Below are 57,671 nucleotides of genomic sequence, written 5' to 3'. Positions count from 1 at the left end.
CACAGTTCCACTCGGGATAATGGCTCGTTTCTTAACGATTACGATGCCATCTACAACCGTATAGGTTGGGAAATCGCCATCCGGCAGTTTAGCACCGCAGTTGATTTTAACATCGTCGCCAATGTAGGTATTCTTATCAATAATGGCGTTGCGCAGCGTACACCTGTCGCCGATACCCATTATTGGTTCGCCATTGGCTTTGGCCACAGCTATCTCATCAAGGGTTTGGTAATTATCGCTACCCATTACGTAGCAGCTATCTATGGTGGTGTAAAGGCCGATACGGGTACGGATACCTACTATAGACCGGGTGATTAAGCTGGCATTGATGATACAACCATCGGCAATTATCGATCTGTCCAGATGCGTGCCCGATATTTTGGTAGGCGGCAACATGCGCGCACGGGTATAGATATGGTTTTTATCGAACAGGTTAAACTGCGGGATATCATCTGTTAGGCCAAGGTTGGCATCAAAGAAAGATGGGATGGTACCGATATCTGTCCAATAGCCTTCGTACTGGTAGCTTACTACCTTATGGCCTTCTATAGATTGCGGGATGATTTCTTTACCGAAGTCGGTATGGTCGTTACCTTCCAATAATTCGTAAAGCAGCTTACGGTTAAAGATGTAGATACCCATCGAAGCCAGGTAAATTCGGCCCTGGGCTTTCATTTCGGGGCTAACCTCTGAAACCCAGTTCTCGAAGCCTGATTTTGGTTTTTCGATGAAAGAGGTGATGAGATTCTCATCGTCGGTTTTCAGAATACCGAAGCCGGGTACATCATTCACATGCACAGGAATAGTAGCAATGGATATGTCAGCCTTTTTTTCGATATGCTGTTTGATCATTTCATCAAAATCCATCTGGTACAGCTGGTCGCCCGAGAGGATAAGCACGTAATCAAAATCGTGCACGCCAAGGTGGTGCAAGCTTTGTCTTACCGCATCGGCAGTGCCCTGGAACCAACCTGCGCTGGTAGGGGTTTGCTCGGCAGCCAAAATATCAACAAAAGCTGTACTGAATGTGCTGAAGTGATAGGTGTTTTTGATGTGCTTGTTAAGCGATGCCGAGTTGAACTGCGTGAGCACGAATATCCGGTCGATACCCGAGTGGAGGCAGTTAGAAATTGGTATATCTACCAAACGGTATTTACCAGCAATAGGTACTGCCGGTTTTGAGCGTGTTAGTGTTAGCGGTGCTAACCGGCTGCCCTGGCCGCCGCCAAGTACAATGCTGATTACTTTTGATGTCATATCGTAGGAATTAAACTTTCGTATAGGTCAATATATTCTTTTGCCGACCGGCCCCACGAAAAATCGAGGCCCATCATGCGCTTACGCAGTAGTGTCATTTTCTTGGTATCGCTGTATAACTCCACCGCCCGGGTTATGGATGTACTGATGTCATCCACGCTTACGTTGTTGAAACGGATGCCGTAGCCACCCTCGTCGGCAAAATCTATAACCGTATCGGCAAGGCCGCCGGTGGTACGTACTACCGGGATGGTTCCGTAGCGTATAGCGTATAATTGGTTAAGCCCGCAAGGTTCCACGCGCGATGGCATCAGCAGGAAATCGGCCCCGGCGTATATCAAATGCGCCAGCGATTCATCATAACCGATAAACACGTTGCAGTTTTGCGGGTAAAAGTCTTTTAATTTTTGCAGGGCCATCTCGGTCTCTGCATCTCCGGTACCCAGTATCAGGAAGTTTACGTCATCGCCATGTTGCTGTATGCTGCGTTCGATGGCGGCAGGCAATACATCGGCACCCTTTTCTATCACCAGGCGGCCTATGAATACGATAAGCGGCTTATCTGCCGAGAGGTGGAAGCGGGTGCACAGAGCCTCCTTGTTTTTTTGCTTGCCTTTATTTACAGTAGTCAGCGAGAACTTGTTGGGTACCATAGGGTCGGCGGCGGCATTCCAAACATCTGTGTCGATGCCGTTGATAATGCCGTAGCCCTTTTGCCTTTCTACATAAAACAGGTATTCGAGCCCGTTAGAGTTAATGGTAAGCTCGCGCAGGTAGTTTGGCGATACGGTAGTATAACGCCAGCAGCATTTTACGGCGCAAGCCAGCGGATTTATACCGCCGTTCCAATCAAGAAGACCGGTTTTGTAAAAATCTATCTCGGGCAGCAGGTTAAGCCGTTCCCAGCCGAATGCGCCATGATATTGCCCGTTGTGAATGGTAAATATGGTGGGGATATGCGCTAATCGCTTATACAATGCCGAGTGGTACATCATGAAAGGGATAAGCCCCGAATGATGGTCATGACAGTGTACTAGATCGGGCGTTTGGCCGCTCCAGTTTATCCAATCTAAAAAACATATCTGGAACGCCAGGAACTGGTCAAGTTCATCGGGGTAGCTGTAGATGTTCTCCCTATCCAGCAGGCCGGGGATTTTTATCATAAACAGCTCGAAGCCCAGCTTATCGGTTGTTTCTTTCAGTATTTCGAAGTAAATACGGCGCGTGCCTAAAAGCGTAGTGCCCTGGAAAACAATGTCAAAAGTGTTTTCATGTACGAATTTACGGTTGTAAAACGGCATTACCACAGCGGCGTTTTGACCTGCCTGGTTCTGGTATTTAGGCAATGCGCCAACTACATCTGCAAGCCCGCCTACTTTAGCAATAGGATAGCATTCGGCACTCAGGTGAAAAATTCTCATTCGGGATTATATAGTGGTTAAGGTACTAAACATTTCCTCAAATGAACAAACATATAATTTGAAAAATCTGTTTGAAATGGTGTTATAATTTAATTAAAACACGCCGTTATTTACCATTTCAATATTTATCAGAAATAGACAGTAGCTTTTATTGCGGATTTAGCAATGGAGCACCTTAAAGTGAGCGTACTTTTTAAAAAAGACAGTTTAAAAAGAAATATCGCAAGCCAGCAACGATGATTTTAGCAGGCCGACTTGCTCATAAGTTTGCTGATAGATGCCGGATGCATCACGGCTGAGCAGGGTAGTGATTTTGTTTTCGGGGTCAATCATGAAATATTCCTTAACCCCTGCTTTTTCGTAAAGGGCGCGTTTGCGCTTGGTATTCGTAAGCACATTATTTTAAACCCCACTTTTCAAAAATCTTAGCGACTTCAGCATGCGGAAATACCTCGCCATTGTCTGCCTCGGCGATGCCTTCTACAACATCTTGTTGTTGTGATTCGCTTAGCTCGTGGAACCAGTCAGGGCTTGTATTGCTTTTTTGTTCCATGTGCGGTCGATTTTAAACGTTATACTATACTTAAGTCGATATATGGAACAGCTTCAAAGCTCTTGTACATAGCAAAAACTTCAGAAATATTTCCAATCTCACTAAAGGCATGCGTCAGGTAGTTTGTATCGAAAAGTTCTTGAATGGCTTTGTGTATTGTTGATTTACTTAAATCTTTAACAATTACCATGTCCGTCGACCAAAAAAAGATTTGCTCATCCTTTTCCATCAACACTTGTATATTTTTTTGAGTAAATAAAGTGCCAAAATAGACCTTGTTATTCGGTAGCACAACATTGATATCGGTGTTGTCATTGTTGACATCTTTTATATCGTAGCCAACGGGAAGAAAGATAATTTTAAAGTCCATTCTCCCATCCTATCAATGCGCCTCCAACCAATTCACGCCCGTACCAATTTCTACCATAATAGGTACTTCGGTTTTAATGGCGTTTTTCATATTCTCTAAAATGATTGGCTTCACAATGTCTACTTCGTAATGCGGCACATCGAAAACCAACTCATCATGCACCTGCATGGTCATGCGGGCATCCAGCTTTTGGGCCTTAAACTCGCGGTGGATGTTGATCATGGCTATTTTGATCATATCTGCAGCGGAACCTTGTATCGGTGCGTTGATGGCATTTCGTTCGGCGAAGCCGCGCACGGTTTGGTTGGCAGAATTGATATCGCGCAGGTAACGGCGGCGGCCCATCAGTGTGGTTACGTAACCGTTTTCACGGGCAAAGTTCATGGTATCGGCCATGTATTGTTTGATGCCGGGGTATTGGGCAAAGTAGTTCTCTATAATATCTGCAGCTTCCTTCCTTGGGATGCCTAAATTCTGCGATAAACCAAAAGCCGACTGCCCATAGATAATCCCGAAGTTTACTGCTTTGGCATTACGGCGTTGGGTGCTGTCTACTTCCTCTATGCTCACGCCATAAACCTTGGCGGCCGTAGCGGTGTGGATATCGATGTTGTCGATAAAGGCCTGGCGCATATTGGGGTCCTTGCTGATCTCTGCTATGATGCGTAGCTCTATCTGCGAATAATCCGCCGATACAATAACGTGGTTCTCATCGCGCGGGATAAAGGCTTTCCTTACTTCCCTGCCCCGTTCGGTGCGTATAGGGATGTTTTGCAGGTTGGGGTTATTTGAGCTTAAACGCCCGGTTGCCGCCACTGCCTGGTTATAACTGGTATGGATGCGCCCGGTTTTAGGGTTCACCATGGTTGGCAGTGCATCTACATAGGTAGATTTCAATTTTTGCAACTGGCGGAAATCCAAAATATCGCGCACGATATCGCTTTTGGCAGCAAGCGACAAAAGCACGTCTTCACCGGTTTGGTATTGGCCGGTCTTGGTTTTTTTGGCTTTGGGGTCAAGCATCAGCTTCTCGAAGAGCACCTCGCCCAGTTGCTTTGGCGATGCGATGTTGAAACGCACGCCTGCTTTCTCATAAACCACTTTCTCCAGTTTGGCTATGTCGGTTTCCAGTTCCTTGCTAAACTCCTTTAGGGTTTCATGGTCTATGCGCACGCCTTCGTGCTCTACATCTGCCAAAACGTATATCAGCGGATTTTCTATCTCGTTCAGCAGTTTTTCGGCACCTGCTTCTTTTATTTTCGGTTCGAAGATAGACTTCAGCTGCAGGGTTACATCGGCATCCTCGGCGGCGTAATCTTTTATTTTTTCTATCTCCACATCGCGCATGGTGCCTTGGTTTTTGCCTTTGGGGCCGATGAGCTCGGTAATGGAAACTGGTTTGTAGTTAAGGTAGTTTTCCGACAGGATATCCATATTGTGGCGGGTATCAGGGTCGATGACGTAATGCGCCATCATGGTATCGAACAGCTTGCCCTTTATTTCTATGCCGTACCATTTCAGCATCAGTATATCGAACTTGAGGTTCTGTCCAATCTTGCCAATTTGCTCATCCTCCAGCACGGGCTTAAACTCGGCCACTATCTTCAGTATCTCCTGCTCATCAACCGGTACGGGAACATACCATGCCTGGTAGTGCTTCACCGCGAAGGAGAGGCCCACCAGTTCGCATTGGTTGGCATCGGTGCCGGTGGTTTCGGTATCAAAGCAAATGCTTTCGTGCTGTTTTAATATGCTGATGAGTTCGGCGCGTTTCTCGAATGTATCGGCTAGAATATATTCGTGCTCAACCGTGTTTATGTTTTTTACATCGGGCTGGTTAGGCGCTTCGTAAATATCCTGCGTCTCTACCGTGAGGGTAGTGCGCGCACCGGCAACGGGGTCGCCGAATAAGTCGGTTTGTACCGAAACCGCGCGGGTTTCGGTAATGCTAAAATCATCACCAAACACACGGCGTCCCAGGGTGCGGAACTCCAGCTCGGCAAAAAGAGGTTCCAGTAAATCTTTGCTCGGCGCGCACATTTCCAACCCGGCTTCATCCAGTTCTACCGGTGAATTGAGGTTAATGGTAGCCAATCGTTTAGACATCAGCCCCTGTTCGGCAAAATTCTCCACGTTTTCGCGCAGCTTACCCTTTAGTTCGTGGCTGTGGGCTATGATTTCTTCTACTGAGCCGTATTGTTTTATCAAAGTCTTAGCGGTTTTCTCGCCAATGCCCGGTATGCCGGGTATGCCGTCTACCGCATCGCCCCAAAGGCCAAGTATATCTATCACCTGCTCGGGGCGTTCTATTTCCCATTTGGCAAGTACTTCCTTTACGCCCAGTATCTCCATATCGTTACCCATACGGGCAGGTTTGTAGATGCGGATATTTTCGGATACCAGTTGGGCAAAATCCTTATCGGGTGTCATGCAGTAAACCTGGTAGCCCTTTTGTTCTGCTTTTTTGGCGAGTGTGCCTATAATATCATCGGCTTCGTAACCGTCAGAGGTAATGAGGGGGATATTAAAACCAAGCACCACTTTAAATATATAGGGTAGGGCCCTGCTTAAGTCCTCGGGCATGCTTTCGCGATGTGCCTTGTATTTTTCGTATTCTACGTGGCGTTCGGTAGGGGCATCGGTATCAAAAACCACTGCCATGTGGGTGGGTTTTTCTTTTTTCAACACATCCAGTAGGGTATTGGTAAAGCCCATTACGGCAGAGGTATTCATTCCCGCCGAAGTAAAGCGCGGGGTTTTGCTCAATGCGAAATGCGCCCGGTAAATAAGGGCCATGCCATCCAATAGAAAAAGCTTCTTCATAATTATTTTTAAACACCGATTTCACAGATTTAATTGATTACACCGATAGATAGTGATGATTTCAATGATTGGTTGCCGATGTATGTTTTCAAAAGTACGATTATTGTTTACGAACAGCCAAGATATGCCAGGCAAAAAATAACATTCAATTCTTATCTGTGAAATCAATTAAATCGGTGTAATCTGTGAAATAAAAAACTATCTAAAACTACATTGCGGTACATGGTCGTTCACCATGCCGGTTGCCTGCATAAAGGCGTAACATATGGTGGTGCCGAAGAATTTGAACCCGCGCTTTTTCATGTCTTTGGCAATAGCGTCAGATTCGGGCGTGCTTACCTGCGGGCCATGGTAGCTAGTAATAGGCTTTCCATCGGGCATAAAACTGTAGAGGTAATTGTTGAACGAGCCGAACTCCTTTTGCACATCCATAAACAACTGCGCATTGCGTATTGCAGAAGAAACTTTGAGGCGGTTACGTATGATGCCCGCATCCTGCAATAAACGCTGCTGGTCCTCCTCGGTAAAGGCCGCCACCTTCTCTACATCAAAATCGGCAAAGGCTTTGCGATAGCCATCGCGCCTGCGCAAGATAGTTATCCAGCTTAAACCGGCTTGGGCAGCCTCTAGCGTTAGGAATTCAAAGAAGATATTATCGTCGTGGATGGTTTTACCCCATTCTTCATCATGATATTCCATGTAAAGCGGGTCGGTGCCGCACCAAAAGCAGCGGTGTATTTCTGGGGTAGATGACATTTGTTTCGGCATATGTTATGCAGGCTAAATTAGCAATAAAAATATACTTTGCTAATAATTTTAGATTTTGATATCGGGTGTAATGAAGATTCTCAGCTTAACTGATTTGAGTTGATGTGACTAATCCTGATTTAATGACTTTGTTTCGGTAATCAACCTGAATTTATTGATGTGCTTATCCTGCAAAACATCAAATACCCTTTTAATTAGCGGATAGTCGGTATATCGGTCGGCTTTCAAAGCAATTCTTAAAGGGTACCCTGTGTTGGAATTGCGAGCTTGTTTTGCAGATTGTATCCACTCGCCCAACTCATTTTCTTCGATACTTATTTTAATACCTAATTGATGGTAATATGCTTCGCTCTCTATTTTATAACTGGCTAAGTATGATTTTAGCTGCGATAAAGGCATACCTATTACCTCCATATTTTCAAAAGCTGCCATTTCCACAGGCGAAAATTGCATAGCATGCTTTTCGGCCATATTTATTAAAGTTTGCCTGCGAAGCTCCTTGTCTAAAGTTAACATTACCCTTCCCTGGCCAATCAATATTAACCCTTCCGCAAAACCATCAATATCGCAATATAAGCCGGATGACGCTGGCATATTGATATTAACAGGTTCGGGGTAATTTGGACGTGCCATGGAAAGGTATAGTAGCAAAAGCAAGAATCCAACTGAGCATACCGCTGCCAGGTCTAGGGGTAAATAGATATGCCGGCTGCGTTTTTGCATCATGTTAGGTTCGGTCTATAAATCTACCAAATTAATTGTCAGCAAACCAAAGCAAAAGCTTACTGAAAACCGCCCACCGAATTCAACTCATCCCAATACTCCACCGCCCTGCGGTAATGCGGGATAACTATCGAGCCTCCCACCAAGTTTGCTATCATAAACACTTCATTCATTTCGTCGTGCTGTACACCGGCTTCGTGGCATTTGCCCAAGTGGTATTTAATGCAATCGTCGCAACGTAATACCATACTGGCTACCAGGCCAAGCATTTCTTTGGTTTTAACATCTAATGCGCCATCGGCATAAGTGGTGGTATCGAGGGCGAAGAATCGCTTGATATTGGTGTTGGCGGTCTCCATTATCCTATCGTTCATTTTGGTACGATAGGCTTCAAAATCGTTTATTAGTTGTCCCATAACTTGAGCATTGTTACTTTAATTATTTGCTATTTTATTTAGCATTAAAGTTATAAATGTTTTACCTTTATCAGCGTCATCAACCGTAATTTTACGCATTTATTAAAATACCTATGGAAAGCTTATCCCCCAATATCTTCGTTGCCGATATTAATAAAACCATCGAATTTTACACCATCCTGGGTTTCGACCTGGCTATGAGCGTGCCCGAAACCGGTCCGGATTTTGTTTGGGCCATGATGATTAAAGGCAACGTAACCATGATGTTCCAAACGATGGAAAGTCTTGGCGAAGAATTGCCCGAAATAAAACGTACCAACGGGGGCTCTCTGCTGCTGTACATTAAGCTAAGCGGTATCCGTGCTTTTTTTGAGGATATAAAAGATAAAGTTACCGTGCTTAAAGGCCTGGAGAAGACCTTTTATGGCGCAACGGAGTTTTCAATATGCGATAACAATGATTACGTTTTAACCTTTGCTGAAGACGAAGCAGAATGATAACTTTTAAACGACTGGACCATTTTCACGTTTGTGTACCGCCTGAAAGGCTGGAGGAGGCGCGGTTATTCTATAGCGATGTAATAGGACTGGAGCTGATTTACCGGCCAGATCATCTTTTCTCGTCCGCAGGGTATTGGTTCAATATCGGCGACTTGCAACTACATATCGGTGTAGAGCCTGCTTTGCCGCGAACCATCAGACATGTAGCGATGGAGGTTGCAGGTATTGAGGCTGCAAGGCAGCACCTGGAAGCGAATGGTGTAGAGCTTGTGGAAGAGCCGGTAATACCTGGCCGATCGCGCTTTGCTTTTATTGATCCCTTTGGCAACCGCATGGAGTTGCTGCAAATAATGTAATACACCCCATAGTTGTCGATTTTACAGTTAAATTAGCAGTCTTTGGGCCGTTTTTTGCTTGATGTTGAGCTATGAAGATACTCACACCCGCTATGCATGGCGTTGCCGATTACCTGATCGTCATATTCTTATGGTCGGCACCAACATTGTTCGTGTTGCCCGGAGATCTTTCCCGTATCGCTTATGGAATGGGTATTGCGCATTTGGTATTAACCATTTGTACGGATAATACAGCTGGGATTTTCAGATTTTTCTCTATGCGCGTGCATGGTATTATTGAGGTGGCGTTAGGTGTTTTGCTTATTGTGCTTTGCTATACCTTGTTGCAGTATGATGACCGCGCCAAACCCTTTTTAATGACTTATGGGGTTTTGCTGCTGGTGCTTTCCCTGGTTACCGATTACAGCTACATTAAGCCCGATTTTCGTAAGCTCAGAGCGTCAGCTCGATTGCGGGATCCCAATACAGCACTTTAAAATGCTGTACTTTATCGTCAATTACCTCAACGCCCTCGCTGGCCAGCAGCTGCTCCATTGTATCGCCTCCAAAATGGAATTTCCCGGTAAGTAAGCCTTGCCGGTTTACTACACGGTGCGCAGGAATGGGCGGGTTAGCCGTACCCGCGGCCATCATGGCGTAACCAACAACGCGCGATGATTGCTTCGACCCCAGGTAAGCTGCGATGGCCCCATAGGAGGTCACTCTGCCTTTAGGTATCAGCCGTACTACATCGTACACGTTATCGTAAAAATTATAATCGGCCATTGGCTTTAAAACGAAAACTTAAGGTAGTTGATGTTTTTGTTGTGCTGCAGGTACTTTTTCTCGTAATAAGTTTTGATGGATAATACCTCGTCGGCAAATTCCGAGTGGTATAGATCCTCCGTTTTGGCATGTAGCGGCAGGGTCAGCTCTAAAATTTTTTCCGCCGTGTATGCGTGCAATCCATCGTTGTCGGTCTTCAAATTTACATAGCCACCTGGTTTTAACAATACACGATATTTATCTAAAAAACGCGGTGACGTGAGGCGTTTTTTCTCGCGGCTTAGTTGAGGCTGCGGGTCGGGAAAGGTAATCCATATCTCGTCAACCTCGCCGGGGCCAAAATAATCGGTAAGGTTCTCTATCTGTATTCGCAAAAAGGCAACATTATGCACGCCATCCTCCAGTGCGGTTTTTGCGCCGCGCCAAATGCGGTTGCCTTTATAATCAATGCCGATAAAGTTTTTGCCCGGGAACATAGTCGCCAGGTTCACTGTGTATTCGCCTTTGCCGCAAGCAAGCTCCAGCACTACGGGGTTGTCATTTTTGAAAAACCCGTTTGCCCAATTCCCTTTGTAGGGCTTGCCGGCATCCAGCTGCAAAACATTTTCGAAGGTTTCTATCTCGGCAAAACGCCTTATCTTATCTTTTCCCATAAAAAGGCAAAAATAACAAAATTAATGATGTTGGTTGATGGCAGCCAATCGGCAAACCCCGGGTTAATATATCGCCCGGCTTGCGCCGCCATCTACCTGTATGGTTTGCCCGCTAATGTAGCTTGCTAGTTCCGATGAGAGAAAAGCTACCAGCACCGCCAGCTCTGCCGGATCGCCTATACGGCCCAAGGGGATACTTTTGGCTTTTTCTTTTATGGCCTCTTCGGTATCTACGCCTTTGGGGAGGGTGTGTTTTATCCGGTCGGTAAGGATGAGGCCGGGTGCCACATTATTTACGGTGATATTGTAGGGGCCAAACTCGTCGGCCATCATTTTGGCCAGGCCAACCACACCCATGCGCATAGCGGTAGAAAGCACCGAGCCTGCCAGCACCGCCTTTACCGAGCCGCTGATGATGTTGATGATGCGCCCGCTACCCGTTTGCTGCATATAAGGCAGCACCAATTTGCTTGCGCGCGCTACGCTCATCAGGTTAAGGTTAAAGGCCTGCAACCATTGTTCTTCGCTGATGTTCTCAAATTTATCGAACGGCGGGCCACCGGCATTGTTTACTAAGATATCTATCCGCCCGAATTGAGTTGCGGTTTGCGCTATAAATGCAGCTACCTCTTCGGATTTCGATAAATCAACACTTATTGCCACCACCTTATTGCCCGTAAGCGCATCAATTTCGCTGGCGGTTTTATTTAGCTCTTCCGCATCGCGCGATCCTATTACTACCGTTGCACCTTCGGCAGAAAGGGCTGTTGCTATTGCTTTGCCCAGGCCTTTGCTGGCGGCAAATACCAGGGCCACTTTGTTGTGCAGTTTTAAATCCATAGACTACAATATTAGCCAATTTGAGGTTTTAGCATCTGTTTAATTTTCAATAAAATATCATAAATTAGGAGCCAATTATATTACCAAATTATAAGCAAATCATTAACTAAACTAGCTGGTGTTGGCCAGCTGTTGATGCCTTGTGCCCGCTTTTTTATGCAACCTATTACTTTATGAGAAGAGCCTTTACCTGTTTGTGCATTGTCCTGTTTATGGCGAGTTGTAAAAAAGACGCACCAAAAGTTGACCCGCCGGATACCACACCCGATTTCAATATTTTTGTGGAAGCTAAGAGCAATGCCGGTAAAATAAATACCGACGTTTTGCTTACCAAGGATGGTGATACGTTTAAAGGCGGTACTGGCGAGCCGGAAACAGATATGAACCTGGTGGCCGGTTTCGTAACCAAAAACGGCGCCGTTGTTAAGGTGGGCGATGTGGTGCAAACCAGCGGCGTTACCAGCAACGATTTCTCTAAGCCTGTTGTTTATTCAGTAACCACCGGCGGTACGGTGAAAACATACACCGTAACCATTGCCAATTTTACAGGCTTGCCGGTGTTCAATATTACTACCGCTGCGCCTGTGGTTTCTAAAGACGATTACGTTACCGGTACGCTTAATATCAATACCATGGGCTTGTACGATCAGGACGTGAAGACCATCGAAATGCAGATAAAGGGCCGTGGTAACTCTACCTGGGGCATGCCCAAAAAGCCCTATCGTCTTAAGTTCACCAACAAGAATAAATTGCTGGGCCTGGCAAGCGCCAAAAATTGGGTGCTGCTGGCTAACTATGCCGATAAAACCTTGATGCGCAATAGCCTGGCCTTTGGCTTAGCACAGTCGGCGGGATCTGATTATGCCCCTCATGGCATATTTGTAGAGGTTTTTATGAATGGCGAATACCTGGGCAACTATACCCTTACCGAACAGGTAGAAATAAACGCAGCCCGCGTAAATATACCGGAACTTAAGGCCGGCGACGTAAGCGCCACCGCCATTACCGGGGGCTATTTGATAGAGCTTGACCAGCGTAATGGCGAGATAGTGCATTTCAATACCACCAAAGGCCTGCCCATGAACCTGCGCTCGCCCGAAGCACCGAATACCGGCCAGTTGAACTACATCCAAAACTACCTGCAGCAAACCGAGGATGCTATATTCTCGGCCAACTTTGCCGATCCGGCAACCGGTTATGCCAAGTACATCAACTCCGACTCATTCATTAGCTGGTTTTTGGTGAACGAGGTTTTCAAGAATCAGGATGCCGCCAACTTTGCCAGCATGTTTTATTATAAAGACAGGGGCGGCAAATTAGGTATGGGCCCCGCCTGGGATTTTGACCTGGGAGCAGGTAACGTTGATTACAGCGATGCTACCAAGCCCGAAGGCTGGTGGGTGCACGATGGCGTTTGGATAGGCCGACTTATGCAAGACCCCGCATTTGCTGCCAAAGTAAAAGCCAAATGGGATGTACTTAAAACAACAGGCCTGCCCGAGATGCTTGCTGCCATGGATAAGAATGCGGCCTACCTCGACGAATCGCAGAAACGCAACTTCACCAAATGGAATATCCTCAATATTTATGTATGGCCAAACCCTGTGGTATTGGGCAGCTACAAAGCTGAGGTAGCTTATGTGAAAAACTGGTTCCAGAAACGAATAGCGTGGATGGACGCCAATATCAAATAGTCGTCCGGGGTGCCTGGTTTAGCTGTTGGAGAAAATTCAATATCTTTAGCCAATGAAAAACCAGGTTACGCGTACCATTTTATTGCTGGCGGTTTCTGTTGCACTATTTGCGGTTATCTTATGGGCTCCGGCACCTAAAAATCCGGTGTGGTTCGATATCATCAGGGGGGCATCCGGCGGCTTTGGGCTGGCAGGCTGTATAAGCTTTATTTTACTGCTGAAAGATGAATTGAAAGCCACTAAAAAAACGTAAGGTGCAACACTTGTTTTATATAAGAGTGCTATATTTACAGCCTTATCCCCTAAATAAAACAAACTGTTTTTTAATACGTTAAACAGTGTTGTTGTTTTATGTGTTTTTGTGCCTGTAATGGCCGTATTTACCTACCGTTTCTCCTTTATAAATGAATAATTACTCCAGGTTTAGCAGTGATGAATTGCTGGATATTTTGGCCCTGTCGCCAAATGCTACCGGCGTTTACACCAGCCGTGATATTATTATCCAATATGCTAACGATGCCATGCTCAACTTTTGGGGCAAAAGCACGGCAGTAATTGGTCTGCCTATGCAGTTAGCCATTCCCGAACTTGAAGGCCAGCCATTTATTGGCCTTTTGCAGGATGTGTGGGAAACGGGTATTACTTACGAAGCGTCGGATACGGCGGCCGATTTACTCGTAAAGGGCAAAATGAGTACGTTTTATTTCGATTTTGTTTATCGTGCACTGAAAAACAGCGAGGGCGATGTTTATGCCATTTTGCATACGGCGACTGATGTGACCGAGCGCTACCTTAATCAACAGGTATTAAAAAATGCAAAAAAAACGCAGCAGCAACTCACGCGTGAGCAAGCGCTTAACGAGGAGTTGAACAACGCTATAGAGGAGCTGCGCGCCAGCAACGAAGAACTTAACGAGACGCAATTTAAGCTACAGGTACTTAATTCTGAGTTGGAAGACCGCGTTGACCGCCGCACAAAGGCCCTGGCCGAAAGCGAGGCCAATTTACGCAATATGATACTGCAGGCTCCGGTGGCCATTGGTTTATTTGCCGGGTACGATATGGTATTGGATGTAGTGAACGATAAATTTCTGGAATTGTGGGGCAGGGAACGCTCTGTAATAGGCCAGAAATTAGAAGATGTACTGCCCGAACTGAAAGACCAGCCCTACATCAAAATAATGCAGGAGGTTTATACCACAAACGTGCCCTATATAGGGCGGGAGGCCAACGTTATGCTTAACCGTAATGGGCACCCGGAGCAGGGGTATTACAACTTTATTAACCAGCCTTTTAAAAATGCGGCAGGCGAAACCACGGGCATTATGGTAGTTGCCGCCGAAGTTACCGACCAGGTGCTGGCTGGTAACCGTATAAAGCATAGCGAAAACCGGCTTAGCGCGATGGTAATGAGTACGCCGATCAGTATGGCCATTTTAGAAGGGCATGATATGGTGATAACTGTAGCTAACCATTCAATGCTGGATATTTGGGGGCGCACAAGCGAGCAGGTATTAGAGCAAAAATTGCTTGACGTTTTCCCTGAGCTAATTGATCAGCCATTCCCAAAGATGTTGGATGAAGTATTCGCCACGGGTAAAAGGCTCGCTATATCCGAGATCGCGGTAGATATCGTAACCCCCGAAACAACCAAGCACCTTTACGTAAACTTTTCCTACGACCCTCTTTTTGCAGCGGATGGCCAGGTAGAATCGATAATGGTATCGGTAGTAAACATTACCGATGCGGTTGAGGCGCGCAAGCAACTGGAGCAAAATGAAGCCGAATTGCAGGTACTGAATGAGGAGATATCTGCTGCTAACGAAGAACTTGCTGCAACCAACGAAGAACTTTTTGCAACAAACGAAGAATTGAACGAAACGCAGCACGACCTGCAAAGAATTATAAACGAACTGGAAACAAGCGAGGGTAAACTACGCTACATGCTTGCCGATGCGCCCATTGCCATAGCCTTGTTTACCGGGCGCGATATGGTGATAGAATCGGCCAACAAAAAAGCACTCGAAGCCTGGGGTAAAGATAGCAGTGTGGTAGGCAAGCCTTTGCACATTGCTTTGCCTGAACTGGCAGGGCAGCAATTCTTAAACCTGCTTGATAATGTTTTTACCAGCGGCGTGGCTTATAATGGTAACGAGGTAAAGGCATTGATTGAACAGGGCGGCAAGACGGAAGAGGTGTACTCTAACTTTGTGTACCACCCCCTTAAAGACAGCAAGGGTGCAACAACCAGTATTATTTTGGTGGCTAGTATTGTTACCGAGCAGGTAAAGGCACGTAAAGAGGTACAAAAAGCAGAAGAGCAAACCCGTTTTGCTATTGAGGCTGCCAATGTAGGAACCTGGTTTTTGGATGTGGAAACCCGCGAATTTATCGTATCGGCACGTTTAAAAGAACAATTTGGTTACCGTGCCGACGAGGATGTGAGCTATGATATGGTTGTGGCGGCTATACCCGAAGATTATAAGGAGCGCGTATTAAAAGCCGTGGAACGTGTAATAAGTACCGGGGGCGATTACGTGATGGAGCACCCCGTTATAGGGCACGACAACCAAAAGAAACGTTGGGTACGCGCCTTTGGCAAGCTATACCCCAATGAAAGCGGTAAACTGACCCACTTCTCCGGGCTGATGATGGATATTACCGAACAAAAGGAAGACGAGCAGCGCAAGAACGATTTTATAGGCATGGTAAGCCACGAATTGAAGACCCCACTTACCTCACTTAGCGCTTATGCCCAAATGCTTTACAACAAGGCGCGCAACAACGATGACGGCTTTACCCTAAATGCTTTGGAAAAAGTGAACGCGCAGGTAAAGAAGATGAGTGCCATGGTAAACGGCTTTCTGAACGTATCGCGGCTGGAATCGGGCAAGATATTTTTAAACATGCACGCCTTCAGGCTGGATGAGTTGGTGAACGAAATGATAGCGGATGCCAACCTTACCATTGCTAGTCATAGCATATCGGTAACAACTACCGAAGCCATCAGCCTAACCGGCGACCGCGACAAGATAGGCTCTGTAATATCAAACTTATTAAGCAACGCCGTTAAATACTCGCCGCGCGGCAGGCGCATAGAAGTGGCCTGCGAGCTTTTGGGCAATATGGCGCGTGTAAGCGTAAAGGATGAGGGCATGGGCGTAAAACCGAACGACATAGAAAAGATATTCGACCGTTACTACCGCGTAGAAAGCACGCACACGCAAACCGTGTCGGGTTTTGGCATTGGCTTATACATTTGCGCCGAGATAGTGCAGCGGCACGATGGCAGGATTTGGGTAGAAAGCGAGCAAGGCGAGGGCTCTACTTTCTACTTTACGCTGCCTGTAAATTAATTCGTATCTTAACAGTTGATGAAGAAGTTTATCCGCGGTTTTGGCTTTGCCTTTAAAGGCCTGCATTATGCTTTTACTACGCAGGTAAACTTCAGGGTGCATGTATTTGCTGCGCTTGCAGCAATAGCCGCCGGGTTTTACCTCCGAATAGATGCCGGCGAATGGAAATGGGTGCTGCTATGCATTGCCATGGTGTTGCTTATGGAACTTTTGAACACCGCAATCGAATTACTTACCGATCTGACTTCGCCCGGATATAATAAACTTGCCGGGCATGTAAAGGACGTAAGTGCCGCAGCCGTTTTAATAGTGGCCATTTTTGCGGCGGCTACAGGCGCCATTATCTTCCTGCCCAAAATTTTAACTCTGCTGGTCCATGCTGCATAAAACCCGCGGCATTGTATTCAAAACTACCGATTACAGCGAGAGTAGCGTGGTAGTACAGATATTTACCGAAAAGTTCGGGCTGCAATCATACCTCATCAACGGCGTAAAAAAGCCCAAGGCCAAAATAAGCCGCAATATGCTACAGCCATTGCATTTGGTAGATATGGTGGTGTACCACAAACCGGCCGGCAATATACAGCGGATAGCCGAGCTAAAAAATTCGCCTGTACTGCTTAGTATGCCTTATGATATCATCAAAAGCTGCATTGCCATGTTTTTGAACGAGGTGCTTTACAAGGCCGTTAAACAACAAACGCCCGATGAAAACAGCTTCGATTTTATCTTCCACGCTATAGAATGGCTGGATAATGCTACCCAAGGGCTCGCCAATTTTCACCTGGTGTTTTTGGTGCAGCTAACCCGCTACCTTGGTTTTTACCCGCACAGCGAGAATGCCGTAAATGCAAGCTATTTCGATATGAAGAACGGCGTTTTTAGCAATTACAGGCCCGATAGCTTGTCGTACCTTTCACCACCGCATACCCAAAACTTTATGGCCTTGCTCCAAAGCAACTTCGCCGACCTGGCACACCTCAAACTCAGTAACGACGAGCGCCGCTACCTGATCAATAAACTGCTGGAATACTATGCCCTGCACGTTGAGGGTTTTGGCTACATCAAATCGCACGAGGTATTGGAGGAGGTTTTGGGATAGGAGTTAAGGTGTGTAATATCCGTACCCACGCCTTTGTTTATCAAAAAGCACGATTTCATCTTTTTCGTTTATCCCCATATAACCTAATTCCGATAGCCATTTATACGGTTTGCGGAGCAGCAATTTTCCATGCTCATCTACATAATTAAGCCCTTTGCCTATTTTAACGATTGAGAACTTATAATGAGTAGAAACAGGCCGGTGCTTATTTTTAAATAATCCTTTGCCCGAATCAAAGTAATACCAATGCCTTTGTTTTTTTAAAGCATAGGCTATAGAGCCACTATATCCATCCCAATGTTCAATTACAGCTTCTGTAAATACAAAAGGGGCAATTGTTTTCTTGCCTGAGCTTATCGCCCCAATTTTCCCGCCCTTTTTCAGTAATACCATATACTGCGTCCTGACAAGGATAGAATCGTAAATCGGCAACGTCTTGCTGCCGTCTTTAAAAATCAAGCCATATTTACCCGCCTGCTCGTAGTCGAAAATATCCCCTGCTATAGGCTCGTACATATGCCCGCCTATTTCTTCTACCAGCCTGCCTTCATCAAAATCGAAGTAAACCATATTAGTAAGGCCAGGCGTAGCAATTGTATCAAAACCTACGGTAGTATTTGTGCCGATACCTGTATAGAAAGAAAAGTGCACGAATTTTGGTTGAACAGCGTATTCGCCATTGCGGTCGATAACACCATATTTATTGGCGTATTTAACCAATGCATGCCCCCTTGAGAATGGATATGCCTCTTCAAAAACCTTATTGAAAACTGCCTTATTGGTATGGATATTTAAATATTGAAAATGGCCGTTGTTGCCAACCGGGGCAATTGAGTCATTTGCATATGCAAAATTTCGCGCGAAATATTCAGCCGTAGGGATTTTAAGCGGATAGGCAGGTATAGGCTGGCTGCTTTGCGCAAAACAACAATTCACCAGTAAAAAACCAATACAGAAAAAAAGGAGTTTCAACTTTAAACTTGTATAGCGATAAAGCTACGTAATTATAATTATACCAGGTTCTTAGGCGGGCGGGCAATTAGATGTTTCATAATTAAATTCTATTATTATCTTTATGGCAGAATAAAAAGTATGTCTAAGAGAAAATTATTGCTTAAAAATTTTGTTTTGGTGCATTCAATTGGTGCGCTATTGGCGTTTGCGGGCTGCGATAATAACCCTACTCATAAAGCCAATAAGAAACGTATCTCTTTTAAATCTATAGAGGGCATAACTTATACCGAAGTATCGCGTGTACAGCAAAATGGGTTATCCTTCAATGAATATGGTTATCACTTAAACCCCGATTGGCGGATGCGTTTCGTGTCTGACGACTCGGTGGCGCTGTTTAGCCCGATAAAGAAAGCATTCCTCAATTTTCCTCTGGCGCTCGGGTACGACTCTGTCATCAACACCAATCAATCGTATTTAAAAATGCGGAAAATGAGCAAGGATAGCCTGGTGTTTGAACTCCTATTGGCTAAAAACGATTCGCTGAATATTAACGGCACCAAAATTTATATGAAGTTTTACGCCGATAATTATATTACTGGTAAGCTGCACACCACCGCTGCTATTTTACAGCGGTATAAAACACAGGATACCCTGTTTGTCATGGGCCTGGTAGCCAAAGCCAATGCCGATATGAAGGAATATTTTGCGGCGCAACAGCCCGTACAACTGATAAGCAAGAGCCCCATAGTTACAGTGGTGAAAGAAAAAACAGTCCCCGATTTTGTTTTGAATAACTACAATACTTCTGATGATTATATGAACCCGCAATACGATATTGTGATCAACCAAGCGTCCGACGATTTCAACTACTCATTTACAGTATATATAGATAAGGAAGGCAAAATGTATTACGATAAACCGATGACGGCTTTCCCCGAAGGGAGGTATAGGGATAACTATATCAGCAAGTCGACAGCTATCATGAATGACTATTTAAAAAGGTATGTGTTTAAGGTTCCCGGGCAAACGCTTGGAATGAAGCACGCCAGCTTGATTGCGTTGCATGTAACTGGCGTATCCCGCAGGAAAAACACGATAGCTGCACGATGATCGTGTAGCTATCGTGTACTGGTATTAGGACTAACCTAAAATTCGTTTCTTAATAAACTCCACAGCCGAATCGGCCAAATCTGTTCCACCGGTTTGCATCAAGGTGCCATCCGGGCCCAGCGTAAGCTCTGACGTGATATTGTCTTCTATATAAACAATAAATTTATCCTGCTCCTTTAGTACAGTACAGGGCAGTTCGCGGCCCGAGTAATGAATCATAAACTCGTATTTGCCGTCTTTATCTGCGGGGGTGGTGTCTTTCTCGTCAATCATGGTTTAGCTGTTTCTAAGGTTAACACCAAATGCCGCCGCATGTTTCTAAAAACAAAAAAGAGAGAACTTTCGGCCCTCTCCTTTTTTTGCTTTTTACTGATCTTATTATTAAATCATAAAGAACAAGTGGTTTATAATAGGTTTAATAATGTGCAAATATAATGTCTATGGATTTAGCAGACTAATATTTAAGCATATTTTTTTATTAACATAATCATCAATATTAACATATTGACCAATATTAGGTCTTTTTATGCAAGTATCTGCCTTTTAGCTGTTTCAGGAAGTGTATTGCCCGGTTTAAGAGACTGCCTTTGCGATTTTTGAGGAAGTATTTTATAGCCTCATAAGCTTTTTTATCTTCTTTGATAATATCAGGAAAGTATTTAACGCGTTTTTGTGCTATTTGTACCCGGTAGGTGTTTTCTATGTTAGAGTGCGTGCCGCTGCCATCGTGCCCTATATTGTGTACCAGCGAATGGGCCGGATTAAGCGTTAGTCCTCCATTCAAAAATACAGATGCATACCAACGGATAGCCCAGGAGTTGTTTTTCCCGGCCTTAAAATCCAACACCTGTTTCCAAAAATTCATGGTATGGTTAATAGAAAACTCGTCTATCTTTTTTTTGTCGAACTGTTGTATCAGTTTATCAACATCGGGTTCAAAGTGGTTCCAGGCACGGGCCCAGGTGGCCCATCCCCAGCTGAACGCCGCACGAAAGAAAAACGTTTCGGGCAGGGTTTTGTCTTTCAAGTCGAACATATAAGCGCTCAGGTGCATCACCTTCGGGTCATCGGTGTATCGTGCCAGCCCATCGTTGAAGTATTGCAGGGTATGCGGGGATGACAGCAAATCATCCTCAAATACGATTACCTTGCCGTACTCGGCCACCAGTTGTGTAACGCCCGCTATGATCGAATCGGCAAGCCCGAGGTTGCGCTCCCGCGCTATCACTTTTACGGCTTTGAAACCGGTTGTCTCGTTCGCCAATTGCCTTACCTGTTCTACACTTGCTTTATCGGCATCGGTTTTTGCACCATCGCTAAAAATAAACAAGCGCGATTCCTGCGCCAGCAAATTCTTTTGCAAATAACTGATGGTTCGGCGGGTATGATCGGGCCGGTTATAAACAAATAGCGCTATGGGGGCAGGGTGTGGCACTTAACAGGATTTTTTTAACCACAAAGGGCGCAAAGGTTTCACAAAGTTCACAAAGATTGGCATGTTGGCAATTAAGATTTATATATTTTGGAGGGAACCGTTTATAACTCTTTTTATACCATCCCTTAACATTATCACATTAAAGTTAATTAGCAGGCCAAGTTTATATTTCCCAAGTTTAAGATAGGTCAATGTTTGCGCCATATGAATATCGTTTAAAGCTTCCACGCTTTTTATTTCGATTACTAATTTATTATCGATTAATAAATCAAGGCGATAGCCACAATCAAGCCTTACCTCTTCAAATATAATTGGCAAAGGTTTTTCTTTCTCGACATACAGACCGGACTTGATTAGTTTATAATACAGACACTCTTTGTAGGCGCTTTCTAATAACCCCGGCCCTAATACATTGTGTACGTCAATTGCGATTCCGATTACAATTTTAGAAAGTTCGTTTTCTGACATTTTTAATCACCGTAAATTGCCTGCTCAATTCAACAATAGGTTTATAAAATCTTTGTGCTCTTTGTGGTTTTCCCTTTGTGTTCTTTGTGGTTAGATAACAACAAATGCCTGATTGATTAAAATATGTCCGTTTGCTTATCGGTCTTTTTACAAAGTACTGTATAGGCATTGGCGTACTTTTCTGTAGCCTTTTCGCCACCAAATTTACGCAATGCATTCTTTATATAGTATTCAGTAGCTATTTTGATATTGGTTATTAGACTCTTTGGTTTCTTTTGGTTGATGTAAGTATTGAATTTGGTTACTTCAGGTTCAATCATCGATGTGAGGTCTTTCTCCACCTCGTACCCTTCTGTAAGTAACAAATAGCGCAGGCTGGTGGGTGTGTACATATTGATATGCCCGTAAGCCAAAAAGTGCTTGATGCGTTTGTCTACACCGGCTCTATAGTCCAATGGGACTTCAATCATAAAATGGGTGGACACGCGCTTCATCTCGCGCAGCAAAAGGCGTTCGTGCTCTACGTGCTCTAATACGTGCGAGAGGATGATGAGGTCAAAAGTGTTGTCGGCAAACGGCAATTTATAGCCGTCGAACTCCTGCACGGTTTTTAACCCTTTTATATTGCGCGATTGTATGTGCCGCACACCGCTATCGGATATTTCTACGGCATGGTACTCGGGTGCAAAATTTTGATCAGAAAGATACTTCAGTATGCTACCATCGCCTGCGCCAACTTCCAGCACTTTGGCAAAGGAGTGGCCCTTGCAAACATCAATAATGCGCTGCGCTTTATATTTGGCGCCCAGCATGCGCCAGGCCTCATCGTGCTTTTGGTAAAATTCGTCGTACGCGGTTTTTACGTTGCCGCTTAATTTGTCTTCGGCCATATTAAATTCCCAGGCAGTTATCGGCTTTATAAAATACTGATGTTGATTTGAGGTAGAACAAACCCGGCGAAATACCACTAAATGGTAAGTGTTTAAAGCCCGCCTTCAGTAAAAACGATACACCCTCTTTGTACGATTCGCGTTCCGAATCATCAAGCACCACTACGCCTGATGGCGTAAGCGCGTCTATAGCTTGTTTGCAGCAGTTTACCCTGTCGCGCCCGTCTACAATAATGATATCAAATTTTTGATCGAGTTTAAGCGGCATACGACAATAATCGCCGTCGCGTTGCAACTCACAGTAAATCATTTCCGAATTTTTGGTTTTCTTATCGGATTTGTTGATTTTATCCAACCACGCTTTATCGTGCTCAACAGAAACCACCTTACCAGCATATTTGGCATAAAAGAAGGTTGAATTGCCCGATCCGAATTCAAACACGCTATGCTGTTTGGTGAGGCGTTCTTTTATAAAATCAATAAAAGAGTAAGTTACCCAGGGGATAGGCTTGCCATTAGCATCTACAGGTGATTTGCTATCGAATGCCTTAAACCAGCCGATGTCGGCCAGGTAACCTTTTGTATTGAAAGACAACAGTGCGCGTAAATGCGCCGGATTGGTTAAAACTTTTATGAGTGATGATAATGTGCTCAACGCTTTGTGATTTTTTGAAACAGTGAAATTAGCAATAATGACTTTAACATCATAACGCCCTGTTTTGTGGTTTTGGGGATAAGTAAAACAAAGAATGCGGAAGCAGCATACGCTACAAGAGTGGCTATGGCGGCACCCATCATGCCCATTTTGGGTATCAGGATGAGGTTAAGTACAATATTTACAATAGCACCAAAGCCGGTGCGTATAAAAGTAAGTTTAGTATAACCCTCGGCTATCAGGTACTGGCTGTTGGCCGCTCCCAAAAAAACAAACACGCCCGACCATATATGCACCGATAGCGCCGGGGCTGCGTAAGCAAATTCGTGCGTGTAAAGGATCTTATAAATAAGGGGAGAAGCAAAGGTGATGATAACAGCCGCAGGCAGGCTTAGGTACACCATCAAATCGTAGAGGTTTTGGATGCGTTTTTTGTAGCGTTCCAGATCATCCCGGCGGGCATTTAATATGGCAGGAAACAAGGTGGTTACAATTACAGTTGGTACAAAGTTCCAGGCCTCGCTTAAAGTGGCAACAGTGGCGTAAGCACCAGCCTCGGCCGTGCCCGATATGTTTTGGATCATGAGCTGATCTATCTTCATATACAGCGAAACCATCACACCCGATATAATGAGCGGCCAGGAATGGCTAAGAAGTTTGGCTGCCAGCTGCCCATTATAACGCCAGGTAAAAATACTGCGGCCTTTGCGTTGGTAGGTAAAAAAATAACCTGTGGCGATGAGCAGAAAATCGAAGGCATAGGCATACACAAAAGCAGCAAGTGGCATTTGCAGATAAATGAGCAATAGTTTAATAATGCCCGAGAGCAAGTTACCCACCACCTGCACCTGCATAATGTATTTAGATTGTACCTGCGATTGAAAGTACGCATCAATAATATTAAAGGCCTGTGTAATGCCTATCAGCGAAAAAACGAAAATATAACTATACGGAGTGCCTTTAGCAGGGTAGGCCTGGTAGGCGAGCCAAATGAGCGGGATGCTTAAAAGCCCGGAGGCTATCCGCATCCAAAAAGAGGTGCCCAGGATTTTATCGCGGTTCTCTGGAAACTGGTGAAGTTCTTTCACCACAAACTGATCGAGCCCTAAGGTGGCCAATGCCGAAAAGAGGTAAACATAGGTAACGCCGCCGGTGATGATACCCAGCCGGTCTTTACTTAAGTAACGGGCCACCAAAACGGTTATACCCATTTTGATAACCATGCTGCCCACCTTGCCAATAAACGATAGCCCCGTATTTTTAAAATACTTTTCAAGAGCCTGCTGATCGAATCCTTTAATGGCGGGTATACGCATAGTTTGCGCAAAGGTAATGTTTTAGGTGAATGGTTAATTAGGTGAGTGGTTGATTGGTGGGTATTTGGCAAATGATTATAAAACGAAGAGGCCATCATCGCTGACGGCCTCTTCTGTGTCTATATAATAAATAGTCAACCTAATCAACTACTCACCATTAACCATTCCCCAATTACTGAGCCTGGAATTTTTTAGCGTTAATTCTGCGTTCGTTCTCGTTCAGGTAGATCTTACGCATACGGATACTTTGTGGGGTTACCTCAATGTATTCGTCGGCCTGGATGTATTCCATCGATTCTTCCAACGAGAATTTGATGGCAGGTGCAATACGCACGTTGGTATCGCTACCAGATGCACGCATGTTGGTTAACTGCTTGCCTTTGGTTAAGTTGATAACCAAATCGTTATCGCGTATGTGCTCGCCCAGTACCTGTCCTTCGTAAATATCAACACCCGGATCGATAAAGAAACGGCCACGATCCTGCAGTTTATCAATAGCGAAAGCGGTAGTTTTACCGGTATCCATAGATACCAATACACCATTTAAACGACCTGGGATAACACCCTTCCAAGGCTCGTATGCTTTAAAACGGTGAGCCATAATAGCCTCGCCACCTGTTGCGGTTAATACGTTGTTACGTAAGCCGATGATACCACGTGCAGGGATATCGAACTCTAAGTGTTGTAAATCGCCTTTGGGCTCCATAATAAGCAAGTCGCCTTTGCGCTGGGTAACCAGCTCGATAACCTTACCTGCAACTTCGCCCGGTACATCAACAATTAGGGTTTCAACCGGCTCGCATTTAACACCGTCAATTTCTTTAACGATAACCTGTGGCTGACCTACCTGCAACTCGTAACCTTCGCGACGCATGGTCTCGATGAGTACTGATAAATGAAGGATACCACGGCCATAAACAAGGTACGAATCCGGAGACTCTGTCTCAACGATCTTCAGTGCCAGGTTTTTCTCCATCTCTTTGTACAAACGATCTCGCAGGTGGCGTGATGTTACAAATTTACCTTCTTTACCGAAGAAAGGAGAGGTGTTGATAGTGAACAACATGTTCATGGTAGGCTCGTCGATTTTAATAACAGCCAGTTGTTCCGGGTTTTCAAAATCGGCAATGGTATCGCCAATGTCGAAACCTTCAATACCCACAACAGCGCAAATATCGCCCGCCGCTACCGATGTGGCTTTTACTTTACCCAAACCTTCGAAAGTGTAAAGCTCTTTAATGCGGGTTTTAACAATTTTGCCATCGCGTTTTACCAACGATACCGGCATGTTTTCTTTAATGGTACCACGGGCAACACGGCCAATGGCTATACGGCCTACGAAAGATGAGTAATCTAACGAGGTGATCTGCATTTGTAAAGTACCTTCGTTGATTGGTGCGGGCGGGATGTTTGCCAAAATTGCATCCATCAACGGGAAGATATCTTCTGTAGGTTTTTTATAGTCGGTGCTCATCCAGCCTTGTTTAGATGAACCGTAGATAACCGGGAAATCCAGTTGGTCTTCGGTAGCTTCAAGGTTGAAGAACAATTCAAATATCTGTTCGTAAACTTCTTCGGGGCGGCAGTTTTCTTTATCCACTTTGTTTACAACCACAATAGGTTTAAGGCCTAAAGCCAAAGCCTTTTGGGTTACAAAGCGGGTTTGAGGCATAGCGCCTTCAAATGCATCGCATAATAATAAAACACCATCAGCCATTTTCAATACACGTTCAACCTCGCCGCCAAAGTCGGCGTGACCAGGGGTATCGATGATGTTGATCTTAACATCTTTGTACATAACCGAAACGTTTTTCGATACGATGGTGATACCACGCTCGCGCTCCAGGTCATTGTTGTCTAAGATCAGTTCGCCTGTCTCTTGTCCTTCGCGGAAGATGGCGCAGCTGTGTAAAATCTTGTCAACCAATGTGGTTTTACCGTGGTCAACGTGTGCGATGATCGCTATATTTCTTATTTTTTGCATGAAAATGCCCTTCTAAATTTGGCGCAAAGATACGGTTAATAAACCGCAATTGAAAGTACGTAATGCTTTTTACAATTGTTTGATGGAGAGTTAATTGTTGGGTAACATAGGTGGATGTGGATGATTAACGGTTTGATTATCAAAAATCAAAGTTATTGACAGTGATTTTATTGTATATCGTCAAAAGATTTTGTTGTTTTTATGGGTATGGCGTTTGTTACCACTGCGTTAGCTACTGGCCGCATCAACCCCTCACCAACGGCCTCCCGTTTAATGCCTGCGCAAGCACTAAAACCGCTATTGCGCCATACACGAGGGCCGCGAACCACGTAAGCTTTACATCTTTAAGCAGGTAAAAGGCCAGCAGGGGTAGTAACTGCAAGGCGTGCATGCCGATGAAGTGGGCAATGCGCGGATCGCCAAACCGGCGGCTCCAGTTGAGGAAGGGGAGGCCGCCGCTACCATCCGGCCCGTCTATGGTGTGGGCGTTCCGGGCACCCATTACCGCACCCTCCAGTGCGAAGATAACGAACAAGAAGATACCCAGCCGGATACTGAGCAGGTAATAATCTGGCAGTTGCGGGAACGACCGTGTGCAGAACAAGATTCCGATATATGCAGTATGCAGGGTAACTGCCGTAGCTGCAAGGCCCATAAAAGCGTAAAGAGCCGCATACAAGGGCGTGCTGTGGTTAAAGTGCGATAGCTGCCCGCGCGCTGCCTGCAAGGCGATATAAACCAGTTCGAACCCTAAGAGGATAATGGTAACCCAATTATAAATACTTACCTGGCGCGGAAGGTTAAGATCATACATCAACCAGCCCATGGTCCAGCATAAAACGCCGATAGACAGGGCAAACTTGGTAGGTTTAAACCAGGCATTGGTGCCGGTAATCTGCACCCGGCTAAAACCTGCTGCCAATAAAAAAATCAGGGCGCTAAGCAGGCATACTAATCCGAAATAGAACATCGGTTCGTTCCTTAATTTTAAAGTTGTTAAAAATGCGTTCATGGTTTTAATTTTAATTTGTTATAAGTTTTATTGATGAATTAATCATTGTTTAATATTTGAACTATGTTCATTAAAAAGGCAAAAAAATAGCTATTCTTTCTTTAAGATCGTTACAAACTCTTCAAACCCGGCTGCTACAATATGTTCGGCATTTTGCAGGCGAACGCCAGTAGTGCGGTTGCTGATGTGCAGGCTGCACATGCCATGTACCAGGCTCCAGATCATAAAGGTAAGTGGTTCGGGCTGGTGCCCTTTAAAATGCTGCTGACTGATGCACTGTTCTACGGTAGATTTTAAAAATGCAAAAGCATTGGTTCCTTCCTTCCATTCCTCCTCGTCGGCAGCACTCAATACGTCCATGGGCGCTTTTAAGGTGAACATCAATTCGTACATGTCGGGGTTTTCCAAAGCGAATTTGATGTATAGCCGCCCCATGGCTATCAGGCGCTCCATGGGGTCTTCCACATGCCGCGGTACTTCAAAAAAACTGCTTAACTGTGCAAATCCTTGGGTATGCAGTTCGTTGAGGATGGCGTTCTTATCTTTAAAATAAACGTACACCGTGCCCACACTGTAATCAATGTGCTGCGCAATGCTGCGGATGGTAGTTTGCGCTACGCCTTTTTCCACAAACAGTTTTCTGGCGCTGTCTAATATCAGCGTCTTTAACTGTTCCTTCTCTTTTACTTTACGGTCGGCGGTGCTCATTTGCTTATCTGCGTGCAAATAAAATGAACATTGTTCAAAAAAACAAATAGTATTTTTAAAACCTCAATTATCCATGGATCAGCCGGTTAAAAAGCCCTCAACCAGGGCCTGTGTACCAACGGGGAAAACGCCCATGGGATAGAACTTAAAATGACCAGCAAACCGATGGTAAACCAGATAGCCTGTGTACGGAATTTATTAACGTCGCCAATTTGCCGCTTTGCTTTTGAAGCCCCGATGGTAATGAGCATCACGGCAATTGTCATCATGGTAATATGCTCCATTCCGAAGAAACGGATTTCGCGCATGCGCACCCCTTCGCTAAAATGATGGATGAACCAGGTTGTTATGGGGCTGATAGCGTATAGCCAAAGGCCCAATACAAACTGGATGTGTAAAATGGTAACGGTGACGACTCTTAGCCGCTCATCAAATTTACTATACGCCTTTCGGCCCAGCCAGCCCTGGTAAGAGCGGAAGATAGCCGCCAGCAAGCTGATAAGCACCAGCCAGCGCACCAGCGAATGCAGCGGAAGAATTAGGTTGTACATATATTACGCAGACGAATGAGGGGCTAAAAGATTTTACCGGCAAACTTGAAAGGTAACACATAATAATTTTTGTGGCCCACTTGTCTACAAATAAAATCTTATCCGCTATTCTTGTAACGCCCTTTAATTAGTTTTACCATAATGAACGAGGAACGTTATACCGAAATACAAACCGCCGCCGATTATTTGAGTTTCACATTCGTTAGCCAGGGTAGGCATGGAAATTTGACTAAAATTGTAAGGTTTGATAAGCTGCAATCGAGAGGCAATACCTACAATTTGGCTTTAGGCACGCTTTTGCCTGACAATAGTTTTGATTATGAAAGTACCACAAATAACGGCGACCGTAATAAGCTTTTAGCTACAGTAGCCATTATTGTTTATGTTTTTATGGAGGAGCACCCCGGATACGATGTGTATATAACAGGTAGCGACTATAGAAGAACGTTGTTATATCAGCGGGCAATCAACTACGGATACGAGGACCTTATAGAAACTTTTAATATTTATGGGAAGTTGAACCATGCAAACCAAGGCGAATTTGAACCCTACGATAAAAGCAAATATTATTATTCAGGCTTTCTCATCGGAAAGAAATGATTACTTATGAGTAGGTTGTTTAGCAAACCTTTGCTCGATCTTTTTTAGCTTTTCTGGTGCATACTCCGGCCCTGAATACTTGTTAAGTTCATCATTTAGTATTAGTTTAATACCAAACTTCTCTTTAATAAGCTGCTGTTTGTCTTTTGTTTGCTCTTTCATTTGAATGAGTGTTATAGCCTTATAACAAATATAACGAAAATTTGCAGGATATATTTACAAGCATCACTATTAAAATATAACCTGCACAAATCATTCCCTATTTCCCAAACGCCCATTGCAAAAACTTAGGTATGGCTTTGCCCCAGGTTTCGGTATCGTGGCTGCCGCCTACTACTTCCAGGTATTGGATATCCGCAGGGCGGGTGTAGCCCTTCTTTTCCAGCTCTTTGATAATATCGATGGTATCGTCTATAGAATCGATGATGCCGTTTTTATTCCTGTCGGCGGTTTCGTCTTTGGTACCGGTTTGCAGCCAGAACTTTAATGCCGGTTTAGCATCGCTGTTTTTTAGCTGGCTGTGCATAATACGGTCGGCTTCGGTGTAGCCTTTGGTCAGGTCCTTGCTCCTCCACCAAAAAGAGGCGGAGAAAGCGCCCACTTTATCAAACAGCTCCGGGTGGTTCCAGGCAATATCCATCGCCGTTAGGCCACCCAGCGAAAATCCTGCGAATGCGGTACTTTCGAAATGGTCGATGTCGGTGACTTTGTGTATCTCGGGCAATAATTCTGCGGTGATAAACTGCGTGTACAAATCGGCTTTGCTACCGCGGTTTTTATAATCGGGTTTGCCGGCAATGCCATATTCCTGTATGCGGTCCTCGCCGGCGTGTATAGCAACGGTGAGGACCGGCCTCAAGCAATTGCGGTCGTAAAGGTTTTCTAAAGTATCTATAAGCTTCAGGTTTTCCAGTTCCTGCCCATCGTTTAGTAACAAAAGGTGCAGGGGTTCTATCCCGGCGTTATCGGGCAATAACAGGGTACAGGTAACTTCGCGTTCGAGTACGGTTGATTTGATGAGGAGTTCCTGTGTAGTTATGGCCATTGCAATAGTTGTACTAAACGTGTACATGTCAAATTAATAAAATAAAGGGAACAAAAGTACGGCTATGATTTTATTAAATTAGCTAAAACAGAATTATTTGGCGCGCTGTTGACATTTACGCACTATACTGCTAACTTACCATTCTTAAACGTACTGCCTTGATAGAACAATACCACCGCTGGCATTCGCCCAACCTGAATCTCGACCTGGAAATGCTGGTGTTTGGCGACCGGGGTTACCCCGTCATTCTGTTCCCCACCACCAAAGGTCGGTTCCACCAGAATAAAGATTTTGGGCTGATAGATGCTGCGCGCTGGTTTGTGGATGAAGGCCTGGTAAAGATCTACTGCCCCGATACTATCGACGACCGCAGCTGGTACGATAAAGGCATACACGCCGCCGACCGCACCCGCAATTACGCATGGTACGATAAGATGCTGACCGACGAATTGGTTCCATGGGCGCAGCACGAAACAGGTGTGGGCCGCGTTGCCGTAGCCGGTTGCAGCTTTGGCGGCTACCATGCAGCAAACTTTGCCTTTAAGCACCCAGAAAAAGTTGCTCACCTGTTTACCATGGGCGGCGCCTTCGATATCAAGATGTTTACCGATGGACACCACGATGATAACGTTTATTACAACAACCCCGTTGATTTTGTGCCGGGCAGCAATAACGAATGGCTTTGGCGGATGAACATTATTTTAGGCACATCTGAACATGATATGTGCAAAGGGTATAACATCGAAATGTCGAATATATTGAAGGCGAAGAACGTTAACCACTGGCTGGATATACGCCCTTTTGCTAACCACGATTGGCCGATTTGGCGGGAGATGTTTCCGCATTATTTGAGCACGATAAAGTAGAGATTAGAGGCTGGAGACTAGAGGTTAGGAAGAATAACTTTACCTTGCCTTTTAGGATTTAGAAATTAGATTTTAGGATTTTAACTACATACTACCAACATGAAAAAAATAGGCATCTTATTCGGACAGGAAAATTCATTTCCGCAGGCATTTGTAGATAAGATAAACGAAAAGGCAGAGAAAAATATCTCTGCAGAATTTGTACGCATTGATAAAATGCTGCAGGGCGAGCCGCTGGGCTATTCTGTAATTGTCGACCGTATTTCGCAGGATGTGCCCTTTTATCGCGCATCGCTCAAAAACGCCGCTATTACCGGCACAGCAGTTATCAATAACCCCTTCTGGTGGAGCGCCGATGAGAAATTTTTTAACAATGCCCTCGCTGTAAAGCTTGGCGTACCGGTACCCAAAACTGTGCTGCTACCCTCTAAAGACCACCCGGACAGTACTACCGACCGCTCCTTCCGTAACCTGGCCTTCCCGCTGGATTGGGATGCGATATTTGACTACGTTGGCTTCCCGGCGTATATGAAACCCTTCGACGGTGGCGGCTGGCGCGATGTTTACAAAATTAGCGACAAGGAAGACCTTTGGGAGAAATTCGCACAAACCAAACAGCTGGTAATGCTGCTGCAGGAAGAAATTATTTTTGATGATTACTTCCGTTGTTATTGCATTGGCGGCAAACATGTGCGCATTATGCAATACGAGCCCCGCAACCCGCATCACCTGCGTTACGAACACGGTAAAGCACCGGCCGCAAAAGCCCTGCTGGATACCATTACCAAATACGTTTTACAACTGAACCAATACCTGGGATACGATTTCAATACGGTAGAGTTTGCCGTACGCGATGGCATCCCTTATGCGATAGACTTCTGCAACCCAGCGCCCGATGCCGAAGTAACCAGCGTTGGCCAGGATAACTTTGAATGGGTGGTAGAAACCGCAGCAAGCTACGCTATTGAGCGCGCCAAAGCTCAAAAAGACGACCGCGACAACCTTACCTGGGGCGAATATGTGCGCACCGGTGTAAACGGTAAACCGTTGGTAGCGGCCGCCAAAGCAGCTAAGGCGGAAGACGTTACTGTTGCAACCATAGAGGAGCCGAAGCCGAAGAAAGCGGCGGCTCCGAAAAAGGCGGCGAAGAAATAAGAAATAATGTATCACCATAGCGATGGGTTTAAAACCCATCGCTATGGTGATACAACTCTCTTCCGTTGGTTGAAACCAAAGGGCAATGAGCGGCAATACTGCTTAATTGCCGTCCCTTTTAAGGGACGGAACTCGAGGAATGCCCGCCCGTTGGTTGAAACCAACGGCAATGAAACGGCCACACTGCGTAATTGCCACCCCTTTTAAGGGACGGAGCATGAGGATAACTCCTCTATCCCGTTGGTTGAAACCAACGGCAAAGAAGCGGCAGTACTGCTTAATTGCCTTTCCTTTTAAGGGACGGAACACGAGGAAAGCCCGCCCGTTGGTAAGCGGGAACGCCCGGGATTGAAAGAACAGAGAAGAAACCAAATTATAGGTAACCAAACCCCTAACCAATTATGAACAAATTCACCTTAGGCGTTGAAGAAGAATTTATGGTGGTTGACCCTGTGAGCAGGGAGCTAAAATCGCATGAGCAGAAAATAGTAGATGCGGCGCAGAAGATACACGAGGATCAGGTAAAGGCCGAGATGCACCAGGCGGTTGTGGAGGTGGGTACCCACATTTGCCGTAATACCGATGAGGCGCGCAAGGAGGTGGGCAAATTGCGCGGCACGGTGGCCCAGTTGGCAGGCGATATTGGCCTGCGCATTGGCGCAGCAGGTACGCACCCCTTTTCGCACTGGCAGCACCAGCTTATAACCGATCACCCGAGGTATTTCGATATCGTAGACGAACTGCAGGAAGCAGCCCGCTCTAACCTCATCTTTGGGCTGCATGTGCATGTGGGTATCCAATCGCGCGATATGGCTATACACATTGCCAACCAGGCAAGGTATTTTCTGCCGCATGTGTATGCACTATCTACCAATTCGCCGTTTTGGGAGGGGAGGAATACAGGTTATAAATCGTTTCGTACCAAAGTGTTTGATAAATTCCCGAGGACGGGCATCCCCGATTATTTCGCCAGCATTGAAGATTACGACAATTACGTAAAGCTGCTGGTAAAAACCAATTGTATTGATAACGCCAAAAAAATATGGTGGGATTTGCGCGTGCACCCCTTTTTCGAAACCATCGAATTCCGCGTGTGCGATTGCCCGATGCTGATAGATGAGACCATGGTTTTTGTAGCGCTGTTCCAGTGCATTTGTGCCAAGCTCTATAAACTCCGCTTGAGCAACATGAAGTTTATCACCTACAACCGCGCGCTTATCAACGAAAATAAATGGCGTGCCGCGCGTTATGGTATCGACGGTAAAATGATAGATTTTGGCAAGGAACTGGAAGTAAACACCCGCGCACTGATATTGGAACTGCTTGATTTTATTGATGATGTGGTGGATGACCTGGGCTGCCGCGACGATCTCCAGTACGTGCATAAAATACTGGAGCACGGTACCGGCGCCGACAGGCAGTTGGCTGTTTACAACCAAAACAATAACTTTGAAGACGTGGTAGATTACATTACATCGCAAACATTGAAGGGGATATAGGCCCCACCCAAACCCTCCCCGGTAGGGAGGGCTTAAGATATTTAAAGTAAAAACAAAAAAGTCTCCCCTACCGGGGGAGATTTAGAGGGGGCTTATGAAACCGGAAATAAAGATTGCCATATTAGATTTATACGATGGCATTGCGAATGAGGGGATGCGGGGTTTCCGGGAGATACTGGAGCGCTACAAGGCTAAGCACGGCCTTAATTTAACTTATCAGGTTTTTGATGTGCGCCGAAAGGCGCAGGTACCGGGCCTTAACTTTGATGCATATATATCCAGCGGTGGCCCTGGCAGCCCGATAGACAGCGAAGGCACCGAGTGGGAGAAGAAATATTTCAGCCTGATTGATAAACTGGAGGCGCATAACCAAAGCGATAGTCCCAATAAGAAACATGTGTTTTTTGTGTGCCATTCCTTTCAGTTGATGTGCCGCAAATACGGCCTGGGGGAGATTGGCTTGCGCCGCTCACCATCATTCGGTATATTACCGGTGCATTTAACGGGTGAGGGCAAGCAGGACCAGGTTTTCGAGAACCTGTACGATCCCTTCTACACCGTAGACTCGCGCAGTTGGCAGGTAATAAACCCCGATATGGCCCGGTTTGAAGAATTGGGCATGACCTTGCTTGCGTTGGAAAAAGAACGCCCACACGTCCACTTGCCCCAGGCTATGATGGCCATACGCTTTAACGCGTATTTTATAGCCACGCAGTTCCACCCCGAGGCCGACCCGCAGGGTATTAAAACCATGCTGCTGCGCCCTGAAAAAAAGGAAGAGGTTATTAACGAGCACGGCGAAACCAAGTACAAAGAAATGCTGCGCAGGCTGGACGACCCGGACAAGATAGCACACACCCAAAGCACCATCATCCCCAATTTTTTGGATGCGGCGATATTGGGCGTAGAAAGATTAGAAGCGTAAAAACATTATACAGTTTGTCATGCTGAGGAACGAAGCATCTGATCGCCACAAAGTAAACCGGCCCTGCACAGTGGCCAATAGATCCTTCGTTCCTCAGGATGACAACGAGAAAAATAATCCCGTTTGTTATGCTGAGGCACGAAGCATCTAATAACCACAAAGCAAATCGGCTCTACACAGTGGCCAATAGATCCTTCGTTCCTCAGGATGACAAGGAGAAACTAATGGCGTCTGTCATGCAGAGGAAAGAACAGGATACAACAAGAATTGCAAACCTTTGTCATGCTGAGCGAAAGCGAAGCATCTAAGTCGCCACAAAGTAATAAACGTGCAAATGCGACAATATAATTTTTATACATACATTTTAACCAATTATACCAAAACAGTATTATATACAGGTGTTACCAATGATTTGGAAAGAAGATTGTATGAGCATTATTTGGGCAAAGGGCAGTCGGATAGTTTTACGGCCAAATACAAGTGTTTTTATTTAGTCTTATACGAACGGCATCAATATATAAATCACGCTATTGAGCGCGAGAAAGAAATAAAGGGCTGGTTGAGGGCGAAAAAGATAAAATTGATAGAAGAAGAAAACCGGAATTGGAATTTCTTAAATAGCGAGATTATGGATTGGCCACCGGTGTTTACCGGATAAAGATTTGTCATGCTGAGGAACGAAGCATCTATTCACCGATTTGCAAAGCGGCAATGCTTAACTGATTAGCAGATTCTTCGTTCCTCAAGATTAAAAATAAAAAAGCCCTGTCATGTTAAGCGATAGCGAAGCATCTGAATAGTCACAAAGCAAAGCGACGATGCACAGTTCGTTAATAGATCCTTCGTTCCTCAGGATGACAAGGAGAGGTTAAAAGAAAAACAAATCACCATGAACCCATCTATCAGAACCACCTATAACCAAAACTTTACCGAAGAGAAGTACGCGGAGTTTTTATTATCGCTGAACGATGGGCTCAAAAATCCTATCGAGTTCCGCATTGCAGAAACGCCCGTTTTTTTAACGGACGATTTTAGGGACAAGCTGCTGCAGGCAGGGCAGGAGATAGTGGATAAGATATTACAGCCAGATTTCAAAGAATTAACCGAGCGTTCCATACCCGATAAATGGCGCGTAGCCAACGAAAACGATCACCCGCATTTCATCGCGCTGGATTTTGGGGTTTGTAAAGATGATGCAGGCAACATCGTACCCAAACTGATAGAACTGCAGGGCTTCCCATCCTTGTATGGTTTCCAGGTGCATTTGGGCGAAAACTACCGGCATACTTTCCATATCCCCGGCAACCAAAGCATTTATTTCAATGGTTTGGATAAGTCGGGCTACCTCGCCCTGCTCAAAAAAACCATCCTCGGCCCTTACCAGCCCCATGAAGTGGTACTGATGGATGTGAACGCGCCCAAACAAAAAACCGCAGTTGATTTTTATATCACCGAGCGATACATCGGCACGCCGGTAGTTTCGCTGGAAGATTTGATACAGGAAGGTAACCAGCTATTTTATATGCAGGGTGAAGAAAAGAAGCGCATCAAACGCATCTATAACCGCTTGATATTCGACGAAATTGAGGGCGACCCGGAAATATTCAGCAAGGTGGTCGATATCCGGCAGCCGCTGGATGTGGAGTGGATTACGCATCCTAACTGGTTCTACCGCGTCAGCAAGTTTACCATGCCATTTTTGCAGGGTGAGTGCATTCCTAAGACGCAGTTTTTGCACGAACTGAAAACGGTACCTGAGGATTTGCAGAATTATGTGCTGAAGCCCTTATTCAGCTTTGCAGGCCAAGGCGTCATCATTGATGTTACTGACGGCGACATCGCCAAAATACCCGACCCCGAGAACTGGATATTACAGGAAAAGGTAAGCTACGAGCCCGTACTGCAAGCACCCGATGGCGGCGTAAAAGTAGAGATACGACTGCTTTACCTTTGGCCCGATGGCGATGCGCAACCAACCCTTGCCATAAACCTAGCACGCTTAAGCCGTGGCAAAATGATAGGCGTACGTTATAATAAAGATTTTGATTGGGTGGGTGGCACGGTGGCATTTATGCACAAGTAAGCGTTAATAAACTTTATACTTTTTTAATAGTCTGTACGTATATATAAATGTATTAATTTTGCAGCCATGAACATCCAGGCAATTATTATAGTAATATTATTTATTGCAGCCGTTTTTTATGTGGCCCGTATGTTGTATAATACCGTAACTGCAAAAAAAAGCTGCGGCAGTAACTGTAAATGCGGGGTAGATTTTTCTGCCATCGAGCCGCAAAAACAGGCTAAATAGTGTTGTTGCGTATTTTTTGCCCTACCATAACCTAATCGTTTTAAATACTTTTCATGTCCAACAAACAGGTCTTTCAGGCTGATGATCCCGGCAGGTGGAACCGCTTCAAATGGATCAGCCGCATTTTTTTGGTAATCATTTTGTTCGGCGCGGTTGCAGCTGCGGTTACCATTACATCTAAAGAATATCCTTTGCTGCCCAATCTGGATCCGGCCCCTAAAAAGATATCTAAAGAAGACCTCGAGGCGCTTAAAAAATCTAAGCGTTTTAAAGATTTTAAGGTAGAAAAAGCTGTAATAGAGCAAATTACCCGTGCCCGCCATCTGCACCAGCTAAAGCACCCCAACAATGCTAACCGTATAAACGCTGCCTTTTACCGGCCCTGGGAACCGCAGGCTTATAACTCGCTGCAGCTATATATGAACCGGCTGGATATGGTGGTTACCGAAGGGTTCGGCTTTAGCCAAAAGTCCGATTCGCTTAAAGTGCAGATAGATACCGGGCTGATCAACCTCAATAAAAAGTACAAAAAGCAAATACTGGTAACGCTAAATAATTACGATAATATTAAAGGTGGGTACGATGTTGAAGAGGTAGAGCACATTATCAGTAATAAAAAGATCCGCACGGCATTTATCAATAGCATTGTAGATAAGCTTAAGTTTTATAAGTTTCAGGGCGTGAATGTGGATCTGGACGATGTGAAGGACCGCAATAGTAAAAACTACATCGCTTTCCAAAATGAACTTTATACCACCCTGCATGCAAATGATTTGCTGGTAACACAAAATATAGTGCCCGAGGATGAGGCTTATGACCTGAAACGCCTGCAGCATATCAATGATTTCATCTTTGTGATGGCCATAGACCAGCATTACGATGGTAGTAACTCGGGCGAAATAAGCAACCAGCATTGGGCAGAAGAGATATTGGATGAGGTTTGCTCTATCATTCCCAGCGAAAAAGTGATTTTTGCTATAGCCGGGGGCGGCTTCGATTGGCCCGAGAACAGCATAGGTGTGGCTGCAGGATACCAGCAGGCCATTAGTACAGCCAAGCAAAAAAAGGCAACCATTAAGTTCGATCCGGTATCGGCCAACTTGCATTTCAATTACCTGGGCAACGATGGCTTTAACCACATCGTTTACTTTGCCGATGCGGTTACTAATTTCAACATTATCCGCATGGCCGATGACTGGTCTACCGGTGGGGTTGCCCTTTGGCGTTTAGGTGCCGAGGATCCGCGCCTGTGGTCGTTCTTCCAAAAGAACCTCTCGATAGATTCTTTGCGCAAAACAGGCATCGATATCAAACACTTCAATACCGTAGGCCTTAACGATAAAATAGATTACGCGGGAGACGGCGGCGAGGTATTGGATTTGATCACCACGCCCGATACCGGCAAGATAGCGGTAACGATGGATCCGAAAAATTTCACCATCACCAATCAAACTTACATCAAGCTACCATCTAAATACGTGATACGCAGGTATGGTTTAAAGAAGGGCAAAGTAGTGCTCACGTTCGATGATGGTCCCGACCCTGATTTTACACCACGCATCCTGGATATCCTTAAACGCGAAAAAGTGCCTGCATCTTTCTTTATTGTTGGTTCCATGGCTGAAAAGAATATCCCCCTTCTGAAAAGGATATATGATGAAGGGTACGAAATTGGTAACCATACGTTCTTTCACCCCGATATTTCTACCATTAGTATAGACAGGGTAAACCTGGAGCTGAACGCCACCCGTAAATTGATCGAATCGGTTACCGGGCGTAGCACCATATTGTTCCGCCCGCCGTTTAATGCCGATGCCGAGCCGCAAACTCTCGCCGAGGTTATTCCCGTGGCCGAGAGCCGCCGCCAAAGCTATATTACCATAGGCGAGTCTATCGACCCATGGGACTGGCAGCCCGGCGTTACCGCAGATAGCATCGTAGCCCGCACCATCAGGCAAAAGGACAATGGCTCGATGATATTACTGCACGATGCCGGCGGCGATACCCGAGAAGAAACCGTGAAGGCACTGCCCGAAATTATCCACTACTTTAAAGCGCATGGCTACCAGTTTACCACCATTGCCGATGTGTTGGATAAAACCAAGGACGACCTAATGCCCATGCCCACTTCAGACGACAAAACCGTTTGGGGGCGCTTTTACGATGTAGTTATCGTAGGCTTCTTTTTAGGCAACAAGTTTATCTTTTACCTGTTCCTGTCGGCCATTTTTCTTGCCCTCGGGCGCATTGTTTTGATAGGCGTTTTGGCCGTGCGCCAATTTATGGGCGATAAAAAGGAACGGGTTGCGCCTACCAGTCCCCTTCCCGCCGTAAGCATAATTGTACCTGCGTATAACGAAGAGGTAACCGCCGCCGCAACTATCGAAAGCCTGCTGAAGCTGGAGTACCACAACTTCGAGGTGCTGTTTATAGACGATGGCTCTAAGGATAACACATATGAGGTGGTAAAGGCCGCTTATGATAACCATCCGCTGGTGCGTGTTTTAACCAAACCCAACGGCGGCAAGGCCTCGGCATTAAACTTCGGTATAGCGCAGGCCAAATACGATTATGTGGTTTGTATAGATGCCGATACCCAGCTGCGTAGCGATGCCATTTACCAACTGATGAGCTACTTTACCGATGCCGAAATTGGCGCGGTAGCCGGTACGGTTAAAGTGGCCAACGAGATCAACATTATCACCCGCTGGCAATCGATAGAATACATCACGGCCCAGAATATGGATCGCCGTGCGTTCGACCTGATCAATAGCATTACCGTGGTGCCCGGTGCCATTGGCGCGTTTAGCAAAGAGGCAATAGCCAAAGCGGGCGGCTTTACTTACGATACCCTGGCCGAAGACTGCGACCTTACCATGCGCATACTGAAGGCGGGCTACATTGTAAAGAACAGTGCCGAGGCCGTGGCGTACACCGAAGCGCCCGAATCGCTCAACATGTTGCTGAAACAACGCTTCCGCTGGAGTTTTGGCGTAATACAAAGCTTCTGGAAAAACCGCGATGCACTCTTCAATAAAAAGTACAAATTCTTTGGCATGGTGGGTATGCCTAATATCCTCATCTTCCAGATACTGCTGCCATTGTTTTCGCCACTGGCCGATCTGATGATGATATTCGGTTTGCTGGGCGATAAGCCGGAGAAGATACTCATCTATTACGTGGTGTTCGTGCTGGTAGATTTCCTGGTGGCCATCATCGCGTTCAAGATGGAAAAGGAAAGCTATAAAAAGCTGGTGTACATTATCCCGCAGCGTTTCATCTGGCGACAACTGATGTACTACATCCTGTTCAAAGCCATCCGCAAGGCTCTCAAAGGCGAGCTGAGCGGCTGGGGCGTACTGAAACGTACCGGCAACGTAAGCATCAAAAAAGAAGATTTGGAGAGCGAGGAGCCAAACGTAGGGACGAAGTAGGTAGGCGAATCAGTATTACGACTTTCCTATTGTTCGCCCATTTAACTCACGCTCCCCACAGCTGTGGGGGACTGTTCGATTCTTTGTGGTTATGGAAGGGCTGACGAAAATAAACTAACATAAAAAAAGACCCGTTTGTCAGGGTCTTGATTATTCCATTCTAAAAGTTTAGAAGGAGTCGTAGTGATGCGACAATTATATCGGCCAGACACCAATTAAATGTCGTATAAAATACCATCTACAGATTTTCTTCAAAAACCCATTTTACGCAGATGTAAAGTAAAGTGTTCTTTGAGTGTTTTTAATTAATTTCCTATTGGCATGGCTTCGTTTTTAAAAGGTACAAAATTACAACTATTTATGATAATAACAAAATGGTTAACATATTAGGAGGGGCTAATGTTTTTCGAAATACTAAAACCAAAACCTTGACCAGGCACTAAAAATTTAATGGCGTTATAAGAAATTTTCGTGCCGGTCCTATCTGGCTCACTCATATCATTATTTGACGGGAATGTCGGATAAAGTTTAAATTCATATTCATACGGCAAATTATTAACTTCAATAATAGTATTTACAGTATGGTGGTTTGCAAAGTAGTTGTCGACGATTCCGTTTCCTATCTTGTACTTTGCTATTAAATCCTGAAATACTAATACTTTTTGATTTTTTTGAAGCGTAATAGGTCTTTCCAATAGAAAGTCTTCCCCATTTAATACAATACCTTCCCCAATTTTTCGAGTTTTCCAGCGATCGCCGGCATTTTTTTTAAAACCAATCTCCTTCAATTCATACATCCCGAGTGGGGTATTACTAATTGATATGGGCATATTATACTCAAACTCCATTGTCTCGCCATATATATATTCGATTTCAAATTCGGTTCTCTGCAATAGAGTTAATTCATTATCTTTTATTGAAACAACGTCAAAAGATAATTTCAAATCTCTGCGGAATAAATCTGTTTTAAAGAAATTGCTTTCAATGACGGCATCAACTATCTGGTGCGGCATTCTGCCTTTGAGTATAGCCTCGAATAAATTGCCGTTGATTTCAGTTATCGTTATTTCCGCCTGTTCACGCAACTGACCAATCAATTTATTAAATTCTTCACCCAGAAATTTCGCCTCTTGTGCAAGTTCTTTTTTACTTTCTTGACTAACATTTTCAAGTAATTGTTTAAAATGCTCGTGTTGTTGTTGATCAATGAATGTATGGAGAAAAAAAGTAACTGTTATCACTTCTCCAAAAATCACAAACAAATGCGATATCAAAAACCAAACTGTTGAATGGGTATCTTTGCTAAAGTGATCGCATAACAGCCCTAACGCCATTATAAAAAGACCTATTAAAGTACAGCTTTTAGGGTTTTTTACGCTCCAAGTTTGAAGCCGATTAAGTCCAATTCCTTCCATGTTTTATTTGAAGTATAACATTAAGACTTAATCAGTTTAAACTCGTATTCGAAGGAATGGCTTAGAGGGGGGCTCTTAGTTAAAACTGGTTCTCTCATAATAAGGGCTTTTAGGTTGTTTTTAGTAGGCTAAATATAAAGTAATTTTTAAATTAAAAAGAATTTTTCGCGTTTATGTGAATTATTATGTGAAAGGTATGTGAAGCATCAGTTTAAATGTGTTTTTACTAATAAGACATAACTCCTCCTTTGCAGGTTTGGGCTGAAATGCCCTTGCTTACTCAACTCTCTCAATGAAGTACCCTACGGAAGCAGGACGTTCCGGCGCGTATTTGGCGCATTTTATCGATTGTGATGCACATTCGCTACCGTTCCTACGGGCGTGGAGCCTTCAATCGAGAAACCGTGCAGTAACGGCAATTTACCCTTTGCTTCTCTGTGTTTTCTCTGTTCACGCTGCGGTTAAAATTAACCACCCAGACTTCCCCTCCATAAAATAATAAATTCCCTTACCTTTGCATCCTTATGGGCAGATCTGGCAAACCACGGGTAAATAAGGTTTTTGAAAACGTAACGGTAATTGATATAGCCGAAGAAGGCAAAGGAGTAGGCAAAGCCGACGACTTTGTTTTGTTTATAGAAAAAGCCGTTCCCGGCGATGTTGCCGATATAGAAGTTTACCGCAGCAAGAAAAACTTCGGCGAAGGTAAGATTATCAATCTGGTAACACCCTCCGGATACCGCACCGATGCCTTCTGCGAGCATTTTGGCGTTTGCGGCGGCTGCAAATGGCAGCACATGACCTACGAGGCGCAGCTGAAATTCAAACAAAAGGCCGTGCACGATGCGCTTACCCGCATTGCCAAAATAGAGGTAGGCCATATGGATGCCATTGTGCCTTCCCCTGCTGATAAGTACTACCGCAACAAACTCGAGTACACTTTCTCCAATAAACGCTGGCTGTACGATGGCGAAAACCGAGAGGACGAGGCTCTTGATATGGATGCATTGGGTTTCCACATCCCCGGCAGGTTTGATAAGATATTGAACATCAACCACTGTTACCTGCAGGCCGAGCCATCAAACGATCTGCGCAACAGCATTAACCAATACGCCAAAGAGCAAGGCATCAGCTACTATGACGTACGCCAGCATACCGGCGCGTTACGTAACTTGATTATCCGCACCTCGTCTACCGGCGAGATTATGGTCATCGTAGTTTTTGCCCATGCTGATGAAGAGCAGGTAAGCAAGCTGATGGGTTTTGTGGATGCCAGATTCCCGCAGATCACCTCGCTGCTGTATATCCTGAACACAAAGATGAATGATACCATCTTCGATCAGGAGGTGCATAGCTGGAAAGGTCCTGAGTATATTCACGAGGAAATGGCAACTGCCGATGGCCGGACAATCCGCTTTAGGGTGGGTCCAAAATCCTTCTACCAAACCAATTCTATACAAGCACTGAAACTGTACGAGATAACCCGCGATTTTGCAGAATTTAAAGGCGACGAACTGGTTTATGACCTGTACACGGGTGCAGGTACTATAGCCAACTTTGTAGCCGGGCAGGTGCGCGAAGTGGTAGGGGTAGAGTACGTACCCACTGCCATAGAAGATGCCAAAGTGAACTCGCAGATAAACAACATCACCAACACCAAATTCTTTGCGGGCGATATGAAAGATGTGCTGGTGGCTGATTTTGTGGCCGAACATGGCAAGCCCGATGTAATCATCACCGACCCACCGCGCGCAGGTATGCATGCCGATGTAGTGGCCCGCCTGATGGAAATGGAAGCCCCTAAAATAGTTTATGTAAGCTGCAATGCCGCCACCCAGGCCCGTGATTTGTTGGTGCTGAAGGAAAAGTATGATACCGTAAAAATTCAGCCGGTAGATATGTTCCCGCATACTCAGCATGTGGAGAATGTGGTGCTGCTGAAACTAAGGGAGACTGTTTAGTCGATTGATAAGAACCGTTTATCCATTTCAACGCCGGAAATCCATATCCAAAAAAACGTTTGATTTATCGCAAAAAGGCGGGTAGGATTTTGTGGAATTTGGCACTGGTTTATTGTAAAAAAGTTCCAATTGCGTGATTTATTAATTGCAGCCAAAAAACACAGAAAAACACAGAAAAACACAGATTTTTGAAGATTTTTAACGGTTTTTGCCAGGTTCAAATCAGCAAGTCTCAGGCGGGGCTGACGCTATAATGTTTGTTCATTATTTCCATAATAGAAACCCGAAAAAATGACGGGCTTTCGCCTACCTGCTTAACGCTGCACAAACTTCCCCAATCGTGTCACTCAACGGCTTAAACTTAAAGCCAATCGCTTTCTTGATTTTACTTGTATCAAACTCCCGCGTTACCGAGGCGGCGCGCGCGCTGGTTTTATCTATGGCTGGGTCGTTTCCCGTCAGGCTTCCCCAAAATGATGCGCCGCGCCAGGCTACTTCCATCATAAAGGGCGTTGCCAGCTTCAATGGAGCAGGTACGCCGAGGCAGCTCGCTATCTCTGTAAAAATTTGCTGAAAAGGGCGGTTTTCTGCAGAAATAATGTACCGCTCGCCGCTGATGCCGCTTTCCATCAGCGCAACCATACATTTTGCTACGTCCTGCACATCTACGAAACCCATGGTGCCTTTGGTGTAGTATTTCAAGCCCTTGCGCACGGTCTCGAAGATTTGCCCGCTACCTTCCAGCCCCGCACTGGGGCCGATGATGATGCTGGGGTTTACAATAACGGCATCAAGTCCCTCGGCAATGCCGCGCCAAACTTCCATCTCGCTCTCCAGTTTAGATATGGCGTAGCCGTCTTCTTCCAGCGTTGGGTCCAGGTGGTGCTCTTCGGTAATCAATTCGCCGGGTTTGGCTTCGCCCACGGCTGCTACCGAACTGGTATGTACCATACGGATGCCTTTTTCCATGCAAAGATTTACCAGGTAGCCCGTGCCGGTTACGTTGGTGCGTATCATCGGGTTTTTATCTGCAGCCTTTAAGGACACCCATGCAGCACAATTGTACACCTGCGTAACGCCATCCAACGCTGCATCCAACGCAAAGGCATCCATCAGGTCGGCCTCTACCCAGTCTATTTTGGCAGGGTAGGGCACCAAAATTTCGGGTACTGTAGACGAGCTGCGTTTAGTACAGCGGATGCTATTACCCCGCAGGATAAGCTCCCTTGCCAGTTCGGCCCCTAAAAAACCTGTTGCGCCTGTAACTAAAATCATATGTGCAAATGTGAGAAAAATGTGCAGATGTGCAAATTTCAGATGTGCAGATGAAGTCACACTATAAGTGGACGAACCACATCAGCCACTAAAAGCATTTGCACATCGCATATCTCCACATCCAAAAATATCTGCACATTTGCATATCCGCACATTTGCACATCTAAGAACATGTCTTTAGCCGATTTTTTTGCCCCGATAGATATAAAGAAAATAACTCCTAAAGATGGGTTTTATACCAGCCAGCTTGGCGATAAAATAGAGCACCATTCTGTCGCCTTCCCCGATTTGGAGCAGAAGGCGGATATTGCCATCATCGGCGTGCTGGAAGATCGCAACGCTATAAACAATGCCGGCTGCGCCCTTGGTCCAGATTATGTGCGCGAAAAGCTATACCAGCTTAACGAGGGCGCTTACAACACTAAAATAGTAGACCTGGGCAACATAGCGCGTGGCGAAAAGGTAACCGACACCTATTACGCTCTTAAAACGGTGGTAGAAGAACTGGTGAAGAAGGACATTCTTCCACTGATTATAGGCGGCGGGCAGGACTTGACTTACGCCCAATACATGGGCTACGAAAGCCTGGAGCAAAAGGTAGATGTGCTGGTGGTTGATTCGCATTTCGATTTGGACGACGATGGCTTCGGCAACAGCATAGAAACCAATTCCATTGCTTACCTCAACAAGATACTCCTGCACGAGCCAAACTACCTTTTCAACTTCAGCAATCTGGGGTACCAAACGTATTTCACCAGCCAGGAAAGTCTTCGGGTGATGGATAAGCTTTATTTTGATGTACACCGCCTGGGCGAACTGACCGGGAATATCACCGTAACCGAGCCGGTTATCCGCAACGCCAATATGCTAAGCTTCGATATAGGTGTCATCCGCTCTTCAGATGCTGCAGCCAACGCTAACGCTAAGCCGAACGGCTTTTACGGCGAAGAGGCTTGCCAGATATGCCGCTATGCCGGTTTCAGCGATAAGCTTACTTCGATAGGTTTTTACGAATTTAACCCCGCTTACGATACCAACGGCCAAACGGCTATGCTGGTATCGCAAATGGTGTGGTGTTTTATAGATGGCTTTTATAACCGAAAGAAAGACTTTCCGCTAAACCCTAAATCGCAATACCTTATTTATAAAACCAGCCTGAAGCATGACGAGCATGAACTCGTGTTCGTAAAAAGTAAAAAAAGCGACCGCTGGTGGATGCAAGTACCGTACCCAACTGGCGGTTCGCGCAACGAACGTTTCCACCTGGTACCTTGCCGGTACGAGGATTATAAAACTGCCCGCTCCGGCGATATGCCCGATTTATGGTGGCGTACTTACCAAAAGTTGAACTAAGCTGCAATTCATTAGCCCTTTAAGCGTTACACTATCTTTACTATTATTATAATGAAGAGATTTTTTCTGTGCCTGCTGGCTTCTTTGCCCGCATTGGCATTCGCCCAAACTGCCGCGCCTTTTACCATAAAAGGAAAGGTTGGCAAGTTAAATAAACCGGCCCAGGCCTTTTTAGCTTATCAGTTGGGTGCCAATAATGTTATTGATTCGGCAGCCATTGTAAACGGTGAGTTTACTTTTACCGGCACGATAACCAATCCTGTAAATGCCACCATGTTTATAGATTATAAAAGCGATGGCTTTGCAAAATACGTTGCCCAAAATTTTAACCAGGGAACAGGGCCAGCAAAAACGGCCGACTATTTAGGCTTTTACGTAGAAAAAGGCGAAATGGGTATTACCTCGCCCGATTCGTTGAAGCATGGAAAAGTAACCGGTTCTAAAACAACCGACGACGAAGCCAGGCTGACAGCACAGCTTAAACCAATTATGGAGAAAGCGAAGGCCCTGGCTAACGAAGCCAAGGCCGTCACACCTGTGCAGCAACAGTCGGCGGCGTTCCAAAATAGTATGCAGGCTAAATACAAAGCATTGCAACAAGAGCAAAAAACAGCGTTGAAGGGCTTCATTATCAGCAATCCCGACAGTTACCTTAGCTTGATGGTGCTTACCAGCGTAAGCGGTCCATCGCCGGATGTAGCCGAGGTTGAGCCATTGTTCAACGCATTGTCGGACGAATTGAAAAACTCTGATCAGGGCAAGCAATTGAAATACGAGCTGGATAAACTCAAAGTAACCGCAATTGGATCACTGGCGCCCGATTTTATACAAAACGATATAAACGGCAAACCCGTTCAACTCTCATCATTCAGGGGGAAATACGTGTTGATAGATTTCTGGGCATCGTGGTGCGGCCCTTGCCGACAGGAGAATCCGAATGTAGTGCGAACCTATAATAAATATAAAAGCAAAAACTTCACTGTTTTGGGCGTATCACTGGATAAAGAAAGTGGCCGCGATGCATGGCTGGCCGCCATCAAAAACGACCATTTGGAATGGACGCAAGTGTCTGATCTGAAGTTTTGGAACAATATGGCTGCTACATTATATGGCGTACAAGCTATTCCTCAAAACTATTTGATCGATCCGCAAGGCAAGATAGTAGCCAAGAACCTGCGCGGAGACGATTTGGATAACAAGTTAGAAGAACTGTTGGGGAAAATATAAAATTGGTGAGTGGTTGATTGAGTGAATGGTTAAGTTTTGCGACCACGCACCTAATCAACCCGATCAACCACTCACTAACCTAGAACATCGGGTAACTCGTCGGCTCCGGCGCTAATTTTTGATTGACAAGCGCCTCAATCTCGGGTATAACAGCAATTTCGGCTTCGCCGTAAACCTGCTTTGTACGCTGCAGTTTTGCCATTTGTTGTTTTATCCAATCGGCAGATGGTTGTTCTTTTTCTCTCCATTTTTTTAAGGCCTCCAAACCAACAAAGCCTGCATCAGACATATTTTTTGCGTGGCGCATGATATCTGCATTTAACTGTGCTTTTCCGGGCATGCTTTGCAAATCGGCGTATTGGTTTGCCCATTGCATAAGCATGGCGTTAATAGCTTCATAGCTGTGGTGGTCGGGGCTTTGCAGGTAACTTTTAACCAGCGCTCTGAATTTTCTTTTCACCTCCGAATCGACCATGATAACGTCTGATAACGTAGCCAAAGGTGCCGTTTGGTAACTCGCGCTTGGTGTCTTGGTCATTTTGGCGAAGAGTTTTTTATAGCCTTTTACCGGGCTTAGAACATCGGCAAGCGTTTTTAAAGCAATAATGTCGCCGCCATCGTTTAAGCGCCTCAACCCTTTTTCGTATTCACTGATGTGCTGCAAGCCGATATCGTCCAACTGCCGGCTTAATACAGCAAGTCGGCGGTACATATCGTCTACGTCATTAACCTCCACCGGCGACCATAACCTCTCTGCAATTGCCGCAGTACGTGGCCACATACGTGTTTCGGCATTGTTTTTATCCATGGCCTCGGCCCACTGTGCCGCCTCGCCGCCTAAAACCTTTGCTGCTAAAGCATATTCGAGCTTATTGGCAAACAAATAGTTTTGATAGTGAATATATGCCGGCATAAATAGGTCGAGGTAAAAACCGTTCGAAATGATAACCGGGTGGCCAAGCCCGGCTGCACTCCTGGCTTTGGTGCCGTCTTGCCAAACCTGTACGGCAACATCTTTTGGCAAATCTTTAGATAGCAGTTCTTCCCATCCGGTTGTATGCTTATGGTGCTTAGTTAATATTTTTTGCACCCGGCTTACAAAATAAGCCTGCAGAGCGTGGGTATCTGCTATTTTCTTATCCTTCATAAAGGCCACAATGGCCGGGTTGTTTTTCCAAGCCACGCCGTTGTTTTCGTCCGCACCGATGTGGATATAAGGTGAGGGGAATAACGCGGACATCTCGCCTAAAAATTTATTCAGGAAAAGGTAGGTGCTTTCTTTAGATGGGTCGAAGGTTGGCGTAGGCGCGGTGCTCAACATCTTCATAATATCCATCAGCCCCATTGGTTTATCGCCCGGCGAAAAGCGTGGACCCGGCATATAAGTTTTGCCCGGCGTGGCCGAGAGGCTTGGGTAGCCCGCCAAAAAGCCGGTAGTGTGCCCCGGCATATCAAACTCGGGGACTATCATCACGCCGCGTTTTTTTGCGTATGCAATAAGGTCTTTTATTTCAGACTGTGTAAAATATTCGCCGAACGAGCCTTTTTTCTGCAACTCCGGGAACACTTTCGATTCGATGCGGAAACCCTCATCATCCGACAAATGGAGGTGCAAAACGTTCATCTTCACAGCCGCCATAGCATCTATATTGCGCTCAATTACATCCAACGGGATAAAATGACGGGCCACATCAATCATCAACCCTCGCCAAACAAAACGCGGAGAATCATTGATTTTAGCTATCGGTAAATAGTAACCTGTATCATCGTATTGTACCAATTGCAGGAAAGTTTCTAGTCCGTGTAAGGCACCGGTGGTATTGGGCGCTTCCAGTTTTATTTGTTTTGCGCTCACTGTAATGCTGTAAGATTCATCCTGCCCGATAACAACGCCGGCGTTAGCTCTTACGGTGATGAGCAGACTTGCGCTGTCTGCTTTATCGCTGGCAGTAATTCGCTGTTGTTTAAAAAATAGCTGTGTACGGCGGTTTAAAGTTTGCAAAGCTCTATTAACGCCGAAGTACAGCGTGGCATCCGCAGCGTCCGTTTTAACCGCAATTGTAAACGAGGGGGTAAGGGCAAACTTTCCATCAACTACGGTAATACTTTTGGGCATCGGCATCAAGGTAGTTACCTGCTGGGTTTGGGCGTTTGCCGTAGCAGCAAGTAGCATCAGCAAAACAATGGGTAATAGTTTTTTTATCATGAGGGTTGTTTGAGGTTATCGAGAATGGCCACGCCTGTGGCAGTGCAAGCCCCGCGCAGGTATATGGTTATAGTATTTGCCGCCAGTTGAAACGGCGACAACTGGTGCTTTTGAAAGTGAGTTGAACGGGTGAGCGAACGGTATAAGATATCGATGGTCTCCATAAACACAAGAGGGTTGGTATCGGCCCGGAAAAGTTGTTGCTCAACGCCCTCCTCCATCGTTTGAATAAGGTAGCGGCCATATGAAGCCATTTCTTTGGCCATTATTTTATCCTGTAGCTTAGGGTAGTAGTAGTTAAGATCGTGGTAAAATTCTGGAGCGGCTTTAAAATCTTCCTCAATGCCTTTATAAAGAATACTGCTTAAACGGGTAATGGGGTCCATTGCCGCAGCGGTGAACTTATTAAAAGAAACTTTTAGATTTTGGTAGTGTAAAATAAGGCATGCCTCCAGCAGGTCTTCTTTGCCACTGAAATATTTATATACTGTTTTGGTAGATATACCCAACGGATTGATAATCTGCTGCACCGTCATCTCACGGATGCCGCGCAGCAAAAATTGCTGGAGCGAACTTTCGACTATTTCTTCTTTCGTCATGCTTGTTGGAAAATAATTGTTGATTGATGTTTTCCAATAGCAAATGTGCTGTGGGAAATATTAATTACCAAATATTTTCCGGTATTTATTTTGCCTCTGACTAGTCAAGCGCTCATAATAAGGCTTATCTGTAACGGAACTTTTGGGTATTATGTTAAATATTTGTAATAAAAGAATTATACTCGCTGCTGAGAAGCGAAAATTCATTTTATTAGGGGTTCGCTATTAATTAACACCAATCATGAAGAAATTTCTACTAAGTGCCTTCGCGCTTATACCTGCTGTTGTTTTTGCACAGCATACCGAATACACCGTACAAGGTAATGTAGGTGCACTAAATGCCCCTGCAAAAGTTTATCTGCAATACCGTAAGGATGGCAAATCGGTAACCGATTCTGTTACGCTGAAAGATGGAAAATTCATCTTTAAAGGCGATGCCGGTAGTTCCCCAATAAGCGCCCGCCTTTGGTTTAACCCCACAGCATCGGGCTTAAACAGTGCGGAAGATTCGCATTCGCTATACCTGGAGCCGGGTGTAATTACCCTTACTACTACCAACTTACTGGCCAACGGAAAACTGGAAGGGCCAAAAACCAACCAGGAAAATGAATTGTACCATGCCGCGTTAAAAGTGGTTGATGATGGTTACGCCGCGCTTGATGCCCGTGAAAAAGCGGCAGGTGATGCCGCTAAAGCCGATGCCTTTATCAGCCAAACTAAGCTGAAGGAAAAAGCATTGAATGACCAATGGATAAATATTAACAAGCAGTTTATTATAGACCATCCCAATTCATTCATCAGCCTTACAGCCTTGCGTTCGTATGCTTACAGTGCCGATTATGCCGATCTGGCACCTTTGTATGAATCCCTGTCGGCAGACGTTAAACAATCTAAAGATGGTAAAGCCTTTGGCGACTTGCTACCCAAGCTGAAGGCCGTTGCCCTTGGTGCTGTTGCGCCGGAGTTTGCCGAAGCCGATACAGCAGGCAAGGTAGTAAGTCTGTCTTCTTTCCGTGGTAAATATGTATTGATTGATTTTTGGGCATCGTGGTGCGGCCCTTGCCGTGCCGAAAACCCTAATGTGGTGAAAGCTTACGGAAAATATAAGGACAAGAATTTCACCATTGTTGGTGTATCGCTTGATAGATCTACAGCCAAAAAAGCCTGGCTGGATGCAATTCATAAAGACGGCTTGGCCTGGACACAGCTTTCAGACCTTAAGTTTTGGGATAGCAAAGCGGCGGGCCTTTATGGTGTAAGGGCTATTCCTCAAAACTTTTTGATTGACCCAAGCGGTAAAATCATCGCCAAAAACTTAAGGGGCGACGATTTGAATGATAAGTTGGCCGAGTTATTCGGAAAAATTTAGAAGATTATATAGTCACTTGGGAATAAAAAAAGGCGGAATTGCAATGTGCATTTCCGCCTTTTTGATTTTATTGGACTAATCGCAATCACTTAATGCCCCAATGACTAAAGTAAGTCAAACCCTATATCTCTCCTAAAATATACGCCGTCATAATAGATGCGTGCGGCATCGGCGGTGGCTTGCTGCAAGGCATTAAACATGTTATCCTGCAGGCTGGTGATGGCCAGCACGCGACCGCCGGTGGTAATTACGTCATCGCCGCTTAGGCTTGTACCCGCATGGAACACGTGTGATCCGCGCACGTTCTCAATACCGCTGATGGCTTTATTCTTTAAATATTCGCCGGGGTAACCGCCTGCTACGCAAACTACAGTTGCGGCGGTTTTGTCAGATATGATGAGTTCTTTCTCATTCAGGTTGCCATGGGCCACACCCTCCAGCAGGTCTACAAAATCCGATTCAATACGTGGCATTACGCTTTCGGTTTCCGGGTCGCCCATGCGGCAGTTGTATTCTATCACCCATGGTTCGCCGTCGGTATTCATCAGGCCGATGAAGATAAAGCCTTTGTAGGGAATGCCTTCTTTTTTAAGTCCCTCAACCGTTGGTATGATTACTTTTTGCTCCACCTTGGTCATGAATTCAGCATCTGCAAAAGGCACCGGCGATATCGAACCCATTCCGCCGGTATTGAGGCCGGTGTCGCCCTCGCCAATGCGTTTGTAATCTTTGGCCTCGGGCAGTATTTTGTAATTGGTGCCATCCGTCATCACAAAAACCGAAAGTTCAATACCAGTGAGGAATTGTTCTATCACCACTTTCGAGCTGGCATCGCCAAATTTGGCTTCGGTAAGCATCTCGGCCAATTCGAGTTTGGCTTCTTCCAGGGTAAGGCATATTAAAACGCCCTTACCTGCTGCCAAGCCGTCGGCTTTTAAAACGACAGGGAGACCCGCCGTGGCCAGGTAATCGAACCCTTCTTGCAGGGTGTCTTTAGTAAACGTTTTGGATGCAGCGGTGGGCACATTGTTACGCTGCATAAAATCCTTGCTGAAATCCTTGCTGCCTTCCAGTTGCGCGGCCTGTTGCTGCGGGCCTATCACCGGTATATCCTTCAGTTCATCATCTGCCAAAAAGAAATCATGGATGCCTTTTACCAGGGGTTCTTCAGGGCCAACCAATACCATGTCGATGCCGTTGCTTAGGGCAAATGCTTTTATGCCCGCAAAATCGGTAACCTTAAGGTCAACGTTGGTGCCGTATTGGCCGGTGCCGGCATTGCCGGGAGCAATAAAAAGCTTCTCGCATTTAGGGCTTTGGGCAATTTTCCAGGCGAAGGCGCTTTCCCTTCCGCCCGAACCGAGGATCAGGATGTTCATGGGGCGAATATACTTAATGTGCAGATAAATGTGCGGATGTGCAGATTTCAAATGTGCTGCTAATTTTACGATGAGATTTGTTAAGTTTACTTCATGTCGAAAAGGTTTGATAAAATATTGAATCTGCCGGTTTACAAAAAAGCGGACGAGATTTATGAGCTTGCGCAAGTTATTGTTGAAGTGATTGGTGAAAGCGATAAGAGAGAAGCGGAGTTTTACCGTACAGAGATACTTAGCAACGCTACGTTAATACTCGGCAAAATTGCCGGCGCTTCTGGCGGCACGCTATATTCGCTAAAAATGTATAATGCAGTTCGTATCAGGCTGGCCATACAGGATATGATGAACGCCGTTATCTGCACCGAAATGTTTGGTATGAACGAGGAGGACTACGTGCAACTGATGCGCGATAAGGTAGAAGAGTTTAGGATAACGTTCGTACAATGGATCCGCGGATTTGATAAAACGAACGATCTCCCCGACGACTGGGGCATCCGCTTTGACACCAGTACGCCCGAGCAAGAAAAACTGGAAGAACTGCTATTTGACGAGGATAAGTTTTTTGACGGGTTGAGCGAGGATGATGACGACGACTTAGGTTGGACAAACGATGATGAGAACCATAACAAATAATAGCTGTCCTTCGCCAGGATACCCTTAGTTTATCAGCCCACATCTGTTAAGCAGAAACAGGGTACGTGGCCTTGTTTTTGCATTATCTGCTTATTAAATTATCTTTAGGTACGAAAAAACTCATTCGTTTTGGCGCAAAAACCTTTACTTACCTATATTCCGGCCCTTACCGGCGTGCGCGCAATGGCCGCATACCTGGTATTCATTTCGCATTACTGCTACGCATTTGATGAGAATTTTCCCCATGCTGTGCAACGTTTCTTTACCGAATTCCACATTGGGGTAACCATCTTCTTTACGCTATCAGGCTTTTTAATCGCTTTCCGTTATTTTGATACGTTCGAATTAACCGGCGATTGGTTTAAACAATACCTCAAAAACCGTGTGGCGCGTATATACCCCATGTATTTCCTGCTTACGCTGGGTGCTTTCGCCAGTTTCTACTTCAGTGCCGACGAAAAGGTAACCAACGGCTTTGGCAGCCCGATAGGTTTACTGCTGATGAACATTACCTTCGTGCGTGGCTTTTTTGATCACTTGAAATTTACCGGCATTGCCCAGGGTTGGAGCTTAACGGTAGAAGAGTGCTTTTACTTCTCGGCACCGTTTATCTTTTTCTTTGCGCAACGGTACAAGAAATTTTATATACAGCCTTTCATCATTACCGCCACCGGTGCCTTGTTGGTGCTCATCTTCCGCAATGTAAACTGGTATGGTTTCTTCGGCAATTTTACGTTCATGATGCTCTATACCTTTTTAGGGCGTTGTTTCGAGTTTTTTGTGGGGATACAGTTGGCGCTTATTGTACGCAAGAAAACTTTAGATGGGCAAAGTAAACAGAAGCTTACTTACCTCGGCTTCGTACTCATATTTGCCTGTGTGTGGTTTATGAGTACGCTACCTATACCCAAAGGCGAAGCTGCAGGGTTGCAGCATCCGCTGGGCATCATCACCAATAATTACCTGCTGTCTATCAGTATAGCACTCTTTTTTTACGGGTTACTTACCGAAACTTCCCTTCTTAAGAAAATATTATCCAATAAATTCGTTGAGTTGCTGGGCAAAAGCTCGTATATATTTTATCTAATTCACTTAGGGTGGATGTATAATGGCTTGCACTTTAGCATAAACTGGCTAAACGATTATATCTTTGATCTGTACGACAAATGGGGCGTGGATTGGGTGTCGCCCTTCCAATACGATAACCTGAATGTGCTTTATGCGTTCATTATCCTCAACGGGGTATCTATACTGTTATTTAAAACCATAGAGGAACCGTTGAACCACTACATCCGCCAGTCGGACTTTTTGATAAAGAACAAAAAACGAACAGCGTCCGTATAAAACGGGGCTTAAAAAAAGACATGATATAAAAATGCGATTACTAAGAGGCTTTAAATTTTATATTGTTACCCTAAGCATCATAATGGCGGGCTGCTACAGCACCTTTGCGCAGGATGATAAGGAAGACGAAGGTGAAGTGTTCATTGAGGTTAAACCAGGCACCAAGAACGCCATTTTTAAGGGTAGCGATAACGTAGAATTTAAGCTAAAGGTAAAGAGCACATATAAAGAAAACCAGGACGGCAAACTTACTTATAACGTATTAAGCGACGATTTTAAGCAGCTATCTACCAGTAGCATGCCTGTGCATCTTATCAAAAATTCATCTGAAACGTACAGTGTAAGCCTGCCCAAGCGCATCCCCGGCTTTTATCGGGTGCATTTTATGTTCAACCTTACTAGTTACGACGATACCGTAAAACGCGTGTTTGGCGTAGACCCTGAGCAGATAAAGACTACCCTGCACAAACCTGCCGATTTCGATAGCTTTTGGCAGGGCACTATAGATACCCTTAAAAGTATTAAGCCCGAATTTCAGTTTACTGAGGACAAAAAGAAATCGACCAAAGAGAAGGTTGTTTACCTGTGCGAAATGAAATCGTGGGAGGGTATCACCATCCGTGGATGGCTCACTGTGCCAAAAGGTGGCAAAAATTACCCTATACTGTACCGTGTGCCGGGTTACACCATTGATATGAAACCCGACTATGATAAAGAGGATTTTGCGGTGTTTACGATCAATGTGCGCGGTAACGGCAACAGTCGCGACGTAATTGCGCCCGATTATAAACAGTATAATCTGGTTAATATAGAGAGCCGCGATAAGTATATTTACCGCGGCGCTTATATGGACTGCCTTCGTGGGGTTGATTTTTTGGCGGCCAACGCTGCAAAGCTGAGGCTGAATCCCGAAAAGATAGTGGTAGAGGGTGGTAGCCAGGGCGGCGCGCTGGCGGTGTTTGTTGCGGCTATGGATAAGCGCGTTAAGCTCTGTACCTTTCAGGTGCCGTTATACGCCGATATGCACGATTCGTATGCCATAGGCAGCTCATACCCGGTTGATACCTGGCCTACGCTGGTGTTTCATGAGTACATTAAGAAACATAATGGCTTTACTAAAGAAAAGCTATTGGCAGTTTGGGATTATTACGACCCCCAGAACTTTGCCGACAAAGTAAAAAGTAAGGTGCTGATGGGGATTGGCTTGCTCGACGAATTTTGTCCGCCGCGCTGCAGTTTTGGTATGTTCAATAAATTTGCCAATACCAGCAACGAATATTTTGTAGTGGCCGATAAGGCGCATGAGGTTAATTTTACCTACTTTACATTTCAATACTACTGGCTGAAAGAAGATTTCAGGATGCCGTAAACAGCAGACACCTATGAAAAAAGTTTACATCATTTGTTTATTACTGGTTATCATCGGCTCTGCATATCAGCAGGCCTTTGCAGGCTGGCCCATTGGTAAATATCGCAATATTGTAGTGCCATCATTTAATTATTATACCTCTAAGGATGTATATAACAGCAGTGGGAAAAAGGTGAAACCTGATGGCAACAGCCAGTTTACCAGCTATGCTTACGGCCTTTATGTAGGCTACGGTATTACCCGCCGGCTGGACCTTATTGTAAACGTGTTGGCACCCAACCAGCAAAGCCAGTTCACCACTACCGCCGGTACAACATACCAGCAAAGCTTCGGCCTGGGCGATCTGCAGGCCGGCCTGAGCTACGCCCTGATAAACTTTGATTATAAAGCCTATTTTTCGGTACAGGTATCTGGCATTGCGCCACTGTATAAACACGATGATAACCTGCTCGATTTGGGTTACGGCACCTTTGGCTCCGAAATAAAATTTATGTACACCGGTAGCTTTAACAAAAACTTCCTCAGGGGATGCTACTTTAACCTGGAGACCGGGTACCGTCGCTACTTTGATGCGCAGGGGCCTAATGTTATCCTTTACTCTGCACTACTGGGTATCCCTCTCAATAAAAAGAACCAGATAAGTTTCGAAATTGGCGGGCAAAGGTCCTCCAGTTCCAACAAATCATTTAGTCAGAACTTAAGCGTAAACCGCGACTTTGCCTTTACCAAGGGTGCTATCAATGTAGGGCATACGTTTAGCCATAGATTCTCGCTCTTTGCCAACGGCTTTTACACCTTTATGGGCCGTAACTCGGGCGTTGGGTATGGTGGGGCGTTGCAGGCGGTGTTGAAGATATGACCGCTGATTTAGGGTGATTTTTTTGATTCCGTTGATTTTTGATGGAGCTCAAGAGATTCTGTGTTAATAATCAAATATTTTTTAATTTTGATTTATTAAAGGCGGCTTAAGTCAGCCTGTTTAGGGCAGTTCATCATTTAATGGCTGCCCTAACCCTTTTAAACCGC

General features: G+C 45.3%; 56 protein-coding genes (1 of these 56 running past the window's edge). 26 read left to right on the top strand and 30 right to left on the bottom strand.

Annotated features, from left to right (window positions below; all coding sequences use genetic code 11):
• From E2R66_RS22925 to E2R66_RS22890, 9 genes are all read right to left on the bottom strand, one after another.
• Positions 1-1,257, bottom strand: partial view of a glucose-1-phosphate adenylyltransferase gene (locus E2R66_RS22925; protein WP_133235210.1) — the 5' portion only. Its footprint begins 6 nt before the window's first position; only the first 1,257 of its 1,263 coding nucleotides appear in the window; its start codon is at positions 1,255-1,257; its stop codon lies off the left edge, out of view.
• Positions 1,254-2,678, bottom strand: a complete 1,425-nt coding sequence (locus E2R66_RS22920) for a glycogen synthase (RefSeq protein ID WP_133235208.1) — start codon at positions 2,676-2,678, stop codon at positions 1,254-1,256. The genes E2R66_RS22925 and E2R66_RS22920 overlap by 4 nt, the downstream gene beginning before the upstream one ends.
• 207 nt (positions 2,679-2,885) lie before the next feature.
• Positions 2,886-3,074, bottom strand: a complete 189-nt coding sequence (locus tag E2R66_RS22915; RefSeq protein WP_133235206.1) for a PDDEXK family nuclease — start codon at positions 3,072-3,074, stop codon at positions 2,886-2,888.
• Position 3,075: 1 nt separating this feature from the next.
• Entirely contained in the window at positions 3,076-3,231 is a 156-nt protein-coding gene (locus E2R66_RS28515) for a hypothetical protein (RefSeq protein ID WP_158288487.1), read from the bottom strand.
• Positions 3,232-3,250: 19 nt separating this feature from the next.
• Entirely contained in the window at positions 3,251-3,601 is a 351-nt protein-coding gene (locus tag E2R66_RS22910; RefSeq protein WP_133235204.1) for a hypothetical protein, read from the bottom strand.
• Positions 3,602-3,613: 12 nt separating this feature from the next.
• Positions 3,614-6,424, bottom strand: coding sequence for a DNA polymerase I (gene polA, locus E2R66_RS22905; RefSeq protein ID WP_133235202.1), 2,811 nt, complete (start codon positions 6,422-6,424; stop codon positions 3,614-3,616).
• A 198-nt stretch (positions 6,425-6,622) separates the two neighbouring features.
• A complete protein-coding gene (locus E2R66_RS22900; protein ID WP_133235200.1) occupies positions 6,623-7,180 on the bottom strand; it encodes a DNA-3-methyladenine glycosylase I in 558 nt (185 codons plus the stop codon).
• 120 nt (positions 7,181-7,300) lie between these two features.
• On the bottom strand, positions 7,301-7,825 hold the full coding sequence (locus tag E2R66_RS22895; protein WP_133235198.1) for a hypothetical protein: 525 nt from the start codon (positions 7,823-7,825) through the stop codon (positions 7,301-7,303).
• Positions 7,826-7,974: 149 nt separating this feature from the next.
• Positions 7,975-8,331, bottom strand: coding sequence for a carboxymuconolactone decarboxylase family protein (locus E2R66_RS22890; RefSeq protein ID WP_133235196.1), 357 nt, complete (start codon positions 8,329-8,331; stop codon positions 7,975-7,977).
• A gap of 113 nt (positions 8,332-8,444) precedes the next feature.
• Between E2R66_RS22890 and E2R66_RS22885 the strand changes: the two genes are divergently transcribed.
• The 3 genes from E2R66_RS22885 to E2R66_RS22875 all read left to right on the top strand — a co-directional run bounded on the left by E2R66_RS22885 (position 8,445) and on the right by E2R66_RS22875 (position 9,663).
• On the top strand, positions 8,445-8,828 hold the full coding sequence (locus E2R66_RS22885) for a VOC family protein (protein ID WP_133235194.1): 384 nt from the start codon (positions 8,445-8,447) through the stop codon (positions 8,826-8,828).
• The gene (locus tag E2R66_RS22880; RefSeq protein ID WP_133235192.1) at positions 8,825-9,187 is read left to right on the top strand and encodes a VOC family protein; all 363 of its coding nucleotides are present in this window, start codon (positions 8,825-8,827) and stop codon (positions 9,185-9,187) included. The genes E2R66_RS22885 and E2R66_RS22880 overlap by 4 nt, the downstream gene beginning before the upstream one ends.
• A 71-nt stretch (positions 9,188-9,258) precedes the next feature.
• Positions 9,259-9,663, top strand: a complete 405-nt coding sequence (locus E2R66_RS22875) for a hypothetical protein (protein WP_133235190.1) — start codon at positions 9,259-9,261, stop codon at positions 9,661-9,663.
• Here the strand turns inward: E2R66_RS22875 and E2R66_RS22870 are convergent.
• From E2R66_RS22870 to E2R66_RS22860, 3 genes are all read right to left on the bottom strand, one after another.
• Complete coding sequence (locus E2R66_RS22870) at positions 9,620-9,952, bottom strand: MGMT family protein (protein WP_133235188.1); 333 nt, start codon at positions 9,950-9,952, stop codon at positions 9,620-9,622. The genes E2R66_RS22875 and E2R66_RS22870 overlap by 44 nt on opposite strands.
• Positions 9,953-9,957: 5 nt before the next feature.
• Complete coding sequence (gene trmB / locus E2R66_RS22865; RefSeq protein ID WP_133235186.1) at positions 9,958-10,605, bottom strand: tRNA (guanosine(46)-N7)-methyltransferase TrmB; 648 nt, start codon at positions 10,603-10,605, stop codon at positions 9,958-9,960.
• A gap of 63 nt (positions 10,606-10,668) precedes the next feature.
• Positions 10,669-11,445 carry an SDR family oxidoreductase gene (locus tag E2R66_RS22860; RefSeq protein ID WP_133235184.1) on the bottom strand — a complete coding sequence of 259 codons (777 nt, stop codon included), beginning with the start codon at positions 11,443-11,445 and terminating at the stop codon, positions 10,669-10,671.
• 173 nt (positions 11,446-11,618) lie between these two features.
• Between E2R66_RS22860 and E2R66_RS22855 the strand changes: the two genes are divergently transcribed.
• From E2R66_RS22855 to recO, 5 genes are all read left to right on the top strand, one after another.
• Complete coding sequence (locus E2R66_RS22855) at positions 11,619-13,139, top strand: CotH kinase family protein (protein ID WP_133235182.1); 1,521 nt, start codon at positions 11,619-11,621, stop codon at positions 13,137-13,139.
• Positions 13,140-13,191: 52 nt separating this feature from the next.
• Positions 13,192-13,392: a hypothetical protein gene (locus E2R66_RS22850; protein WP_133235180.1), complete on the top strand. Its 201-nt coding sequence runs from the start codon at positions 13,192-13,194 to the stop codon at positions 13,390-13,392.
• Positions 13,393-13,543: 151 nt separating this feature from the next.
• A complete protein-coding gene (locus E2R66_RS22845) occupies positions 13,544-16,495 on the top strand; it encodes a PAS domain-containing protein (RefSeq protein WP_133235178.1) in 2,952 nt (983 codons plus the stop codon).
• 18 nt (positions 16,496-16,513) lie between these two features.
• Positions 16,514-16,882 carry a diacylglycerol kinase family protein gene (locus tag E2R66_RS22840; protein ID WP_133235176.1) on the top strand — a complete coding sequence of 123 codons (369 nt, stop codon included), beginning with the start codon at positions 16,514-16,516 and terminating at the stop codon, positions 16,880-16,882.
• Complete coding sequence (recO, locus tag E2R66_RS22835) at positions 16,872-17,597, top strand: DNA repair protein RecO (RefSeq protein ID WP_133235174.1); 726 nt, start codon at positions 16,872-16,874, stop codon at positions 17,595-17,597. The genes E2R66_RS22840 and recO overlap by 11 nt, the downstream gene beginning before the upstream one ends.
• 3 nt (positions 17,598-17,600) lie before the next feature.
• Here the strand turns inward: recO and E2R66_RS22830 are convergent, their stop codons facing one another.
• Positions 17,601-18,569 (bottom strand): WG repeat-containing protein, encoded by a 969-nt coding sequence (locus E2R66_RS22830; RefSeq protein ID WP_133235172.1) that lies wholly within the window; start codon positions 18,567-18,569, stop codon positions 17,601-17,603.
• A 120-nt stretch (positions 18,570-18,689) separates the two neighbouring features.
• On the opposite strand from E2R66_RS22830, the gene E2R66_RS22825 reads away from it, so the two are divergent.
• Positions 18,690-19,661 carry a hypothetical protein gene (locus tag E2R66_RS22825; RefSeq protein ID WP_133235170.1) on the top strand — a complete coding sequence of 324 codons (972 nt, stop codon included), beginning with the start codon at positions 18,690-18,692 and terminating at the stop codon, positions 19,659-19,661.
• Positions 19,662-19,691: 30 nt separating this feature from the next.
• On the opposite strand, the gene E2R66_RS22820 is transcribed toward E2R66_RS22825, so the two are convergent.
• The 10 genes from E2R66_RS22820 to E2R66_RS22775 all read right to left on the bottom strand — a co-directional run bounded on the left by E2R66_RS22820 (position 19,692) and on the right by E2R66_RS22775 (position 28,680).
• Positions 19,692-19,934 (bottom strand): hypothetical protein, encoded by a 243-nt coding sequence (locus E2R66_RS22820; protein WP_133235168.1) that lies wholly within the window; start codon positions 19,932-19,934, stop codon positions 19,692-19,694.
• 241 nt (positions 19,935-20,175) lie between these two features.
• Positions 20,176-21,096 carry a glycosyltransferase gene (locus E2R66_RS22815; RefSeq protein WP_133235166.1) on the bottom strand — a complete coding sequence of 307 codons (921 nt, stop codon included), beginning with the start codon at positions 21,094-21,096 and terminating at the stop codon, positions 20,176-20,178.
• A 78-nt stretch (positions 21,097-21,174) separates the two neighbouring features.
• Positions 21,175-21,564 carry a GxxExxY protein gene (locus E2R66_RS22810; RefSeq protein ID WP_133235164.1) on the bottom strand — a complete coding sequence of 130 codons (390 nt, stop codon included), beginning with the start codon at positions 21,562-21,564 and terminating at the stop codon, positions 21,175-21,177.
• Between the two features lie 116 nt (positions 21,565-21,680).
• Complete coding sequence (locus E2R66_RS22805) at positions 21,681-22,454, bottom strand: class I SAM-dependent methyltransferase (protein ID WP_133235162.1); 774 nt, start codon at positions 22,452-22,454, stop codon at positions 21,681-21,683.
• A 1-nt stretch (position 22,455) separates the two neighbouring features.
• The gene (locus E2R66_RS22800; protein ID WP_133235160.1) at positions 22,456-23,109 is read right to left on the bottom strand and encodes a class I SAM-dependent methyltransferase; all 654 of its coding nucleotides are present in this window, start codon (positions 23,107-23,109) and stop codon (positions 22,456-22,458) included.
• A complete protein-coding gene (locus tag E2R66_RS22795) occupies positions 23,106-24,425 on the bottom strand; it encodes a flippase (protein ID WP_133235158.1) in 1,320 nt (439 codons plus the stop codon). The genes E2R66_RS22800 and E2R66_RS22795 overlap by 4 nt, the downstream gene beginning before the upstream one ends.
• 172 nt (positions 24,426-24,597) lie before the next feature.
• Positions 24,598-26,409 carry a translational GTPase TypA gene (gene typA, locus E2R66_RS22790; protein WP_133235156.1) on the bottom strand — a complete coding sequence of 604 codons (1,812 nt, stop codon included), beginning with the start codon at positions 26,407-26,409 and terminating at the stop codon, positions 24,598-24,600.
• Positions 26,410-26,653: 244 nt separating this feature from the next.
• Complete coding sequence (locus E2R66_RS22785; protein ID WP_133235154.1) at positions 26,654-27,421, bottom strand: hypothetical protein; 768 nt, start codon at positions 27,419-27,421, stop codon at positions 26,654-26,656.
• A gap of 90 nt (positions 27,422-27,511) precedes the next feature.
• Positions 27,512-28,129 carry a TetR/AcrR family transcriptional regulator gene (locus E2R66_RS22780; RefSeq protein WP_133235152.1) on the bottom strand — a complete coding sequence of 206 codons (618 nt, stop codon included), beginning with the start codon at positions 28,127-28,129 and terminating at the stop codon, positions 27,512-27,514.
• 86 nt (positions 28,130-28,215) lie between these two features.
• Positions 28,216-28,680, bottom strand: coding sequence for a hypothetical protein (locus tag E2R66_RS22775; protein ID WP_133235150.1), 465 nt, complete (start codon positions 28,678-28,680; stop codon positions 28,216-28,218).
• A gap of 141 nt (positions 28,681-28,821) precedes the next feature.
• Here E2R66_RS22775 and E2R66_RS22770 point away from each other — a divergent pair, with 141 nt between their 5' ends.
• Entirely contained in the window at positions 28,822-29,280 is a 459-nt protein-coding gene (locus tag E2R66_RS22770) for a DUF6934 family protein (protein WP_133235148.1), read from the top strand.
• Here E2R66_RS22770 and E2R66_RS28510 read toward each other — a convergent pair whose 3' ends face one another.
• Together E2R66_RS28510 and E2R66_RS22765 are read right to left on the bottom strand one after the other, a co-directional pair.
• A complete protein-coding gene (locus E2R66_RS28510) occupies positions 29,281-29,442 on the bottom strand; it encodes a hypothetical protein (protein ID WP_158288486.1) in 162 nt (53 codons plus the stop codon).
• A 97-nt stretch (positions 29,443-29,539) separates the two neighbouring features.
• Positions 29,540-30,325 (bottom strand): alpha/beta hydrolase, encoded by a 786-nt coding sequence (locus E2R66_RS22765; RefSeq protein WP_240049461.1) that lies wholly within the window; start codon positions 30,323-30,325, stop codon positions 29,540-29,542.
• A gap of 158 nt (positions 30,326-30,483) precedes the next feature.
• On the opposite strand from E2R66_RS22765, the gene E2R66_RS22760 reads away from it, so the two are divergent.
• The 8 genes from E2R66_RS22760 (at position 30,484) to E2R66_RS22725 (ending at position 40,515) form a co-directional block, all read left to right on the top strand.
• On the top strand, positions 30,484-31,191 hold the full coding sequence (locus E2R66_RS22760) for an esterase family protein (protein WP_133235144.1): 708 nt from the start codon (positions 30,484-30,486) through the stop codon (positions 31,189-31,191).
• 99 nt (positions 31,192-31,290) lie between these two features.
• Positions 31,291-32,346: an ATP-grasp domain-containing protein gene (locus tag E2R66_RS22755; RefSeq protein ID WP_133235142.1), complete on the top strand. Its 1,056-nt coding sequence runs from the start codon at positions 31,291-31,293 to the stop codon at positions 32,344-32,346.
• 401 nt (positions 32,347-32,747) lie between these two features.
• A complete protein-coding gene (locus E2R66_RS22750; protein WP_133235140.1) occupies positions 32,748-33,845 on the top strand; it encodes a carboxylate-amine ligase in 1,098 nt (365 codons plus the stop codon).
• A 94-nt stretch (positions 33,846-33,939) separates the two neighbouring features.
• Positions 33,940-34,770: a type 1 glutamine amidotransferase gene (locus E2R66_RS22745; protein WP_133235138.1), complete on the top strand. Its 831-nt coding sequence runs from the start codon at positions 33,940-33,942 to the stop codon at positions 34,768-34,770.
• 334 nt (positions 34,771-35,104) lie between these two features.
• A complete protein-coding gene (locus E2R66_RS22740; RefSeq protein ID WP_133235136.1) occupies positions 35,105-35,428 on the top strand; it encodes a GIY-YIG nuclease family protein in 324 nt (107 codons plus the stop codon).
• A gap of 231 nt (positions 35,429-35,659) precedes the next feature.
• Entirely contained in the window at positions 35,660-36,853 is a 1,194-nt protein-coding gene (locus E2R66_RS22735) for a hypothetical protein (protein ID WP_133235134.1), read from the top strand.
• 66 nt (positions 36,854-36,919) lie between these two features.
• The gene (locus E2R66_RS22730; RefSeq protein WP_133235132.1) at positions 36,920-37,081 is read left to right on the top strand and encodes a FeoB-associated Cys-rich membrane protein; all 162 of its coding nucleotides are present in this window, start codon (positions 36,920-36,922) and stop codon (positions 37,079-37,081) included.
• Positions 37,082-37,134: 53 nt separating this feature from the next.
• Positions 37,135-40,515: a glycosyltransferase gene (locus tag E2R66_RS22725; RefSeq protein WP_133235130.1), complete on the top strand. Its 3,381-nt coding sequence runs from the start codon at positions 37,135-37,137 to the stop codon at positions 40,513-40,515.
• A gap of 386 nt (positions 40,516-40,901) precedes the next feature.
• On the opposite strand, the gene E2R66_RS22720 is transcribed toward E2R66_RS22725, so the two are convergent.
• Positions 40,902-41,930, bottom strand: coding sequence for a hypothetical protein (locus tag E2R66_RS22720; protein ID WP_133235128.1), 1,029 nt, complete (start codon positions 41,928-41,930; stop codon positions 40,902-40,904).
• Between the two features lie 524 nt (positions 41,931-42,454).
• On the opposite strand from E2R66_RS22720, the gene rlmD reads away from it, so the two are divergent.
• A complete protein-coding gene (gene rlmD / locus E2R66_RS22715; RefSeq protein ID WP_133235126.1) occupies positions 42,455-43,891 on the top strand; it encodes a 23S rRNA (uracil(1939)-C(5))-methyltransferase RlmD in 1,437 nt (478 codons plus the stop codon).
• A 306-nt stretch (positions 43,892-44,197) separates the two neighbouring features.
• On the opposite strand, the gene E2R66_RS22710 is transcribed toward rlmD, so the two are convergent.
• Positions 44,198-45,166 carry an NAD-dependent epimerase/dehydratase family protein gene (locus tag E2R66_RS22710; protein WP_133235124.1) on the bottom strand — a complete coding sequence of 323 codons (969 nt, stop codon included), beginning with the start codon at positions 45,164-45,166 and terminating at the stop codon, positions 44,198-44,200.
• Between the two features lie 171 nt (positions 45,167-45,337).
• On the opposite strand from E2R66_RS22710, the gene E2R66_RS22705 reads away from it, so the two are divergent.
• Positions 45,338-46,519, top strand: coding sequence for a formimidoylglutamase (locus tag E2R66_RS22705; protein WP_133235122.1), 1,182 nt, complete (start codon positions 45,338-45,340; stop codon positions 46,517-46,519).
• 51 nt (positions 46,520-46,570) lie between these two features.
• The gene (locus tag E2R66_RS22700) at positions 46,571-47,746 is read left to right on the top strand and encodes a redoxin domain-containing protein (protein ID WP_133235120.1); all 1,176 of its coding nucleotides are present in this window, start codon (positions 46,571-46,573) and stop codon (positions 47,744-47,746) included.
• Between the two features lie 79 nt (positions 47,747-47,825).
• On the opposite strand, the gene E2R66_RS22695 is transcribed toward E2R66_RS22700, so the two are convergent.
• Both E2R66_RS22695 and E2R66_RS22690 read right to left on the bottom strand, forming a co-directional pair.
• Entirely contained in the window at positions 47,826-49,952 is a 2,127-nt protein-coding gene (locus E2R66_RS22695; RefSeq protein WP_133235118.1) for a beta-N-acetylhexosaminidase, read from the bottom strand.
• On the bottom strand, positions 49,949-50,551 hold the full coding sequence (locus E2R66_RS22690; RefSeq protein ID WP_133235116.1) for a TetR/AcrR family transcriptional regulator: 603 nt from the start codon (positions 50,549-50,551) through the stop codon (positions 49,949-49,951). The genes E2R66_RS22695 and E2R66_RS22690 overlap by 4 nt, the downstream gene beginning before the upstream one ends.
• A gap of 241 nt (positions 50,552-50,792) precedes the next feature.
• On the opposite strand from E2R66_RS22690, the gene E2R66_RS22685 reads away from it, so the two are divergent.
• Positions 50,793-51,920 carry a TlpA disulfide reductase family protein gene (locus E2R66_RS22685; protein WP_133235114.1) on the top strand — a complete coding sequence of 376 codons (1,128 nt, stop codon included), beginning with the start codon at positions 50,793-50,795 and terminating at the stop codon, positions 51,918-51,920.
• A gap of 104 nt (positions 51,921-52,024) precedes the next feature.
• Here E2R66_RS22685 and purD read toward each other — a convergent pair whose 3' ends face one another.
• On the bottom strand, positions 52,025-53,299 hold the full coding sequence (gene purD, locus E2R66_RS22680) for a phosphoribosylamine--glycine ligase (protein ID WP_133235112.1): 1,275 nt from the start codon (positions 53,297-53,299) through the stop codon (positions 52,025-52,027).
• A gap of 93 nt (positions 53,300-53,392) precedes the next feature.
• On the opposite strand from purD, the gene E2R66_RS22675 reads away from it, so the two are divergent.
• The 4 genes from E2R66_RS22675 (at position 53,393) to E2R66_RS22660 (ending at position 57,504) form a co-directional block, all read left to right on the top strand.
• Entirely contained in the window at positions 53,393-53,932 is a 540-nt protein-coding gene (locus E2R66_RS22675) for a hypothetical protein (RefSeq protein ID WP_133235110.1), read from the top strand.
• A gap of 129 nt (positions 53,933-54,061) precedes the next feature.
• Entirely contained in the window at positions 54,062-55,276 is a 1,215-nt protein-coding gene (locus tag E2R66_RS22670) for an acyltransferase family protein (RefSeq protein WP_133235108.1), read from the top strand.
• Positions 55,277-55,307: 31 nt separating this feature from the next.
• On the top strand, positions 55,308-56,645 hold the full coding sequence (locus tag E2R66_RS22665; protein WP_133235106.1) for an acetylxylan esterase: 1,338 nt from the start codon (positions 55,308-55,310) through the stop codon (positions 56,643-56,645).
• Positions 56,646-56,658: 13 nt separating this feature from the next.
• On the top strand, positions 56,659-57,504 hold the full coding sequence (locus tag E2R66_RS22660; RefSeq protein ID WP_133235104.1) for a hypothetical protein: 846 nt from the start codon (positions 56,659-56,661) through the stop codon (positions 57,502-57,504).
• Positions 57,505-57,671 lie beyond the last annotated feature (167 nt).

This window comes from Mucilaginibacter psychrotolerans, from assembly GCF_004519315.1.
Taxonomy (GTDB): domain Bacteria; phylum Bacteroidota; class Bacteroidia; order Sphingobacteriales; family Sphingobacteriaceae; genus Mucilaginibacter; species Mucilaginibacter psychrotolerans.
Note: the sequence above shows the minus strand (reverse complement) of the source record. Positions and strands in the feature narration are given on the sequence as shown.

Coding starts and splice junctions, on each gene's coding strand:
- E2R66_RS22725 (WP_133235130.1), top strand. CDS start 37,135: ATGTCCAACAAACAGGTCTTTCAGGCTGATGATCCCGGCAGGTGGAAC.
- E2R66_RS22700 (WP_133235120.1), top strand. CDS start 46,571: ATGAAGAGATTTTTTCTGTGCCTGCTGGCTTCTTTGCCCGCATTGGCA.
- E2R66_RS22885 (WP_133235194.1), top strand. CDS start 8,445: ATGGAAAGCTTATCCCCCAATATCTTCGTTGCCGATATTAATAAAACC.
- E2R66_RS22685 (WP_133235114.1), top strand. CDS start 50,793: ATGAAGAAATTTCTACTAAGTGCCTTCGCGCTTATACCTGCTGTTGTT.
- E2R66_RS22750 (WP_133235140.1), top strand. CDS start 32,748: ATGAACAAATTCACCTTAGGCGTTGAAGAAGAATTTATGGTGGTTGAC.
- E2R66_RS22745 (WP_133235138.1), top strand. CDS start 33,940: ATGAAACCGGAAATAAAGATTGCCATATTAGATTTATACGATGGCATT.
- E2R66_RS22705 (WP_133235122.1), top strand. CDS start 45,338: ATGTCTTTAGCCGATTTTTTTGCCCCGATAGATATAAAGAAAATAACT.
- E2R66_RS22690 (WP_133235116.1), bottom strand. CDS start 50,551: ATGACGAAAGAAGAAATAGTCGAAAGTTCGCTCCAGCAATTTTTGCTG.
- E2R66_RS22710 (WP_133235124.1), bottom strand. CDS start 45,166: ATGATTTTAGTTACAGGCGCAACAGGTTTTTTAGGGGCCGAACTGGCA.
- E2R66_RS22780 (WP_133235152.1), bottom strand. CDS start 28,129: ATGAGCACCGCCGACCGTAAAGTAAAAGAGAAGGAACAGTTAAAGACG.
- E2R66_RS22825 (WP_133235170.1), top strand. CDS start 18,690: ATGTCTAAGAGAAAATTATTGCTTAAAAATTTTGTTTTGGTGCATTCA.
- E2R66_RS22875 (WP_133235190.1), top strand. CDS start 9,259: ATGAAGATACTCACACCCGCTATGCATGGCGTTGCCGATTACCTGATC.
- polA (WP_133235202.1), bottom strand. CDS start 6,424: ATGAAGAAGCTTTTTCTATTGGATGGCATGGCCCTTATTTACCGGGCG.
- recO (WP_133235174.1), top strand. CDS start 16,872: ATGCTGCATAAAACCCGCGGCATTGTATTCAAAACTACCGATTACAGC.
- E2R66_RS22920 (WP_133235208.1), bottom strand. CDS start 2,678: ATGAGAATTTTTCACCTGAGTGCCGAATGCTATCCTATTGCTAAAGTA.
- E2R66_RS22765 (WP_240049461.1), bottom strand. CDS start 30,325: ATGGCCATAACTACACAGGAACTCCTCATCAAATCAACCGTACTCGAA.
- typA (WP_133235156.1), bottom strand. CDS start 26,409: ATGCAAAAAATAAGAAATATAGCGATCATCGCACACGTTGACCACGGT.
- E2R66_RS22720 (WP_133235128.1), bottom strand. CDS start 41,930: ATGGAAGGAATTGGACTTAATCGGCTTCAAACTTGGAGCGTAAAAAAC.
- E2R66_RS22895 (WP_133235198.1), bottom strand. CDS start 7,825: ATGGCACGTCCAAATTACCCCGAACCTGTTAATATCAATATGCCAGCG.
- E2R66_RS22785 (WP_133235154.1), bottom strand. CDS start 27,421: ATGAACGCATTTTTAACAACTTTAAAATTAAGGAACGAACCGATGTTC.
- E2R66_RS22890 (WP_133235196.1), bottom strand. CDS start 8,331: ATGGGACAACTAATAAACGATTTTGAAGCCTATCGTACCAAAATGAAC.
- trmB (WP_133235186.1), bottom strand. CDS start 10,605: ATGGGAAAAGATAAGATAAGGCGTTTTGCCGAGATAGAAACCTTCGAA.
- E2R66_RS22695 (WP_133235118.1), bottom strand. CDS start 49,952: ATGATAAAAAAACTATTACCCATTGTTTTGCTGATGCTACTTGCTGCT.
- E2R66_RS22755 (WP_133235142.1), top strand. CDS start 31,291: ATGAAAAAAATAGGCATCTTATTCGGACAGGAAAATTCATTTCCGCAG.
- E2R66_RS22855 (WP_133235182.1), top strand. CDS start 11,619: ATGAGAAGAGCCTTTACCTGTTTGTGCATTGTCCTGTTTATGGCGAGT.
- E2R66_RS22735 (WP_133235134.1), top strand. CDS start 35,660: ATGAACCCATCTATCAGAACCACCTATAACCAAAACTTTACCGAAGAG.
- E2R66_RS22730 (WP_133235132.1), top strand. CDS start 36,920: ATGAACATCCAGGCAATTATTATAGTAATATTATTTATTGCAGCCGTT.
- purD (WP_133235112.1), bottom strand. CDS start 53,299: ATGAACATCCTGATCCTCGGTTCGGGCGGAAGGGAAAGCGCCTTCGCC.
- E2R66_RS22845 (WP_133235178.1), top strand. CDS start 13,544: ATGAATAATTACTCCAGGTTTAGCAGTGATGAATTGCTGGATATTTTG.
- E2R66_RS22880 (WP_133235192.1), top strand. CDS start 8,825: ATGATAACTTTTAAACGACTGGACCATTTTCACGTTTGTGTACCGCCT.
- E2R66_RS22850 (WP_133235180.1), top strand. CDS start 13,192: ATGAAAAACCAGGTTACGCGTACCATTTTATTGCTGGCGGTTTCTGTT.
- E2R66_RS22775 (WP_133235150.1), bottom strand. CDS start 28,680: ATGTACAACCTAATTCTTCCGCTGCATTCGCTGGTGCGCTGGCTGGTG.
- E2R66_RS22810 (WP_133235164.1), bottom strand. CDS start 21,564: ATGTCAGAAAACGAACTTTCTAAAATTGTAATCGGAATCGCAATTGAC.
- E2R66_RS22860 (WP_133235184.1), bottom strand. CDS start 11,445: ATGGATTTAAAACTGCACAACAAAGTGGCCCTGGTATTTGCCGCCAGC.
- rlmD (WP_133235126.1), top strand. CDS start 42,455: ATGGGCAGATCTGGCAAACCACGGGTAAATAAGGTTTTTGAAAACGTA.
- E2R66_RS22900 (WP_133235200.1), bottom strand. CDS start 7,180: ATGTCATCTACCCCAGAAATACACCGCTGCTTTTGGTGCGGCACCGAC.
- E2R66_RS22770 (WP_133235148.1), top strand. CDS start 28,822: ATGAACGAGGAACGTTATACCGAAATACAAACCGCCGCCGATTATTTG.
- E2R66_RS22795 (WP_133235158.1), bottom strand. CDS start 24,425: ATGCGTATACCCGCCATTAAAGGATTCGATCAGCAGGCTCTTGAAAAG.
- E2R66_RS22820 (WP_133235168.1), bottom strand. CDS start 19,934: ATGATTGACGAGAAAGACACCACCCCCGCAGATAAAGACGGCAAATAC.
- E2R66_RS28510 (WP_158288486.1), bottom strand. CDS start 29,442: ATGAAAGAGCAAACAAAAGACAAACAGCAGCTTATTAAAGAGAAGTTT.
- E2R66_RS22665 (WP_133235106.1), top strand. CDS start 55,308: ATGCGATTACTAAGAGGCTTTAAATTTTATATTGTTACCCTAAGCATC.
- E2R66_RS22870 (WP_133235188.1), bottom strand. CDS start 9,952: ATGGCCGATTATAATTTTTACGATAACGTGTACGATGTAGTACGGCTG.
- E2R66_RS22660 (WP_133235104.1), top strand. CDS start 56,659: ATGAAAAAAGTTTACATCATTTGTTTATTACTGGTTATCATCGGCTCT.
- E2R66_RS22675 (WP_133235110.1), top strand. CDS start 53,393: ATGTCGAAAAGGTTTGATAAAATATTGAATCTGCCGGTTTACAAAAAA.
- E2R66_RS22910 (WP_133235204.1), bottom strand. CDS start 3,601: ATGGACTTTAAAATTATCTTTCTTCCCGTTGGCTACGATATAAAAGAT.
- E2R66_RS22740 (WP_133235136.1), top strand. CDS start 35,105: ATGCGACAATATAATTTTTATACATACATTTTAACCAATTATACCAAA.
- E2R66_RS22805 (WP_133235162.1), bottom strand. CDS start 22,454: ATGGCCGAAGACAAATTAAGCGGCAACGTAAAAACCGCGTACGACGAA.
- E2R66_RS22840 (WP_133235176.1), top strand. CDS start 16,514: ATGAAGAAGTTTATCCGCGGTTTTGGCTTTGCCTTTAAAGGCCTGCAT.
- E2R66_RS28515 (WP_158288487.1), bottom strand. CDS start 3,231: ATGGAACAAAAAAGCAATACAAGCCCTGACTGGTTCCACGAGCTAAGC.